Below are 57,671 nucleotides of genomic sequence, written 5' to 3'. Positions count from 1 at the left end.
CATAATTGGAAGAAGGGAACCATTCGGAGTAGATCCGACCCCAGATATTCTGAAGTGTGTCCGGAAAAGGTCCCGCCACTTCGAACACAGCCCATGCAGACGCAGAAACCTCAAGCTGGGCGTAGGACGGAGGGCATTCCTGCGCGGTAGCCACTCCAATATAATGATCCAGCTCCCCCCGTTCTTCCATCCGGCCTTCGGAGAAATTCACCGATGCACTGATCAGCCCTGACGGAACCATATCTGACAGCCCCTTCAGCTCGCCTATCATCTCCATGCTCAGACTCTGCCACATGGCAGCGATCTCCGGGTTCACCCCGCTGAACTGGATGGCTACCCTTTTCTTGAGTCCAACGATCCGGAAAGCCTCTTTCTCCTCAATACGGTAATTCATTTCACTGCCTCCTCTGATGGTCAACTGAAAAGTCATTCGAGGAAAGGCCTTCAGGGGTGTCCCTGCCGTTCTTGCTTCTGAAGGCGTTACGCCGTGAAGCTGCTGAAAGGCTTTGGTGAATGCATCCGGCGAAGTATATCCATACTCCAAGGCAACATCAATTATCCGGTGCTGGCTCCCCTGCAGCTTGAAGGCAGCCAGCGTGAGACGTCTGCGGCGGATATATTCGGAGAGCGGGATACCGGCCAGGAAGGAGAACATCCGTGTAAAATGATACTCCGAGCATAACGCGTAGCCCGCTGCCACTTTTACATCGATCTCGTCGTCCAGGTGCTCTTCAATGTAGAAGAGTGCAGCATTCATATCTTCCAGCAGATTCATTGTGTACCTCCCTTTCCTCACCATCAGATTAACAGCTGTACCGGGACAGCATCCGACAGTTCCTGCACCATATTAACGGATACTTTCATAGCCGCATGAATAATTCCCAAATCCATAATCATTCAAGACAATCCGCTAATTTAGAGGCATAATGAAGCATAGAATATATACGAATAAGCGAGACAGGAAGTCCCTATTACGCGGTTAAAAAGGGAGGTTTCCATGAAGCTTGTCCCCAACTGCATCACGCTCAGCCGGATCGGGCTGGCTCTTCTGCTGCTGTACCTGGCGCCGCTGGGCACGGGCTTCACTGTAGTCTACCTCCTGTGCGGAATTACCGATCTGCTGGATGGCCCTATTGCCCGAATGTCCGGTACAGTTAGCAGCCTCGGTGCCAAGCTCGATTCCGTGGCCGATATGACGCTGGCAGGCACTGCACTCTATACCTTATATCCGTTCCTTGGTCTGACCTTCGGCCTCCTCCTGTGGATCGTGCTGATTGCCGTTATCCGGGGAGCCTCCATCCTGACCGCGCTGCGCAAATTCAGCACCTACGGCAGCATTCATACCTACGGGAACAAGCTGGCCGGATTGCTGCTATTCCTTACACCGTTGCTGCTTCCCTATGTGAATCAGGCGATCTGGACAATAGCTGTATGCTTAATAGCCACTCTATCTGCAATCGAGGAACTGATCCTGCTTCTGATCTCAAGTGAGCTGCAGCTGGACCGCAAGGGATTGTATGTGCGGCGCTGATCAGCATTCTGCGAAATGATGAAGCAACTCCTTAGCCCAATCCAGCTTCTCCGGGCAGCCTTCGTTCATATCCGGGCGGGTCTGGTTACGGTACATGACACGACGCTTCACAATCCGGTACATACATAACATCCGGGGTAAATCCAGAAAAATAATGACATCCGCACGCCTCAGTCTGCTCTCCGATGTAGAAGAGCACCAAGCTGACGGGCCAGGGTAGACTTGCCTGATCCTCCTGATCCGAGAATTAAAATCCGGTTCATAGGCTTCTCCTTATGCATTATGACATCATAGTGATCCATCATTCCAGCCCCAGATACTCCCTAATCCCATCTACAACAGCGGAGGCCACGCTCTCCTGGAACCCGGAGGTCCACATCTTCGCCTCGTCGCCGGGATTCGTCAGGTAGCCCAGCTCCAGCAGCACCGACGGCATTACCGTATCGCGCAGGACGAAGAAATTCCCTTTTTTCACGCCGCGGTCTTTGAGGCCGGTAGCTTGAATGACATGCTTATGTATTGTCTCGGCCCAAGCCAAGGATTCTTCATGATAATAAAAGGTTTCTGTACCCGATGCCGATGCATCCTCATAGGTATTGCCATGAATGGAGATGAACAGGTCTGCGGGCAAATTATTGGCGAACTGGGGCCGGAACAGCTCTTGTGAGGAGATAAAAGCATCTCCGGTCCGGGTAAGCAGGATCTCAAGCTGCGGGTCCTGCTCCACATTGGCTGCGATTTTCTCTGACAGGCCCAGATTGAAATCCTTCTCCATACGTCCGCTGACAGAGACTGCCCCGGGATCATCCCCGCCGTGCCCCGGATCTACTACAACCTTATAGACTTTGCCCAGGTAGGGCTGGCTGCTGCTCTGCGGCTGATCCGATCTGGCAGCAGGTGCAGGAAGAGCAGCCTCCTCAGCCGGACCCTCACTGAGGCTGGTACCGGCAATCTTCCCGCCTGATCCGCTGTCTGCCCCATTACTGCATGCCGCCAGTATCAGCAAGGTGAGCCATGCGGCAGCTATCAGGTACATTTTCCTCATTCGGGTAACTCCTTCCCGCCCGCTTCAGGGGTGCTCTCCCGGCCGGCCTTATCCGGTGAATTCAGCAGCACCAGCCCCCCGATGATGATCAGCAGACTGATGCCGGTGAGCAGATTGAACGGATCATTCCAGATCAGGATGCCGATCAGTGCCGTCAGCGCCGTTCCCACGCCAGACCAGATGGCATAAGCCAGGCTTAGAGGTATGGTGCGAAGACTAATCGATAAGCAGTAAAAAGCCAGCCCCATTCCAAGCACTACCCCGATCGACGGCAGAACACTGCTGAATCCATCGGAGAGCTTAAGCATAGTCGTACCGAAGATTTCCGAAATAATAGCGATGCTTAGCGCGAAGTAACCTCTCATCTCTACACCCCCGTTGACAGCTTCAGCAGAACCACACCGCCAATGATGAGAATTAAGCCTGCTATTTTCCGCACATTCAGACGTTCCTTATAGACCAGTACGCCAACCAGTGCGGTTAACGCCGTTCCTACGCCAGACCAGATGGCATAAGCTGTCCCGAGAGGAATCTCCTTCAGCGCCAGCGACAGATTGAAGAACGCCAGGCCCATACCGGCGGCCACCGCAATGGAGGGAAGCAGCTTTTTGAACCCGTTCGATGCCTTCAGCATAGAGCTGCCGAAGACCTCGCTCACAATGGCTAACGATAATAACACATAAGCATTCAATGGATTGCCTCCTAACTCATGACCCTGACAAAAGTCCCCGGATATAGCCGCTTAACTCCCCTGCAGTCTGCTGATGGGCAGGCAGCCCCGGATGGGTCCGCGCTCCTGCTGTCTCGCTGGTCGTATTCGGCAGCTGGAACACCGACACATTCTTGTCGCCCGTGGACTTCATGTACTCATCCACCGCACGGTAGATCGACGGCATCAGGGAGAGGCCCAGCATCCCATACACCCAGAGAAGATGCGCCCCGGGGTTATAGCTTCTCAGCTTCGCCAAGAACCTCGTAACCGCGGCCTCGAAGGCGGCCAGATCCTCCTCATGATAGCTTCCATCTTCATTCAGCCGCTGCTTATAGATGCGCCCGGTGTCCTCCTCCAGCCACTCCGGGGAGTTGAACGCGCCGTCATCGTTGGTGCCCAGGTTAACTACAACCACATCCGGTTGCCAGGCAGCAAAATCATTCACCTGATGTGCCCCAAGTGCCTCATTACGGGGACCTGTCAGCAGACCACAGACCTGCTCGTAGATGTCAGGGATATTGCCTCCAGGATTGTTGTCCCAACTGGAGAGCACGCCCCATCCGCTCTGTGAGATCACCCGGAATTCGGCCTGCACGGCCTCAGCAGTTATCGCTGTGTAGTTATGAACGCCGCTGAACCAGGCGGGAATCCAGTCCTCTTCACTTGTGGCACCAATGACGCCCTCACCTGATGTAATACTGTCACCGATGAACTCCAGCCGGTAAGGCTTCGCTTCAACAGGCAGGAAGCTGCCGTCTGTGCGGAACGCATGGAACTGGAGATAGGCGCCTGGGTCGCCGCTCATCGCCTGAACCTCTTTTACAATCCGGATATTCTTCACCCGCTCAGGATTCATTCCTCTGAATATGCAGACCCAGTGCCTTCCGGCATTCACCATCTGTCTGCTGACGGGAACGGAGTTGATCAATATACTGATCCAGGACTCGTGATGATCGTAGCCGGACTCTACTTCAAGCCACAGCTCAGAGGCCTGGAGGTTCACCTCTATCGCACTGCCCGTCCAGAATAACGTCAGAGGGCTCAGCGCTCCGGTCGTTCTGCCATGGATCTTCAGATGCTTGATCTCTGTCAAAGGCTGTATCTGTAAGTGAGAATTGCTGCTCATTCTAAGCCCTCCTGTTTGCTGGCGATCGAGAAGCTGCGTACCTTCATCCACTTCCCGCCTACCCATTCGTCAATGGTGCCCTTCCGCGTTCTAACACAGAACTTATGCGAGGTACCGCGGTCAAAGCCCGTTGCTTCATATAACAGGTCCTCGCCCTGCTGTCCCTTGAAATACACCTGCTTCAGGCCTAGTCTGTTCAATAGTTCCTGCTTCACACTGTCTGTATATTGGCGCGAGAATTCTTTTGTCATCATTGTTCCTCCTGCTTCGTTTATCAACGGTTCAACTTCCCGGATGCTTCTTAGAGAATAACGTATATGCGGCGAATTTTCACCTTTATTTTTCACCAAACTGCCCTTAAATCCGATTGATTTTGAACTCGGCCTTGTAATAAAATTAATGGATTATATAGAAAAGGATGCGCATACGCAATGCCTTACAAGGAATCACGTTCTCTACGAAAAAGGTCGATTCTGTTCTTCTCGCTGATTATGCTCGTGAAGAGTTATTTCGCCTGGTATTACCTGTTCGAGGACGGTCCGACCTGGACCACCTGGCTGAAGGAAATCCCGTTCGTGCTGCTGCTGTTCTGCCTCATCGAATGGTTCGCCACCAAGCATAAGGTCGCCATCTATCTGATCGTCAATCTGCTCATTACCGTCCTGTTCTTCTCTCTCATCGTCTATCATAATCATTTTGGAATGATTGCTACGTCCCAAGTCTTCGGTCAGGTCAAGCAGGTAGGCGCCGTCAAAAAAAGTATATTCGCCGTCGTGCATCCGCAATATATGCTTATCTTCGTAGACATCATTATCATCAGCCTGATCATGCTCAGACGCAAAAAAGCACTCGCCTGGAAGCATTCCATGTCCCGCCCCAGCAACCGCAAGGCGGTGGCTGTCCTGTTCTGCATCTCGCTTATGCTGTGCATGATGAATATTTTCCCCAACAAAGCCAGTATGAATGAGAACGTCAAGGCAGAGCAAATGGGCATTCTCAATTATGAAGCCTACGCCCTGCTGCGTGAACCCGCAGAAGAGCCTATGGACCCTGCACAGATCTCCCAGGCCGGCATCGACATGACGAAGGGCATCCAGCAGAAGGCGGATCGGGTCCTGTTCGGGGCTGCCAAGGGCAAGAATCTGATCATCCTGCAAATGGAATCTCTGCAGACCTTCCTGATCAACCTGTCGGTGGACGGAACCGAAATTACGCCTAACCTGAATAAGCTGGCTGGCGAGAGCTACTACTTCCCCCGGTTCTTTCAGCAGGTAGGCCAGGGCAATACTTCAGATGCCGAATTCATCGTCAACACTTCCTTTTATGTGCCGCCGGACGGTCCGGCCACAGATAAGTATGCTCCGAAGGTTCTGCCCAGTCTGCCGAAGCTGCTGGAGGCCCAGGGCTACGACACCGCAACTTTTCATACCAATAATGTAGAGTTCTGGAACCGCGGGGAGCTGTACAAGGCACTGGGCTTCAATCAATATTACGACAAAGCCTACTTCGGCGAAGAGGATGCGGTCTTCTACGGCTCCTCGGATGAAGTCCTGTACAGGAAGACCTCTGCGGAGCTTGCGCGGATGGATCAGCGTGAACAGCCCTTCTATGCCCATGTCATCTCAATGTCGTCGCATAATCCGTTCTCCATCCCGGAGAGCAAATACAAGATGACCTTGCCGGAGCGTTACGAGGGAACGCTGGTCGGCGACTACATCCGGGCCGAGAACTATGCGGATTATGCACTGGGCCAATTCATCGACGAGCTGAAGAGCAGCGGTGTGTGGGATAACAGCGTAGTAGTCCTCTACGGCGATCACCGGGGGCTTCCGATCTTCTCACTGAAGGATGGGGATAAAGTCCTGCTGCAGGAAATCCTGGAGCATGACTATACTGAGCGTGATCTGATTAATGTTCCGCTGATCATCTCAGCCACCGGTGTTACGACACCGGCACTGAAGGAGCAATTAGGCGGCCAGGTAGACATTCTGCCGACCGTTGCGAATCTGCTCGGGGTCCCGCTGGACTATCATATCCACTTCGGACAGGATTTGCTTAATCAGACAGCATACAACCTGCTGCCGCAGCGCTATTATCTCCCTACGGGGTCCTTCGTTAATAATGAAGAGCTGTTTCTGTCAGGCAGCGGGTTCGAGGACGGCCAGCATTATACCCTGTCCGGTGACGGAATGGATCTGCTTCAATCGACGGAGGATGAATTTACCCGGGCGCTGGAGCTGCTGCGCATGTCCGACAGTTATGTGACGCAATTGCCGGACCGCCCGGTGGAAGAGACGGAACTGAGCGAGTAAATGGACAAAGCCCGGTTCGGGAGATATCTCCTGAACCGGGCTTATTTATGCTTGAGGTGGAGTTAGGGCTGCACCAATCCCGCCTTCTAATCATACACAGATAGAAAAGAAGGGCGGGATGCGGAATGCGTAACAGTAGAAATGAAGAAGAATGGGCGATTGTGCTGGCGGCTGTCTGCGGACAGACCTATACCCAATTTGCCAATGTGGAGGGTGCGTTCGTGGTGCCGGATGGCTTCACGGCCGTGCACAGCTTCCAGGCGAAATCGATGGGCAATGTCTGGGAGCTGTTCGGCTTCATTCTGGAATCTCCGCAGGAGATCATTATAGCCTGGCGCGGAAGCATCTCCACCAATGACTGGCTCTCGAACATGAATGCCGCGCAAAAGAAATTCAAATACATTCAAGAGCCCTGCATGACCCATCGGGGCTTCACCGATATCTATGCATCCGCTCGGGATGCCATTCTCTCTGTGCTTGGTACTCTGACCCCGGAGAAGACGCTATATGTAACAGGCCATAGCCTTGGCGGGGCACTGGCCACCCTATGTGCGCTGGATGTTGCCGCCAATTCTGCCTTCACCGCTCCGCGGCTGTATACCTACGGGTCTCCGCGTGTCGGGGACCCGGATTTCTCCAAGGCCTTCAGCCGGTATGTGCGCAGCAGCTACCGCTATGCCAATCTTTTTGACATCACAACGTATGTTCCGCCAACCGTCTACAAGCTGCCTAAGCAGAAGACCAAATACTATTACACCCATGTACAGACTTTGAAATCCCTGTCCTTTCAGAATGGCAGCCCTGAGCTGAACCATGTCATCCGTAGTTATTTCGCTGTGCTGAGGTTAACCCGGCCGGACTTCACCACAGCTCTGTGCGCTGCGAACCCCGGGTTCTGTCCGGTCCCGGAGCTGGTCACTTAATCTCCGCTCTGCGGATAGACCTTGCTAGCGGTTGATCTTACGAATCTCTTCGAGCGAAATCTTCGGTGTCCGGTCAGCCGTCAATAGTCCGTTCACTTCCTGCTGGACATCCGTAATCTGAGTGTAGCAGTACCCGCAGATGTACGGGGTATCCTTGATCGCCTGTGTGATGCTGCGGAATCGTTCAATAAACGCCCCAGTGCTGCTCACCTGCTCCCCATAGCCCCACCCTTCGCCGGTGTCGAAGGCAATGCCCCCGAATTCACTGACTATGACAGGCTGACCCCGGTATTCGTATCCCTGGGCCATTGCGTATTTCCAGTTATTGAACGAGGAACTGCCGCCAAGCACACTGTCCGAATCTGCATAACGCGCAAGCAGCGCAGCACCGCTCTCCTCATAGTCATGGAGGGTAATAATATCGCTGATGGTATGCTCCCAGCCGTCATTGACGATCACTGGACGATCCGGGTCCATCGCTTTGGTCAGATGATAGATGCCCTCAGTGAATTGCTGCTGACGCTTGTTCGTGTAGACCTGCGGAATGCCCCAGGATTCATTAAAAGGCACCCAGGTGATCACCGAGGGATGATTATATTGCTGCCGGACAATCTCTGTCCACTCCTTCGTGAACTGCTCCACTGCTTCATCATTGAACTCATAGGTGGCCGCCATCTCCGACCAGACCAGCAGCCCCTTCACATCACACCAGTACAGGAAGCGCGCATCCTCAATCTTCATATGCTTGCGGACCCCGTTGTAGCCCATTGCGAGAATCGCGTCAATGTCAGCAATCAGCGCCTCCTCCGAAGGCGGGGTCAGATGGCTGTCCGGCCAATAGCCTTGGTCCAGAATCAGCTTCTGATATACTGGCGTATTGTTGAGCAGCACCTTGCCCTGTTCGATGGAGATTTTGCGGAGTCCGAAGTAAGAGTAGATCCGGTCTATTACCTGCTCCGCCTGGTACAGAACGAACTCTACCTCGTACAGCACCGGTGCGGCAGGCGACCAGGACTGGAGCTTCCATGGCCCGTTCGCTTCATGCGTCAGCTCGACATCCAGCTGTAGTGAGGCCCGGTCTGCCTGCAGCGAGACCTGCTTGAAGGTCTTCTCCCCGGTGCTGATCCGCGTCTCCAACCGGAGATCAAGGCTCGCTCCATGGGTATTGTATTCAAAATGTACCGAGCGGTTATCGAGATCCGGGGTGATTTTGACAGACTTAAGATACGAAGGGGATACATACTCCAGCCACACACTTTGCCAGATTCCCGTGGTCTGCACATAGAAGCACTCGAAATTCTCATCCACCCAGCGCTGCTTGCCCCGTGGTTGTGTACAGCTCTGGCTATCCTCTGCCTTGACCGTCAGACGGTTCACTGCTCCGGCTCCCGTGTTGAGATCATCGGTAATATCCAGTGTAAAAGCCGCGTACCCGCCTTGGTGGCCCCCGGCATAGCTGCCGTTCACCCACACCTTTGCGATATAATCCACCGCCTGGAAATTCAGCAGCACCCGCTTGTTGCCCAAGCTGTCAGGTAGTTGTACCTCCCGCTCATACCACACATACGGATGGAACACAGTCTCGCCGATTCCGCTCGCCTCCGTTTCGTACGTGAACGGAACCTGAATCTTCAGCTCGCCGTGCAGCTCCTCATGCCATCTCTCCTGTTCCCCCGTGTTGTCATCGTCATACCGGAAATCCCATTCCCCATTCAGACTCTGCCAGGCGTCACGTACGAACTGCGGCCGCGGATAATCCTTGATATAATGCCGGGTTGTCATGGAAATGCGCACGCTCCTTATAAACAATAATTTTGTTTTAATACAATAATTATGTATCGATTATTGCAGAATCCGCCGAAATGTCAATGCACAATGCTTATCAGAACAAAATGCCTGCGCCATCGCCAATTTCTAATCAAAAACGAAAAAGAACCCACCGGAAGCAGCAGGTTCTTCACAATAAGCCCAATTCGTGTTCCCGTTAGGCCTTCACACTATAAAAAATCTTCATCACCAGGTCCTGCTCATGGTCGCCGAACTTCTTGCCGAACAAGTTCATTCCGCCCTTGTACCTGGCATCCTCCTTCACGCCCAGCCGCAGATCCACGTGGTTCTGGCCTGTGAGCTGCAGTTGCTCCAGATTAACAGCGGATAGCTCCTGATGGTCGATCGTGCTGCGGATGTTGTCTACGCTCCAGGTCTTGAGTGCGCCGAACTGGGTACCCGTATCGATCCACCACGAGGGATTCAGCTTCCCGCGTCTGCCGCCGAAGTCACCGGGCGAGGTCCAGGTCCCCACCTCCACCTGGTTAATCCACAGTGTGATATCCGAAGGCCACTCATTCTCGTAATTCGGTGCCTCCGAGCAGATCTCCATGGAGAACTGAATCCGGTGAAGCACCGCTCCTTGCGGAATCTCCAGCGGATAGCGGTATTCGAGATAACCTTTGCGCAGCCAGAGTAATTGGGCTTGCACTCTGTCCGGATGAAAAAATCCCGCCGGTGAATCCTCCGTAATAATCGGTCCGTTCTCACTGACCATCCCGCAGGTAGGTGCCACTTCACAGGCTGTGAAATTGCCGATCGGCATGGATATCTCATAGCAATATTCGCCTTGATCGGCTTGCAGGCGGCGCTGCGGGGCATTGATGATGATCTTGATATCATCATAGATCCGGCTGCAGACCTTCATCGCACCGCGTGAAGCAGGCAGCAGCTCAGTCACGATTAGCCCGGCCTGCTCCAGCACCTTCACATTGGAGGCCGCTGTCGATACCGGGATCTCAAGCGCCTCCGCCAGCTCCGCCACATTCATTCTCCGGGTGTTGAGCAGCGCAAGCATTCTTAACCTAAGCTCCGTAGACAATGCATGTGTCACCTTCACCAGCTCATCCGCATGTTCCATGGATAGTTCCAGTATCTCGCTCACCCCCTTTAACTGTCCGTAATTACATATCCTGCAATCCTGCACTAATTGCAACATTCCCCGGATCGAACACCCGCTAACCCGAGAATATTGCATAAAATGCAGCAATTCCTTCGCATAAGGCAGCTATTCCGGACAATTCCTGCAATCTGTGCAACAATTCTCCCAACGGTGCCGCTGCTGAGATATCAAAGTTGTAAAACTTACAACATTATAGTCGCAAAAGTCATTATGTAGGTGACCGCTCACCTTTGACAGGAACGTAGGACGTCTGTCCAGCTTAGTTATCCAGCATCACAATCTGATCACCGAGCCGGACCTCTCCCGGAGTGATGACGGAAGCATAGACGCCGAACTGCTGCTTCAGCTCTTTGTAGACTTGCTTAAGCAGGGAGCTGTCCCGTTCGAGGGTATCCGGGTTCGTGGTAATCATCACGCAGCGCTCACAATAGCTATCCACTTGCAGCACTGTACTGCCTATCGACAGACGGCGGCCGAGCCACTCTTCCTCCCCGAGCGAGTCCTCAGTCACTTCCACGAGGAAGTTGCCCCGGAAGCGGCGCTGATCGACCGGCTTGCCCCACAGGGCTTCCAGCTTCTTCAGGCTCTTATCCGTCACCAGCAGAATACTCGCTCCATCTACCGATAACAGCTCCGGGTGCTTCTCTTCCGGGTGTGGTGCCATGAACTCAGACATGGTAATTTCTGTGGAAGTCAGACTTTGAATTTCATCCAGCAGCTCCTGATTCCAGCCGAATACCCGGCCATCTGCAGCCGTCACGCGAATATCTTCCCCCGTATATTCAGCCTTATAGGACATCATTTTGGGAATCTTCCGGGCAGTGATATACTGCGACCAGTCTTTTTTGGTCATATCATAAAAGGAACAATACCGGTCCCCCTCCACTCCGTAAGTTACAACCTTACAGGACTCCAGCGCCTCCCCCGCAAAGGATTTCACCGGATAACGGTTAATCGATTTAATCTCCCCAACTGTAACTGACACGCCCCCACCTCTTCTGTCTATAATCTGATAGTCTGCTACTTTTGTTTGCTCCAATAGTAAAGGGTCCTTTTCTCGGTGTCGTATTTGTTGAACAGCTGCATCTCTACATTGATAATTTCGCCCTCAGTCGTCTTGGCCCGAATGTCGAGAATAGACTGCTTATCCCGAGGAGAGTCCTTGTCGGTGTAAGGATTCAGTAGAAAGCTTCAGCCAGTCCAGCCTCCAATTCAGTCTTATTATACCATTATCGCTGCCTGTTTTGCGTAAGGCAAGAGCCGGACAGCAAAATAGAAAAGGACAGCCCGAAGGCCATCCTCATCGTTGCATATAATTACAGTGACTCCCGGATCACCCGCTTGTAATACAGGACCGACAGGAGGCCGAAGATCGAATACAGCACGGTATATAGTCCCATCACTACGAACATCGGGGTCAGCATCTCGGTTCCAAACAGGAACCAGCCGGATTTTACCGCAAAATAACTGTGGCACAGGCCGACAATCAGCGGTATACCGAAATTGAACAGCTGCTTGAACTGGATGCCGCGCAGAAGATCTCCTTGAGTGAAGCCCAGCTTGCGCAGGATCGTATATCCTTCCCGCTCCTCCTCGCCTTCATCCATCTGCTTGAAATAGAGAATACAGCCGGAGGTAATCAGGAACGTCAGGCCCAAGAAGCCGACAATGAACATAATGAGGCCCATATTGGTCCGCTGGTTGAACTCAAACTCATATTGTGAGAAGCTTTGCAGCTCTGGCTTTTGCTGCTTATACATCTCATACGCCTGCTTGGCCTGCGAAGATCCCGTAAGATTGATACCGTAGTAGATTCCTCCGCCTTTCACTCTTTTTTGCTCATCCGGGTCTTTATGCTGGAGTAATTCCTGGAAGACAGAATCATCCACCACGAACACCCCCAAGACTCCCCCGCCAAAATAGAACGGCAGCACAGTCTCCTCTGATAAACCCGCGAGCTGCTGCTTCATCACACCATCCTTGGTGGAGAAATAGAGCTCCCCCTCCTTCTTGAGCCTCAGCATAGTTTGCTTTGTAGTCGTATACCCTTTAATCTCTACCTCGCCCGGCTGCAAATCCATGTCCTTCAGACTGCTGTCACTGATCACAGTTGCTGAGAGAATGGTTTCATTACCCGGGGTATTTCTAGTATCCAAAACATTCTTAAGATCGACTTCTACCTGGACCGTTGGAATTTCCAGAGTAGCATACCCAATGCCAGCCTGATCCAGCACCTTCCGGAATGCCGTCTCATCCGCCTTCTGCAGAAAACCGTAATCATGCGGTGAACTCTCTCTGGCAGAGGCCCCCACCGAATAATAAGAGATATAGCTTAGGGAGAGCAGGCCGATGGCCAGCGCAGATACTGTAGTGATGACCGTCAGCAGCAGGGCGTTCGATTTCATTCGGAACATAATGGAAGAGAGCGATAATACCTCCCGAATGGACAGGTAGCCTTTTTTGCTGCGGCGGATGAGATTGAAGAGGAAGCTGACCGAGCCTTTGTAGAACAGATAGGTTCCGATAATCACCAGTGTGAGGATGGCAATCATCGCATACATCAATCCGTTCATGCCCGTGAATTTGCCGCTGAACAGCTCACCGGAGATATAATATCCCCCGAAAATACTGCCGATTCCAAGGACGCCGATCACAACCTCCCACAGCGACATTCGCTGAATACGTGTCTGGGAAGTGGCCGTTGCCTTGAACAGCGACAGAATGCTCTGGGCACGGATGAAGGTGTAATTCATGATCATAATCAGTACGTACACGGCGGCAAACACCAGCACCGTCCGCTGCAAGGCCTCGGGTGAGAAGTGAAGAGCTGCCAGCTGGTCAACCTCCAGGATTTTGAACAGAATCATCAGGATCAGCCTTGACATCACGAACCCTGCGCCGATTCCAGCGAACATCGACCCGAAATACAGAATCAGATTCTCCGCACTCAGCAGCACGAAGATTCGGCTCTTGGTCAGTCCGATCAGCTGGAACAGCCCGATCTCCTTACTTCGGCGCTTGATGAAGATCGTGTTCGCATAGAGCAGGAAGATGGCTACAATCGCAACCAGCAGGACGGAGGATGCGCCGATGGCAGCCCCGCCTTTGACGGAGCCTTTGACCTCATCCATAGAAGGATCGAACTGAAGAGTCACGAAGGAGAAGTACAGGGCCACACTGAAAATAAGGGCGAAGACGTAGAGATAATAGTTCTTAACATTCTTTTTAAGGTTCCGCAGGATAATATAATTCAGACTCATTGCGCGACACCACCAAGTACGCCCTGCGTGCTGATAATATCACCCAAAAAGGATTGCCGCGATTCCTCCCCCTTGTTCAGCTGAGTGTAGATTTGCCCGTCCCGGATGAAGACCACGCGGCTGCAGTAGCTTGCGGCAACGGCATCATGCGTAACCATGACAATGGTAGCTTCACGCTTGCTGTTCATGGCGGCCAGCTTGTTCAGCAGATCGGACGCAGATTTGGAATCCAGGGCTCCTGTAGGCTCATCGGCAAAAATAATGCTCGGATCATGCACGAACGCCCGCGCCGCCGACGTACGCTGCTTCTGCCCGCCGGAGATTTCCGCCGGATATTTGTCCTTCAGCTCATGGATTCCCAGCTCACCGGCCACTTGGTCGAATTTCTGATGCGCCTCCTTCTTGGAGATGCCTGTAATCGACAGCGGCAGCATGATATTCTCCTTGACCGTCAAGGTGTCGAGCAGATTATAATCCTGGAAAATAAACCCGAGATGATGCTTGCGGAACTCGGCGAGCTGCTTCTCCTTCATCCCCGTGAATTCCTTGCCCTCGATTTCGATCGTGCCTTTGCTTACCCGGTCAATCGAGGAGAGAACGTTCAGCAGCGTCGTTTTGCCTGAACCCGAGGGTCCCATGATTCCTACGAACTCACCCTTGTCCACCTGAAGATCAATGCCCCTCAGAACTTCCTGTTTATTGAATTTGTTGCCATAGGTTTTATAGATTTTGTTAGCCTGCATAATAAGCATCTGTTCCCCACTCCTTTTCTATATTTCTATCATAAGCGGGTGGATGATCATTTTCCTGCGCTTCGCCGAACAAACGGAATAGGCATGTGACACTATTGTCACATGCCTGTCAGGCGCTGAAAGTCATTTTCCCTTGGAAAGGTCAGCGTAAATACACTCCCCTGCCCAAGCACGGAAGCAGCGTGAAGTCTGATCAGCAGCGGCTCCGCAACCTGCCGGGTCAGGTACAGCCCCATGCCGGTAGCTGCCCCCTCCTGGCGGAAGCGCGATGAGGTGAAGCCCTTATCGTAGATCCGCGGCAGATCCCTGGGATCAATCCCCTGGCCGCTGTCTTCAATCATAAGCACAACATGGCCGCCCTCTTCACGGCTCCGGATGACGATATCGGAGGCTTCGCTGTATTTCACAGCATTGGTCAAGAGCTGCCGAAGCATGAAGGCCAGCCATTTGCCGTCTGTCAGTACCGTTTCAGCTTCAAGCTCCATGTCGAACCCGATGCGTTTGGAGATGCACCAGGATTTCAGTGCCCGGATCTCTTTATTAAGAATAGGAGCAAGACCGACCTTCTCAATGAACAGATCATTACGGATGAAGGGAATGCGCTTCTGATGCAGCTGCTGGTCAAGCAGATGGTGGATGCGCAGCCATTCGTACATCATCTGTCTCCGCAGAGTCTCATCCGGCAGGCGTTCTATCATGAGCTGCATAGCAGTCAGCGGAGTCTTGACCTCATGTATCCAGCCGAGCAGCTCGTCCTTCTCCGATTCCAGCAGCTGGACATTCATGGAGGATTCACGCTTGTAGCGGTCCGTCTGGGCGCTTACCGCCTCATGGACCAGCCGCTCCATCGGACTACCCGGCTCGAGGACCGCCTGCAGCTCATAGATCTGATCCCAAGAGGCAAGGCTCTTATAGAACCGGGTCTCACGGGAATAGCGCAGGAAAACGAAGGCCAGACAGAGCAGCGTATTCAGGAGTACAATGTACAGGATCGGCAGCAGCGGGATGGCAGAGTCAATGTAGGCTACGAACATAATAATCAGCTGGAAGGCGGCCAGCAGGAGCAGCCAGCTCCGCTTCTCGCTCAGATATTTCCTTATCATTGTTCCGCCTCTTCTGTCGCCATATACCCTTGACCGACCTTGGTCTCAATATAGGCATCCAGGCCGAGCGGCTCCAGCTTTTTGCGCAGCCGGTTCACATTCACAGTCAGCGTATTATCGCTGACAAAATGCTCATTGTCCCACAGGCTGGTGATGATCTCCTCACGCTCTACAATGGTGTTTTTGCGCTCCAGCAGGATTTTGAGAATCAGCATCTCATTCTTCGTGAGCAGCGCCGCTCCTCCGCTCCCCGTGACTGTATTCTTGACGAATTCAATCGCTGCTCCGCGCCAGGTCTTCAGCTCTGTGCCTTCCATGCTGTAATTATAGACCCGGCGCAGAATGGCCTGAATCTTAGCAATCAGCACTTCGAAATGGAAGGGCTTCTGAATGAAATCATCGGCACCCAGCTGCATGGACATCACCATATCGCTCGGATGGTCCCGGGAAGAGAGGAAAATAATCGGCACCTTGGAGTGGCTGCGCAGAATCCGGCACCAGTGGAAGCCATCGAAGCGCGGCAGCTGGATATCAATCACCACCAGGTCGGGCTTCACCTCAGAGAACTCCTGCAGGACCTTACCGAAGTCCGTAACCCCGTACACCTCATACGACCATTGGGCCAGACGCTCCCGGATCTCCCCGAACAGCGTAATATCGTCTTCAATCAGCATAATTTTGAACACAAAGGACTCTCCCTCAGCAGGTATTTCGTTAATCCGCATATTCCCTTCATTCTACCTCAAATCACGATCTGTTCATAGAAAAGGCCGCATTCTCCGCAACGGATGACTCAATATGTACGTAGTTTATTAAAGGACTATCGATCTCCAGAGGAAATAACACTAACTAAGGAGCTGATTATCATCGAAATATTTAACGGAGTTTTCACCATACTGATGGGATTGTTACTGAATGCAGGAGGTTTATTTGTTCGTAGAAATCCCGACGCCTTCTGGCGGATGAATGAAGGCTGGAAGATGAAGGGGGATGCCGAACCGAGCGAGGCCTATCTTAGCTCCAGACGCTTCACCGGAGCCGTACTCTTGTGGATTGGATCATTTTTTATCATCATGGGGATCTTGCTTTTGCTCTAATGGGATGACCATTTCAAGTAGTTCAAGCTGCAATAATGTACTATAGTCCTTGTCACGCCGGGTGTATATTCTGGTAACTCTAGCATAACTATTTCCGGTCTCCTCCATTAAAATTCTTCCAAAAGCCGCAATTCAGCGGTCGAACTGGCTCATCAAAGTCCTGTTTAGGGCTTCCGGTGAGGCAGTTATTTGGCGTTCCACCCGTAAACTGAAAGGCTCACCATCCATACAATTCTCATCCGAACATAATTCCTACTTTACAAACTCCTGTTTTTAGCTTATTTTAACATTAAGTAAATATTAAATGTTGATCATTAATAATTAATATTCAATTTTTATAACAAAGAGTTTAAACAGGAGGAACAAATGAACTATTCTTTGCAAGAGACACTGATGAAAAATATCCGTTTTGCGTATAACGAGGCTATTGAGTTTATTGTTTCCATGGGAATGTTGGCCTGTGAGGATCAGCTGGCAGATCTGGCAGCGGAATATAAAATCGAAATTGATGAGCTGCTGGGGACCTATTTTGAAGATGCCCGAAAGTTATTGTCACCTCATTTCACTCGTGAGCTGATGTTTTTTTTCCGTCACAACTTTTTTCACAATGCACTGGATTTCCCGTTATTTGAATCCGCCTGTTCCTATCCAGAAGCGCAGACTGCCGAAGAATGGATCAACAGACTAGCGGACAGCCCTGCTGAGCACATCGTTTCAGAGATGGTCTATGGTGTCTACCACGATAATATGGAGGCATTGTTGAAGGGCAACGATTGGGAGGTGATCAAAAGGGATCTCAATAAGCTCTTGGAACTTGCTTCCGACACGCAACCTCAGCCTGAAGTGATAGAAGCCCATGGTCCGCTGCTTGAATGTCTTGCTCGTCCGCAAGAAACCAAGCTGCGTTACATACAGCTTCTGCGTCAATTCCATCAGGATGTTTTCATTCACTGGAAGGACCGGATTCAAGCAATCTCTGAACAGGCCTCACTTCGTTATGAGGCCCAGTTCCGTAGTAATCCGGAGGTTTTTATTCGTGAACTTCATAAGAATGAGCCTGCACTCTTTGACTTCCCTGCTACCTTCCATGTCAGCTTTGTTTCACAGGTGAACAACAGCTTCTACAATTTCCATACGGAAACCGGGCTGATAGGCTGGGTCATCTTCGGCGTACACAATGACCGCGTATACGGACCCGTTGCCGACCGGGAGAAGACAGAGCTGTTCCTCAAAGCCTTCTCGGATAAACGGCGCCTGGATCTCCTGCTTCTACTCAAACAGCGGCCGCACTATGGTAAGGAAATTGCGACTGCGCTCGGTATCACACCTGCTGCTGTGAATTATCATGCCAACTTCCTGTTTTTCCTGGATCTTCTAGACATCGAACGGGTGGATCACCGCCTGTATTATGTGCTCAGAACCGATACTTTGCGCAATCTGCTTGCCTTAACAACAAAAGTCATGCTGGACTAAGACTCAATTATTAACTGGAGGGGTTCCCCTTGAATCGGACCACTAATACCGGAGCAGTACCACTAGATAAACAGCCCGCCGCTGCCCAGAATATCTTTATCCGTTTGCTGAAGCTAGGCAAACCTTATACTGGCTGGTATATCATCCTTTGTTTTTTTGCAGCCATCACCTCACTTACAAGCGTAGGTATTGCTGAAATTCTACGGCGTATTATTAATGCGGCTACACACCATGACACTTCCGGTCTTGCAGCCGCGATGACTTTTGCCGTTGTCATTATAGTTATCGATGCTGGAGTCCACTTTCTGAATACCTATCTCTCAGGACTGCTGGAGATCAAATCCACCTCCAGGCTTCAGGTCTCCCTGCTGACAAGATTAATGAACATTCAGATGAAAGAGCTAGACCGTTATCATTCCGCCGATCTGATCAGCCGGATGAACGATTCTGCGCCAGCCGCCCAGCAAGGAATTAACAGGAAGACCATCGAGCTGATCAGCAATCTATTGCAAATCGCATTTCTGCTGACTTATCTTCTGTCTCTGCAGTTTGTTCTAACCCTAGGTACTATACTTATCTGTTCGCTAGTCCCGCTGGTCATGCTCCCCTTTACCTCCAGGCTTCGCAGGATGAATGAGCAGCGCCAGAGTATTGAGAGTGAACAACAGGCATTCGTTCAAGATTCGATACAGGGCGCAGAGGTCGTGCGTGCTTTCTCCCTTGCTTCCCGCCTGCTAGGGCAGTTCAACCATAGAGTCCGTCAGTTTAACACTGTTCATTTGTCAGTATCACGGGTTGAAGCCGTAGGATACAATATGCCTCTGGCTGTTACCCTCGGCGGATTGCTCTATGTTCTATCTTATGGTGGCTATCTGGTAGTCGGAGGCCGGCTTGATGTAGGGGCCGTTGCCGCTTTTCTTATCTGTTTTGAGCAAATTTCTAACCCGATATCCAAGCTTGCCAATCTATGGACTGAATTACAAGCTTCACTGGCACAAGGTAAACGTTTATTTGAGATTATGGATCTGCCCTTGGAAGGCGAGAGCCCGGCTAATACAGACGCTGCAGAACAGCACTCTGAAGCATGGACTGAAGATAATCAGCCTGTAGCCGGTCAGCTGCCCCTTATATTCCGTAATATCACCTTCGGGTACGGACAACACAACGTATTAGCCGGCATCCATCTGCGGATTGAGCCCGGAAAGGTAACTGCCTTTGCAGGTGCGAGCGGCAGCGGCAAAAGCACCATTCTTCAGCTAATGCTTGCAGCTTATGTGCCTGATGGAGGGAGCATTCATCATGGCGGCATGCCTTTACATACGATTCCACCGCATAGCTGGCGCAGACATATCGCCTACGTATCCCAGGAGCCTTATCTATTCTCCGGTACGCTATACGAGAATATTGCCTGGGGACGACCCGGGGCATCCCGTGAAGAAGTTATATCCGCTGCCAATAATGCGGGTATTCACGAGTTCATTATGGGAACTCCCCTGCAATATGAGACGATTATCGGTGAAAGGGGGCTTACTTTATCAGGAGGTGAACGTCAGCGGCTATCCATTGCCCGGGCCTTCGTCCGCGAACCGGGGCTGTTGCTGCTTGATGAGCCTACTGCTGCCCTTGACAGCCATAATGAGGAGGTTGTTCAGCAGGCTTTGCAGGTGCTGATGATGAACCGGACCACGGTGGTGATTGCTCACCGGCTGTCAACCATCAGGCATGCGGATCATATTTACTTCATGGAAGCAGGAGCGATTGCTGAACAAGGGACACATGGAGAACTGATGGCCATGCAGGGCAAGTACCACGCTATGGCCCAGGCAGGTGTCCAGACAGAGGCAATTGCCGGAGGAGGATTACAAAATGAATGCTAATTTATCTTCAACTGGGCAAATCCGGCTTCGGGAAGCGCTCAAGCGGCTACTCCCTTATATCAAGCCATACCGGCTCGGATTTCTGACAGCTGTAGTATTGCTCACAGCCAAGCTTGCTCTGGATGTAGGGTTTGCAACGATTCAGCAGGTTTTCATTGATACTATTAACAATACCGATATGCAGTCCTTGACAAGGATAACCGTCATTTGTTCTCTGGCTTGTCTAGTGACTATCATCTGTCTTATGCTGCAGCATTACCTCCGCTTCACCGTTCACAGCCGTATGTCCTGGGATTTCCGGGCAAAGCTCTTTGACACCAGTCACCGGCTGCCCTATAGCCAGCTGCAAGCTATGCACTCCGGCGATCTGACCTCGCGTAATACTAAGGATGCGGGAACAGCCATGGGAATGATCAGTAGTCTGGTTTACGATCTGGGTTATAATCTATTGCTCTGCTTGGTAGCATTTCTGTATTTAGCCAGTATGGATGTATGGCTCGCACTGCTTGCCCTTGGCACGGGACCCGTGGTCTTTCTGTCAGGACGTTTCTTTGACCGCAGACTACGCAAGCTGTTCACGCAGATCTATGCCCAGGAAGCTCTGTTACGGGGAATTCTTCAGGAGACTACCCAAGGGATGAAGGTCGTCCGTTCATTTTCACTGGAGAATATGCTGCTGAGCAGGTATGCCACTGAACGCAGAAAGCTGAACCAGCTTCAAAAGCAAAGAACCTTGCTGAATGCCCTGCTCTGGCATTCTTCCGCTTTCATCAACAACGCTGTAATGATCGGCTGTGCTGTACTTATTGCAAGATCAGCGATGCGGGGAGAGACCACGGCAGGTGAAGTGCTTGCCTTCATCCTCCTGATGGGACGAGTTCAATGGCCGTTCGTCGAAATGTCGCAGACCTGGGGCGGGGTACAGGAATCACTCGGAGCAGCTGATCGTGTATTTGAAGTTCTTGATGCTGCTTTGGAAGGAGAAGTCTCTACATATAGTGAATGCTTCTCTTCCCCTGAAGCAGTTGCCGGTGCCGAGGACAATGTATTAAATATACAAGGGCTGTGCTATAGCTTCGCTGGGCCTCAGTCCAAGGAGAAGACCGGCTTATCTGAGATTAATCTCCAGCTACAGCATGGCGAGACCGTCGCTGTTGTCGGACCCAGCGGCTCGGGTAAAACAACGCTGGTGCGATTATGCTGCGGACTGTACGAACCGCAAGCCGGCAGTATTAGCGTGTGCGGTAATGACATAAACGGTCAGCTGGAAGAGGCCCGACGGATGATCTCCTATGTGCCGCAGAACCCCTGCTTATTCTCCGGCAGTATCCGGGAGAATATTGCATTCAGCGCAGCTGAGGCAAGTGACGGGGAGATACGAGAAGCCGCCCGGTTGGCAGGTGCAGATGAATTTATCATGCGCCTGCCGGAAGGCTATGACACAATGATTGGTGAACATGGCTCCTCCTTATCCGGTGGTCAAAGGCAACGCCTGGCTATCGCCAGAGCATTCCTGCGTAATGCACCGCTCCTGCTGCTGGATGAAGCTACATCAGCACTTGATAATGAGTCCGAACGGCTGGTGCAGCAATCACTCGAACGGCTAATGACAGACAGAACCACCCTCGTGATAGCCCACAGACTGTCAACGGTACGGGATGCCTCACGGATTATAGTTCTTGACCAGGGGACAATCGCCGAGGAAGGGACTCATGATGAACTTCTGGAGCGAAACGGACTCTATGCTGAACTCTACCATCTACAATTCAGCTCTTTAGAGGCTGGAACCATGGGTTCGGCACTACTAACGGAATCGCTTACTGCAGGATGACTTGGAGTCTATCGACATTCCTCCTTCGGAAATTTATCTATTTACCGGGGGCACAATTGTCCCGCTCCCCCGGACATCTGTAATAACCTTGGTTGCGATTATTTTCCCGGCCTGATCCAGTCCTTCGATCTCGAACGGAACGCCCGCCGTCGCCGGTTGAAAAGCGAACCAGATCATCCGGCCGGAAGCCGCTGTAATCAGCTTCGCTTCGGATTTGTCCGTCCCGGCTTCCTTCTGCTGAACAACGATCTGCTTAATGGCTGGGTCCAGCACCTCTCCGAATACCATAGGAAACGGCGTGGAGACCTGCTCTATTTCAGGCACCCTCATATAATTCATAGCCGCTGGCGAAGGAGCTTCGCCCTGTCCATACCCTGCTCCCCAGACCCATTTCCATCCAAGCCAGGTTTTGCGGACATACTCTACCTGAAGATCGCCGCCTTCTTGCTGGCCTGACCGGGTAAGGAACACAAGCTCTCCCCTGCCGACAGTCTCCTCATGTACCACCGTCATGGAATCCGACTCACGGAACAACCGCACCGCTTCCTCCGGACTGCCGCCAAGCGGAATCTGGAGGGTCTGCTTCAGCCCTAAGGATTGCGACATCCGCCGGTCAGACCAGCCGCCTGGTTTTTCATACATATATAATAAGATATAGAGTACCGCTACCGAAGCAAGAATTACTCCGGCTGCTATCCCCCATCTACGGGTAGTTTTCATCTCTTTATACATCCCCAATCCCAAGTGTTTACGCTTACAAAGGCTTCCATCTAACTATAGAATATTTCCGGTCAGATTACAAAATTACCCCTGCAGCAAGCTGTAAACATATATTTATTCATCAAGTGGAAACGGCTTTGCCGTCCCTTTAAAGGACGGTACCGTTTCGGCGAGAAATAGAAGGATAATGTATAGCTTGAAACATATACATTCTTATATTTGCAAAAAGCCAGCAGACCAGGCTCCAAGTGGGCCTTCATCTGCTGGCTTATGTCATTCACATTTATGCTATGAATGATATTATTTAACTTCAGTAGCTCCGGTTACTTTACCTTCAAGTACAGCCGTTGCCTTTACTTCTTCGCTGGAGAAATACAGGTTGCCGTCGATAGTAGCATCCTTGTACACGTTGAAGCCGTTAGCTTCTACGTAGACATCACCTTTGATCGTACCGCCTTGAACGCGGAAGTTCTCGCTCTGTACAGTTACTTTCGGTGCTGTAAGAGTGTAAGTAGCTGTAACTTTGTGGTCTGCATCCTGTGCGTACAGGGCCAGCTTACGGTAGATTGGCTTTGCTGTATCGTTCTTGTCGTGGAATTCGCCTGCTACCACTACATCCTTGTCCACAGTCAGATCATTCAGAATAGCAACGATCCAGGTTCCCTTGTCGCTTACTGCACTAATGAAAGCATCTGCCTGGTTCACGATTGAAGCGGAGGTAACTGCATCTGTCTGCTCTGTTGCTGGTGCAGTTGTTGCTGCTGCCCCTTTGTCTGCATTGTTTTTATCCGATCCACAACCCGACAACAAAGCTACCGATACGCCTGCTACTACTAATACTTTAAATAATTTCATTTTAATTCCCCCTGTTTCTTTAAGTTAATCTTATTATATATTAAAATTTTATGAATACAACGTGATAATTTTCACGAAATTGTGTCTTTTTTCACAAACATTCATATTTACTCTTTCAAAGTATCCTCCCACTCCTCTCTAAGCAGCCCCATCCGGATAGAATCATAGAATATTCCGTTATAATATCGGCATTTTCTCAGCCTGGCCTCCATTGTCATACCCAGCTTCATTCCTGCTTTCATCATGCGCTCATTCCCGGACCAGGTGGTATAGCCGACACGGACGAGCGGAAGGGTAGTGAATAAATGGCTGATCCACAGCTTGAGCGCTCTAGTCCCGTAACCGCTGCTCCAAAAAGCAGGATCATAGATGTCAATCCCCATCTCCAGCCAGTATGACGGCTCATGCTCCCAGTAGTAGCTGACGTCGCCTATAATAACACCCTCTACTTCTATAACCCAATTGTTCCCACATCCAATAATTTCGGCTCGCTTCCCGTAATACGTCTCCCATGTAACCCGCTTATGTTCATAATAAGGCGCATCCCATTTCTTCCATTCCGGCGCTTCCTCTTTATAAGCGAGCTCCCACAGCCTGGGCAGATCCCCTTCAGCTATTGGACGTATCCGCAATTCATGATCCTGAACCATAAATCTCCTCCGCTCCTGTATGCCTGACGTACTTCTTATAATAACTGACTATGGCAAGCCGCGGCTGGTAATAAATGTGTATAAACAAATTGGACTTCCCGGCGTCAGATTGAGATAATACAGGGGAATTCATCAAAGGTGGTGTACGCAGATGCCAGCAACCTGGACATTTCATGCAAGCAGAATCAGAGGATCCCTTACTGTTAACTAATCATCTACAGGGGGAATGAACAATGAGAATGTCTGACCGGTTAATAAAACAATATTTGAAGCACGTATACTGGATTTGCGGCGGACCTTGCGGGGGGAAAAGTACTATGGCCGGGCTAATCTCCACTAAGCGGGGAATGAACTACTATTCATCTGATGATCATGCGTTTGAATATAAGCAACTCGCTAATCCGCAGGACCATCCGGCCATTCTAAGGTATTTCGTCAATTGGGAATGGTATTTCCTCGGGCAAGGCAATGACAGGAATCAATGGCTGGTCTCGGCAGCGGAAGAAAGTGTAGAGTTCATCCTGCTGGAGCTGCTACAGATGGGCAACAGCAAGCCTATAATCATTGATACAGATATTGCTCCAGAGTTTCTTCGGGGGATTGCCGATGATAACCGGATCGTATACTTATATGCAGAGGATGAACTCATCCACAGGGATTATTTCAACCGTGATCATGTGCGGGGAATGCTGGATCTCTTCCCGGCCCTCTCAGACCCGGAACGCGCTAAGCGCGAGACTATGGATGGAATTATTGCGAATAGCCGCAAATCTTTACAGCAAGCACGACAGCAGCATGTCCAGTATTATATACGAAATGCCCAGACCACTACCGAAGAGATGCTTGCCAGAATTGAGACACATTTCGGTTTAGAACAGTAGAGGGAGTTGGGGGCGGCCTAACTGCACTTTGTAACTCCATTCGTGGTAAACCGGACGTCTGAGTTGTACCAATTACACTTAAAGCTCCAACATGTCCCACATAATCTTTCGGCGCACGGCCACCATTCTCTCGGTGGTCGTGCCTATATATGTATATGCAGAAAGGATAACCCCAATGAACCTGTCCACCCTATCCGCCTCACTTGCACCCCTGAATCTTCGCAGCTGTCTGATTCAGCAGCAAGGCAGGCTGATCTTCGAGCATTATAGAGATCAGCGCACAGCCTCCGAGCTGGCCAAGATCAACTCCTGCACCAAGAGCATCCTCTCCGCGCTGATCTGCATCGCCATAGACCAGGGGCTGCTGCCCGGCCCTTCGGCCCCGCTAAGCGGCTTTTTCCCGCAGGTTCTTCGCGATAAGGACGCACGGAAGCAGGACATTACGCTCGAGCAGCTGCTGACCATGTCCGCAGGCTTTCGCTGGACGGAGTTCGGCGGGGCCAACTCCTTCCCGAAGATGACCCGTACCCCGCATTGGGTGAATTATGTGCTGGAGCAGCCGCTTGCGGATGAGCCGGGCACCCGGATGGAATACAATTCTGGAATCTCGCAGTTACTGTCTTCGATTCTGGTACAAGCCACAGGACAGAGCACAGCCAGCTATGCCGAACAGGTTCTCTTCGGACCGCTCGGTATCCGGGACTATGACTGGGAATCGGACCCCCAGGGCATCCATACCGGCGGCTTCGGGCTGAAGCTGCGTCCGGCAGACCTGCTAAATTTTGGACAGCTCTATTTGCAGCAGGGAGTATGGAAGAATTCGCAGATCATCTCCGGCAGTTGGGCCGTACGTTCGGTACAGCCAGTCATGCACACGGAACCTCCCCGTCACGGGGGATACGGCTGGCACTGGTGGACAGATGCCCTGTCCCGCAGCACAGCAGCCGGAGAATTCAGTCTGGTAGACTACTATTACGCCCGCGGGTACGCCGGACAATTCATATATGTAGTGCCGGAGCTTCAGCTTATCGCTGTGCTGACCCAGGATAACAAGCGCGGGAAGAATAATCCTCCAGCGGATGTGTTCCGTGACTATATCGTGCCTTTATTGGGGTCTACTTAAGCCTGCTCCTGAGCTTGCTGGCAGCATACCATAATAGCGGACACAGCAGGTTGAAGAAGAATACATTGAGATACCAGACATCATTTAACTCAGCAATTACCGAGGGATTATCCCAGATATTCATCGCCAAGGGAATGGTGACCAAGGCCAGCGGAATCAGCAGTCCCTTGTATTGCTTAATTCCGAATAACTCAGCACAGCCATAGGCAGCGATGAAGAGGGTAAGAATCAGCCGGTAAAAAATAACGATGAACCAGATGACCGTGACTATGGTCTCAATCCGCTCGTAGAATCCGCCTATCGTTACTGTCTTGGCCGCAAACTGGCTGACATAAGGCATGTTCGGCGGCAGGCTTTCGCCCAGCACCGCAATAATCAGCACCGTCAGCAGGAGCAGGGCGATACTGGTAATCCAGGTGCTGTGGACGAGCGCTTTTCGATAAGAAGCTTTGTCCTTGATGAAGGAAACCAGGAACAGGCTTAAGGCCACCTCGCTGCTCGGATAACTCAGGAACATAACCGTGCCCTGAAATACCGGCTGCACCCCCTTCTCAAAGACGGGCAGGAAGTTCGTCCATTCCGCACCGTGCAGCAGGGACAGTAAGAACAGCAATAGGAGGGCCATGGCAACCGGAAAAGTAATCTCAGCAGACCGGCCGACCGCAATAATACCTTTATACAGGCAATAGACCAAGGAGAACAGGATCAGGACATAGATCGCTGATGGCGGAGTCTCTACAAACAGGTCGTTGCTGGTAAAGTCGCCAAGGCTGCGGAGTGTCAAGATGAAGATGAGAAAAGGCACACAGAATATATACAGGGCCAGCATGATTTTACCGCCCGCCTTCCCCAGAACACGGCTTAGAAATTGCCCCAGGGTATCGCCGTTCATCTCGGAATACAGCGCCACGAATAACCGGATGATCAGCAGCTGAATCAGCATGCCCAGCAGAATCGGCGCCAAGGAATCTTTACCGGACAATCCGATGATCATGGAAGGCAGCCCCAGCAAGGCACTTCCCCAATAATGCAGCGTCAGCAGCATCATTAACTGCCGGGAGCTCATCTGTACATCCCCTCCTTTGTTGAATCCACTTCCATTTAGCCTAGAATGTCCCATGGCTTCAAGAATTGTAGCAGGTTAATGAACGGCCGCAGCAGATCCGGAGTGAACTCGTCTTTGGCCGACACAATATTTAAGCCCAGTGCTAGCGCGTACAGAGCGTACACAAGTGTTCTCTCCCGGAGTCTGCCCCGTTTCTTGCGGTACCGGCTGAATTGCCACATCCATAGCAGCACATTGATTGAGATTAGACAAGCATTCATGCATCCGGTTCCTTAAATGGCGGATTTACAATTCTTCCTCGACCCTTAATGATGTATTCCACAACCACCTTCACATCCATTCTGCTGAATTTCTCATTCCATTGATCCTTCCATTTACTCCAGTACCGGGGATGCTTCTGATGAAATTTGTTGCCAAAGCCAAAGATATCTACGCCAAATTGGTTCTGCACATCCCTTATTCCAGTAGCAATTAGCGCCTCCGTCCGTACTATGGCCATCTCCTTCATCTTCCCCAGCGTCTCCCGGCTGTTCAAATCAAGGTTACATTCCACCTCACCCACATTAGCCTCAATTCTCACCTTGACAGTGGCCGAAGGCTCGCCGTTTCGCACTTCAGGCTTAATCGAGGTCTTGGCATCCAGTACCTCCATTACAAAATCTCCGTCCAGGTCCGGACAATCCACCTTGCCTACTGTCGATTTGACCTTGCCGGTCACATAGTTATAAGCCTTGCTGTCCGATTCATTCAGCCAGCCGAGCAGAACATCATCCTTCATCACTCCGATGCCCCGATACTCAAATTTGAGCGGGCTGTTAATGGAATCTACATTTTCTTTCGTCTTTCCCTTCTCGAGATCACCCACCAGATGAAGACCGGTCAATACGGCTTCCTGGCCGTCCAGATCAAACCATTTCATCAGATCAAGCAGGCGTACCGCCGAGGTCGGAGCCCAGTTCTTCTGCGACCCGTTCAGCGAATCATAGAGGTCTCTGGCCGGCAACCGCTCCAGCGGGGTCATGATGGATAAGGCATCGTAAGCCGTCCCTTCCCGGACGATGGCCACATCGAAATCCGGCCGGACTTCGTGATCCCTGAACAGAAAATCCAGCGGCTTGCGGATGCCCTCCCTGGCCATGGCCTCGTCCAGCAGCAGCATGCTCAGATGGGATAGATATATCTTACGCGGCAGCATAGTGGTCAATTTACGCAGAGCTTCCATAATCGTTGCTGACTCCGTAGCAACCACAAGGGCCGGAGGTCCTCCCGAACCACCGCTGCTGGCAGCCGCCAGACTGGGCGCGACAATCTGCACGGTTACCCGGTAGCCCTTGTCCGTACGATCAATGCCAAGACCGATGGCGACCGCCAAATCACTAAGCTCTTTGCGGCTCCAGCAGCCCGTTAACGGCGTACTCATCAGGACCAGCACACAGATCATGATTACCATCCTTCTCATGGCTAAGCCCCGTTCCTGGTGCGTTTATTCCGCGAACCGGACCAGTAAGGACTGCGGAAGACACCATCTCCCTGCTCACTCTTCAAATAAGGCGCATAAGGCCGCATGTAAGGGACACCCGCAGACTCCAGGCTGCAGATATGCACTGTCAGAATAACGAACCCCACAGTGATCCCGTATATTCCGAAGGAAGCCGCCGCCCCCATGAATAGAAACCGGATGAGCCGGATGGGGATCGACATATTATAGGCCGGAATGACGAAGCTTGAAATTCCGGTGATCGCCACCACGATAACCATCCCTGCCGAGACAATTCCGGCGTCTACCGCCGCCTGCCCTACAATCAGAGTACCCACAATGGATACCGCCTGACCGATGTTACGGGGCATACGGATTCCGGCTTCACGTATGATTTCGAAGGTGATCTCCATGAGCGTGGCTTCAACAAAAGCCGGGAACGGCACGCCCTCGCGCTGAAACATAATGCTCAGCAGCAGCCGGGTAGGCAGCAGATCCTGATGGAAGGTTGTAATGGCGATATAGAGTCCGGGAGCAAAGATACTGATGATGACAGCGGTAAGCCGCAAGATCCGAATCAGACTGGAGAACAGATAAGGCTGATAACTATCCTCCGCCGACTGGATGAAATCCAGGAACAGGGAGGGAACAATCATGACAAAGGGGGTCCCATCTACTATAATGGCTACCCTGCCTTCCGCCAGACCTGCCGTAATGCTATCGGGCCTTTCCGTATTGAGCACTGTCGGAAACACCGTGTATTTGTTGCTCTGTAGATACTCTTCAATGAATTCACCATCCAGTACAGTCTTCAGTCCAATCTGATCGAACATCTCCGATATCCGGTTCAGCACCTGATGATCGGCCAGCCCCTCGATATAGAGGATTGAAATATCTGTCTGCGTGACCTGCCCCACCGAACGGGTTACAATTCTCAGCCGCTCATCCTTCATCTTCCTGCGGATCATCGTAATATTAGTGCGCAGATCATCGGTGAAGCCTTCCTGCGGCCCACGAATCACCGTTTCCGTCTTGGTTTCATCGATACTCTTCTTCTCATAGCCCTGGATGGCAAGCGCAAGGGCCTCTTCGCAGCCATCAATCAACACGAGGACACAGCCGGATAAAATATCCTTGACCGCTCCGCTCAGGTCCCCAGCCGTTCTAACCTGTCCCGCACTCAGGATGTGGTTGCTGAAATAGTCCAGCAGTCTGTGCCCGTCCGGGGCGGGCGGTGCCGATTGAATCGCCGGAATAAATGACTCCTCCAGGATCTGGTTATTCACCATTCCGTCCAGGAAGATTAATTGAATGACGCATTCCTGCTGTGCATGGGTCCAATCCAGACGAAGCGAACGGACGCTTATATCTGAGCTGTTCCCCAGTCTGCGGCAGATCAGCTCCGTATTGATGTGAGCTTCCCGGCTCAGCTGCTGAGGATGCTCATTGTGCAAGTGACTGGGATGTTGTTCATGAAATTTCATGTGTGCCTCTCCCTGCTGTGTATCGGCGTAGTTATGTAATCCAGTGTTGCCTAAGTTGGTTTATTTCAAAACCAAGCAGCAGCGGCTTTCCCATCAAAAAAGCCCCTTCCCTCCGGGTAGGAGAGAAGGGGCTTTTTATGTACATACGCACAAATCCCCGCTGCCTATTGCTTAAGGCCCGGGGATTCATGTGTTGATTACGCTATTCAATTCAATCATTTCCTCCAAGTAACAAAAGCCATATCCCTGACATGGTGATTGTTCTCAATATCATGTTTCCTTCATGCTTCCGTGTTGCCCGTTCGCTCCATTTCGGAGTATTGCTCCATGTCCTGCATATGGGGTGGATTCCCGCGTACACGATTTCACGAAAAACGTTTTCACGGACGTTTTCCCTACTGTGATGAATCGCAGTTGTACGCTTCGCTAACCTTTTTCATTGGAATCACGCTCTTTCTTCCGCAAGAACCTTCTCTTGCTTGAATAATTAGCTTCGTTCTTCTTCCAATAAAGATTTGCTTCTTGGGTTCCCGCATACCCACGATCTGCCAGAAGATGTTATCATCCACCTTCTTCATCAGCAGCCGATTCCGGCATGCTTCGCTAACGCTAGTACATCGGGGCTCTCTCCTTTCCTTCATTCATTGCTAAATTTAGGAATGAGACCATCACCTGCGGTACCACTTGTAATGCTTGGGGCTCTTGTTGCTGTGGTTCCTGTGGTGATGTCTACATTATACCTCAGGAATGCTTAAATTTAAACTTTCAAAAACCTGCATATCCCCGCAGAATCTGCGATATTTCAGGAGAATTGTAAATAAAGTGCCTATCTCTATAAATTGCTTCGTTTACGGATTATTTACTCCCGTTAGCTGCTCATTATCATGTATGCGCTATCATTTTGTCAGAACAATACCGGCCAGACTGATGATTTTCTCTCCAGACAGGCCGGTGCATCTACAGAGTGAGACTATGATTTCTGGACTTGCGGCTTAATACCATGAGCAGATAAATTCCATAGAGGAGATACAGAATATTAAGAATAGAGACGATTAGTACCTCATGCTCCAGATTCTCATTGCTGACCATAGCCAGCGCATCGTAGATAAAGTGGAACGCGATCAGCGGAACAATATTCCGGCCTGTCTCCATTAGCAAGGCGAGCACACAACCCAGCAGCAGCGCATTGATAACCTGAAGAAGCGTATGTATAAGATCATTTCCGCCAAAGGCATTAGCCATATGTAGAACTCCGAAGAAGATGGATGAGAACACAATATAGAACAGCGGGCCTTTAGATCTAAGATAATTCCAGATCACTCCTCTAAAAATAGATTCCTCAGTGTAGCCCACCAGCAGCGTCATAATAACAATGCTGATCACTTCAGGCGCTCCAAGCTCGACATTGATTCCATTCATCAGCGGCTGGGCCACCGCAATTATGAGCAGCGGGATGTAGAACAGTACCGCTCTGGACGGCTTGGCCTCCAGCTTGCGGAAGCCGAAGCTGACGAGCGTGGAATCCTTTCTTTTCATATAGAGGGTTACAATAATACCCATAACCAGAAAGGCGCAGGCTTGGGCATTCCTTATCCCCATGTCGCCGAACTCCATAACCATGGATACAGCGGAGGCAACGGATACAGCCAGGGTCAGGACTACTCCCCATACCAGCGAGTAAACGATAGGACGTCCTTGTGCAGCAGTGTTCTTCATTTCTGATCTCCTTTATAGTAGACTAACGTATTGCCGCTTCAGGACAATAATGGATTAATTGTAAGCCATTTTGCGGAATTATACTATTATAATCTTCCAGTGGGCATCGCGGTCTGTACATGCTATAATCTCTCAATCCCACAATAAGAATGGAACAACAACATGAACAATCCTATCAAAATCTTCAAAGTGACCGTGCAGCTGGAAAAGGATGAATATGGCCTTGAGGTAAGCCATTGGCGGCTGCTGGTGGAAACGAACCGCTATTATGAGATCAAGCCGGAGAACGGACCGGTAAAACGGATCTACAAAGAAAAACTGAATACGGTAGTGGATGACACCAAAACCTATACAGACGGCTTTCTGGCTTGTTCAGCGTTCTGTATAGAGGACCGTATTGATGATATGCATACTGAAATGCTGCATAAGCTGCAGGTTAAGATCAAGGCGTATATGGCTGAGCTTCATTTGAACCAGCAGGCCATCGAGCTGCAGTTCAAGAGCCCGGGGCCTATGAGTAACCGGAAGTAGACCTCTATAACCTTAGACTGTAACACAAGTGGAAACGGCTTTGCCGTCCTTTAATAAGACAGCACCGTTTCAGCGAGAAATAGAAGGATAAGTTATCGTGTGAAACATATAAATTCTTATATTTTCAAAAAAACCGGAAGGGCCGCAATACTTGCTGCGACTGTTCCGGTTTTTTGGCTTTGCTTATTCCCTTACAGCAGTCCTGCGTTCTTCATGGCGTGTTCCCAGCTTGGAAAATAATACAACGCACTTCTCATCAGCTCGGGCTCCTGCTGCTTGATCTGCTTTTTGTTCATGTTGCCCCCACCAGATTGAAGCTGCTTGATCCTACTGATAACTTCATCTGAAGCCATTGTAATATCCAACTCTTCACCCCTTTCCGGTGTTTCTTTCCATATTTTTCACCATTACTGCCAGTTCTATACCAGCTTGCGGCACTCGGAAAGTAATCAGTGGCTAACGAGATAAGAGGCATCCAGAATCAGGGCGACCCGGCCGTTGCCCAGGATGGTTGCCCCGGACAGATGGTTCATCGTCCCCAGATACGCGCCCAGGGACTTGATGACGACCTCCTGGTTGCCGATGATTTCATCAACAGCGAACGCAGCGATCCGGTCAACAGATCTTACAATCACAAGCGGAATCGTCTTGGAGCGGCGCTCTGTACGCGGATAATGCAGCTTGTCTCTGAGCCAGGAGAGCGGAACAATCCGCCCGTGGTTGATAATCGCCTGCTCCCCTTGAACGACCTGAATCTCTTCGGGAGCGATCCGCACAATCTCGGCCACATTATACATCGGGAGGATCAGCACACGCCCGGAGACCTTGACCAGCAGTCCCTTGATAATGGCCAGTGTAAGCGGCAGGCGGATCGTAAACAGAGTGCCTGCCCCCGGCTCGGTCTGAATATCTATGATTCCGTTGAGACGTCCAATCTGACTGCGGACAATATCCATTCCCACGCCCCGCCCTGACACTTCACTGACTTCGGAGGCTGTGGAGAAGCCCGGCTCGAAGATCAGGCTAACGGCTTCCTGCGCGGTTAAGTACCCTGCCTGCTCTTCTGTAATGATCCCTTTGCTGAGCGCAGAGGCTGTAATCCGGGCGGCATCGATGCCCTGCCCATCATCCTCCAGGCGAATCACGACCTGATTCTCCTCATGAAAAGAAGTAAGCGTAATTCTGCCCTTCGGAGCCTTGCCCTGCTGCACACGCACCTCTGGACTCTCTATTCCGTGATCGGCGCTGTTACGGATCAAGTGGATTAGCGGATCACTTAGCTCTTCAATGATCATCCGGTCCAGCTCGGTCTCGCCTCCCTGAATCTGCAGTTCAATATCCTTGCCCAGCTTCTGGGCCAAATCCCTGACCAGCCGCGGAAAACGGTTAAACAGCTGATCCATCGGCAGCATCCGGGTCTTCATGACCCCTTCCTGAAGCTCTTTGATAATTCCGCCCATATGATCCGATATCGAGCCGATATCAGGCAGAACCTTGGCGGGATCAGTACGTTGTCCCGTAGCGCTCAGATCGGCCAGAGAGGTCTGCTCAATCAGCAGCTCTCCCACCAGATTCATTAAATGATCCAGCCGCTCCACACTCACCCGGACCGTTGACTGTACCTCATGGGATTTACCTTTGCCCGGAGCAGAGGACGAAGATTCAGCAGGCACCGGTTCGGCCGTAGTCTGGATGTCAGTCCCGGCAACAGGTGCGGGCACGAACGGTGTAATGACAATACTTTCGACATCTGTCTCCCCTGCCAGTTGCTCGGACACCTGCCGGATCTCGCGCGGGGAAGCAGCGACTACAGCAAATTGGCTGTAGCGGGCGTCTTCATCGGCTCCAGGCGCCGCCGGTGGCGCCAAGGCAGCAGCAATCACCGGCCCGCAGACCTCTTCCATACGCTGTAAGAGAATATAATGCCGGGCCGCCTTCATCTGGCAGTCCTCTCTCAAGGTGACTACAAGAGCCAGCAGCAAGTATCCTGCTGCCACAGCCTCATCCGCCTGAAGCAGCTCCGCTGCATTTAAGACCGGAAGCCGGACCGGCTGAAGTTCAGCCGGCTTATTAATCAGCGCTTTGATCTCCGCCACCACAGCGGAGCAATCTGTGAAGCCCTCTCCGCGAACATACTGAGTACGCAGCAGCTTCATCGCGTCCAGTGCCCGGAAGAGCGTATCAATCAGATTGCCGGTAATCTCCGGCTTCTTCTCCCGCACCCACTCGAGCGCATACTCCACCTCATGCGTGAGATCGCTCATCTCACGGAAGCCCATTGTGGAGGCTGAGCCCTTGATCGTATGGGCTGCACGGAAGATCGTCTGAATCAACTCAGCGGTTGGAGCATGCTCCAACGCAAGCAGGGACTGGTCGATCCGCTCTAATTGCTCGTTCAGCTCTTCTATGAATATATCGCGGTAAGCCGACAGTTCCATCATCATTGCTTGTTCCCCTTTTTACCCGCCCAATATTTCTTCGAGCTTCAGAATACCGATCAGCTGATCATCCCGCTGCCCCACTCCGTGGAACACCGCATCGCGGCTGCGGTTATGTCCGCCGGCCGGCGGATGAATCTCGGCGTACGTAGTCACCTTGTTCACCTTATCTACAATCAGTCCGACGAATTCCTCGCGGTAGTTGACCACAATAATTCTTGTGCTCCGGGTATACGGCTCATCAGCCATTCCCAGCAGATTGCGCAGGCTCATGACACAGACCACCTTGCCGCGCAGATTGACTACACCTTTGACTTCATTCCGGCTAAAGGGGATATCTGTAATACTGAGCATTTTGATAATCTCATGAATCTCTTCAATACGGATGGCACAGGTCTCGGCTCCTACCGCAAGCTCGATGTATTGTTCCTTCTGTAAGGATGACATGGCTTCACCTTCCGTCTATTGAATTAATGGGTCTTGAATGCGGCTGCCGATTGGGCCAGATCCTCAGACAGCAGGGCTAGAGCCTGGCAGGTTGTCGCCGTCTCCTCAGAAGCCGCTGCCGACTCCTCGCTGGAAGCCGCAATGGACTGAACCGAGTCCATTACTTCCGCAGCCTGGGCGGATTCCTCTTCGCAGGCGGCAGCAATCTCGTTAACCTTGAGTGCGGAGGTATTGACCATCTGAATAATTTGCTCGAAGGCCTGGCTGGTCATCGAGGCCTGCTCGACACTCTCAGCCACCGCCCGGACACTCTGCTTGGTATTCTCCTGGATGACCTTGATAATCTTTGTAATCTCCTTCGTAGCATCGCTGCTGCGTTCAGCAAGCTTGCGGACCTCGTCCGCCACCACGGCGAAGCCGCGTCCCTGTTCTCCGGCACGTGCCGCTTCAATCGCTGCGTTCAGGGCCAGGAGATTGGTCTGCTCGGCGATATCGTCGATCACTTCGATGATATCCCCGATTTTGCTGGAGTCGTCTTCAAGCTGCTTCATCTGGTGATTGACGCTCTGCATCCCCTGCAGCGAAGTCTCCACCACATATCCGCCTTCGCGGGCGGTCCGCACCGTATCATTGGACAGCTCTGCCGCTTCTTCAGCACTGGAGGCTACAGAATCAATCGCCAGCGACAGCTCCTTGAACAGCTCGGTGATATTGGTCGCCGCCGCCGACTGGTTCGTGCTGGTGCTGGCAATCTCCTGGGTGCTTGCTGAGATCTGTTCGGAAGAGGCCGCAACGCTCTGTGAATTCATCACAATCCCGTTGATTAATTCCTTCAGGTTATGAACCATCCGGTTGAGGGCTGTGGCAAGCTGTCCGACTTCATCCTTAGTTGATATATCCGCTTGCTGCGTCAGATTACCATTAGCCACTTCAGTAGCCACATGCAGCATCTGCATCAGGGGTCTGGAAATCGATCTTGCGATCAGGTAGCCGATTATAATACTAAGGATAACCGCCGCGATGACCACTGAGATCGTAAGGATGAACGCCGAGGAATACGCAGACTGTGAAAGGTTGTTTGCCGTCTCTGCCAGCTCAACGTTCACCTTGATCAGGCCATCCAGATTGTTCAGCACGGTCTGCCCCTGGACGGCCAACTGTGTGCTCACAAATGTATTGAAGGCAGCGACATCATCCTGCTCCGCCAGAACCAGCGCCTGCTCGAACAGCTTCTCATAGCCTGCATACTCCTGGTCAAAAGAGGCCAGCAGCTCAACTTCGCGGGGAGTCGTCGCCAGTGGACGGTAGTTATCCACCTTCCGGGTGATTTCCTCGCGGCCATCAGCAATTTTTTGTTTAAACTCAGCAATCTTCACCGTATCTGTTGTATTGCTCATATCACGGATATACACCCGGTTAAGCTGATAGCTAATCTGGGCGGCAGACAGATCTCTGACCGAGATCAGATTGTTGCTGTACATTTCTTTCATATTCTGATTGCTGGTGCGCAGGGATAAGACCGAATAGACTCCAAGTCCTGCCAGGATTAAAGAGACGATCAAAAAAGCGGTGACGATCTTTGTAGCTGTTTTCAAATTCCCGAACCATTTCATGTGGCTTCCCCCTGTGGTTACATCATAGCGTCCTTCTTGTCGGCGTTAATCTTACACTCCCCTATCAGCCGGCGGGACATCATTAGCTATATTTCGACATTTTATATCAAAAAATTTATATTCCAATTTGAGTTTTTCATATTTTTTTCATAAAACTCAGTTTAATCCTACCCTTTACAAATCGAAATGTTCACTATTCCGTAGTTTGATGCAGAATCCGCTTGACAGAACATAGAAATAAGTTATAAATAAACATAATTAGCAATTGATTCAATCCAATTTTATCCTCCGCGAAAAGAGGCCTGCCATGTCATCAAAAGTACCTGTGGCCGAAAAACTGGTGTTCTCAGGCGGTCTGCTGGGCCAGAATATGCTCTACAGCTTCATGTCGATGTACATCCTGTTCTTCTATACGGATCTGCTGGGAATTCCGGCAACCACCGCCAGTGTCATTCTGGTAGCAGCAAGCATTATCGATGCTTGTCTTGATCCGCTCATGGGCATGATTACCGATAAAACACGCTCCAGATGGGGGAAATTCCGGCCTTATCTGCTGTTTGCCCCTTGCCTGATCGCGCTGGCGACCATCCTCTGTTTCTGGGACTTCGGCGGTTCCCGGACGGTGACCCTTGTAATCGCTACCGTCTCGTATCTGCTCTGGGGAATGCTGTACACGGTCTGTGACACACCGCTCTGGGCCTTGTCATCCGTAGTCTCCACTGATCCGGGAGAACGGACCTTATTCGTCACATTGGGCAAAATCGGCGGAACACTCGGCGCGGTCGTTATCACCATCGGAGGTATCCAGCTTCTCCTCGCCTTCGGCGGTGAACGGAATACGCAGGCTTACCTGTACTCGGCAATCATTATCGGGGTCATCGCGGCGCTGTCGATTGTCCTGACCGGGATGCTCACCAAGGAACGGGTCGTCCCTTCCGCTGAGAAGATCTCATTCCGCCAGAACCTGCAAACGGTATACAAAAACAAGCCGCTGCTCACCCTGCTCGCCTCTCTCTTGATTATCAACCTGGTGAACGGCATCCGGCAGAGTATTCAGCTCTATTATGTGGTCTATGTCTGGGGAGATGCGGGGTATGCCACACAGGTCGGGATCGCTCTGGTGGCCGGTATGCTGCTGGGGATGATCGCTACGCCGCCGCTGCTGCGCCGCTTCGCCAAAAAGAAGGTATTCATTATCTCCTGTATTCTGGGGAGTGTAGCCTGCATTCTGCCTTATCTGCTGGGTGACCATAACGTATTGAACACGCTAGTGTTCTTCGGGGTCAGCTTCTTCTTCTCCGGCATGACAACGATTGCCAGTACCTCAATGCTGCTCGATACGATTGATTATTCGGAATGGAAGCTTGGCTTCCGGGGCGAGGGCATTGTGTTCTCCACGAACACCTTCATTACCAAGTTCAGCGGAGCGGTGTCGCGGATGATTATTGGAACCAGTCTCGGTCTGCTCAGCTACGTGGAGAATCAGCCAGCGACTCCGCAGCTCCAGCACGGCCTTAGCTTCGTGATGTTCCTGCTGCCTGCACTCTGCTTCCTGGCCGCTATTCTGCCGATTCTGTTCTACAATATAACGGAGAAGCAGCGGGTGCAGATCCTGAGCGATCTGAATCATAGCCGGTCCCTGTAGTGGGGCTGGTGGGGAGATGAGCGGATGGAGGAGAGATGATGGCGGGGATTTACTTTTCCCTGATTGAATCGTTCATGGTCAGGGGTGCGGCTGGGTGTAACGGACTCAGCTGCGCTTATTTCTGCCAAAAGGCAAGATTGGAGCAAGTTAGGGACTACGGCCCTTATTGCCGGATTTTCCGCGCCATAACATTGATTATGGAGCAATTAAGAGCCAACTGTACCCTTACCACAGAATAATAGGGAGGTACTTGGATTATGGATATATCCACACTAGCAGCGTTGATGTCTCCTCCAGATCTTAGCGGGTGCCGGACGGTATTATGCATACAGCCGCACCCGGACGATAATGAGGTAGGCATCGGCGGCACCATTGCCTCATTCGCGCAACAGGGCTGCGAGATTCATTATCTTACCGTCACGAACGGAGATCTGGGCGCGCTGGATGAGCAGTTGTCTTCCGCCGGTATCGCCGCCATCCGAGCAAGCGAACTAGAAGCAGCCGGGAGATTGCTGGGAGCGACAGTTTTCCACCAATTGGACCATGGCGACGGAACACTGGAGCATATCCCCGCCCTCGCGGGCGAGATTGCCGAGATCATCCGGACGGTCCAGCCGGATGTTATACTGTGTCCTGATCCTTGGCTGAGCTATGAGGCGCATTATGACCATATCGTTACAGGCAGAGCCGCAGCCCAGGCTGTCTTGTCTTCCGGGCTTCCCCTGTATCCGAGGGGTACCCTTACCCGGCCATGGCAGCCGAAGGCCATCGGCTTCTACTTCACCGCTGAGCCTAATACGGTCATCGACATTACGGACCACTTCGAGCGCAAGTTCGCGGCCATGGCCCTGCACGTCAGCCAGTTCAATGAAGAGCAGCTCGCCATGTACCGGATCTATTTCGGCGAGCAAGGCCGCCAGCTGGCCGAAGGCAGAGGCTTTGGGCTGGGCGAAGGGCTGAAGGTGCTGTCACCGCTGCACCTGCATTGCTTTGTGGATGCACGGCGGATTTGACGGTTTTCCCATTTAATGCAAAAGAGCAGCAATCCCCCATCCATAAGGGGAGTTGCTGCTCTTTGTTATGCGGGAAGCTCGGCCAAACGGTAGTAGGGTATGTTCAATAGCGGCTTGAAGCCCAGCTTTTGCGCCAGTCTGTAAGAGCCCACATTCTCTTGGCGGCAGCCCCACACCGGCTCCAGTCCCTGCTCCAGACAGTAGTCAATTAACTTGCAGCACACTGAGAAGGCAAAATGATTTCCCCGGTGACCCGGTGCCGATTCAATTCCAATCTCCAGTTGATTCGTTGTCCGGTAAGCCGAGAATGCGCTGGAGGCCTGCTCTCCCTCCCACCATAAAGTGTATCCTTTGCCTGAAGCCAGGAAGCGCTCTGCGTCAAGCCAGAAATACCTGGGAATCACTGCACCCTCCTGCTCGCCGAATCCTTCTCCGTTCATCTGGACAATCTCCGCATCCTGCCGGAACCATTGCGCCTTCGCACGGTTATAGACCTCCGGTTCGAACGTAAAATTCACCCGGGTCTGTATGTACATTCTGCGTGAATCCGCCGCATCAAGCCGTGAATTATGCTCAGTAAGCATTGCTTCAATCAGCGGGTCCCAGCCCCCTGCCGGATCAGCCTGCAGCCATTCTGCTGAATGCCGGTGCCCCGTCTTGTTCGTAATATAGTCCGACAAGCTCCGGTTAAACTCCTCATTCACCGAATCCCCATAGACCAGCGACATCCCGTATTCATGAGCCACGTAGAAGGTACGGGGGTTATGGAGCGAGTCCACATACACACTACCTGTCGTCTGCCCGCTCAGAACGCCTTCAGCGAACAGGGTGTTAATCTTCACTTCCTTTAACAGCGTCCAGGCAAGGGCGTAATCCCGGCTATCTAGCTTCAGCATGCTTATCTCCTCTTTTCTTAGGAATTAGTATAGATATTGAACAGCCAGCGGAAATTCCACTCGAAGATATGAGAGCCCTCCCATGTATTAAAAGGCTCCGGGATTCCCTTGGCCATCCAGTGCTCTGCACTTTCCCCGCTTCGGGCTGCTGCTGCAGCATACTCCTGGATCTCTGTGAGATAGCGTAGCATTTCAGGGATGCTCTCCCGTCCGGCAACCTCCCCATGACCGGGAATCAGCCGTTTGAAATCAATCTCCCTGCCAATCCGCTCTACAATAGTTGTCCATGCTTCCGGGAATCCATGGAGCATCGCCGGGTGGAATCTGTTCAGAACCAGATCTCCTGCGATCAGCACCTGAACATCTGTAACGTACACCATAGCATCGCTGAGGGTATGACCGCCGCCATACGTGAACAGATGCAGGGAACGCGATGATCCGTGAATATCCAGACTATCCCTGAAGGTCATCCCTGCTCTCAGTCTGCGGATTGTTGGCGTGGCCTCCAACAACGCCTGTTTGTCGGATATTTCATTAACGAGCGCTTGCTGTAGACGGGAATCCGTAGCAGCATTGCTTATCTCCTGTAATCCTGTGATCTGCTTCTGCAGACCTTCCTGCCATTCCTCCAGAGCAGGTGGTGCATGGGTTGTCAGCACCTCACGGGTGAGCTCTGTTGATAGAATGATGCTGCCTGGAAACTCCTGATTACCGTAATGATGATCCCCGTGATAATGAGTATTAATTATGTACTTGACCGGCTTCCCTGTCAGATTCTCGGCCGTTTCCCGCAGAAGCCTGGCTGCTGCCGGCAGGCTGAAGGTATCTACTACGACTGTACAATCCCCAAGATCGATGATCGACGCATTGCCTACCGCGCCCCGGCCCGGAATAACAATTGCGGCCCACACTCCCTGCGCTACTTCCTCTACCCTGAACATACAGATCTTCCCATCTATATTTTTCTACTTATTATACCTTACTATGTCACGCATGAATAAATGAATGTTATAATACACTCATTGTCATGCGAATGACTTGAATCCTGGCTCAACCTGAAAGGAAACGACCTATGATTAATACTATTCCTGAAGTGAATTTCGAGGCTTCCCCTTACTATAATCCCGGCCTCAAAAATGTAGTCATCCTCGCCACCGGCGGTACCATTGCCGGCAGCGGCGAAGCCCATAAAACCTTGAATTACGAGCCCGGCGCCCTGCCCGTGCAGGATCTGCTGGATAGTGTACCGCACCTGGAACGGCTGGCGAACTGCGCCGGGGTACAGGTCAGCAATCTGTGCAGCGCTGATATTACCAGCGAACACTGGCTTACCCTGGCAACCTACATTAACACGCTTGCGCTCAGGGAGGATGTGCACGGATTCGTCATTACCCACGGCACTGACACCCTGGATGAGACGTCCTACTTCCTGAACCTGGTGATCAAGACCGACAAGCCGGTAATCATTACCGGCTCTATGCGCCCGGCTACCGCAATCAGCGCCGATGGCCCTCTGAATCTGTATCAGTCCGTAGCGCTGGCAGCGAATCCTGAGGCCTCCGGCCAAGGCGTGATGGTTGTCTTTGCTGAGGGCATTTATAGCGGGCGGGATGTGCAAAAGGTGAACACCTTCAAGGCCAACGCCTTCGATGAGCGCGATTTCGGCTGCCTGGGATATATGCGTGACAGCCATGCCTTTTTCTATACGCGCACCCTGAAGCGGCATACCACCGCAACCCAGTTCGATGTATCTGTAATCCAGGAGCTGCCCGAAGTGTCCGTAGCTTATTTCCATGTGGATGCCAATCCCGGAATTCTGGATTATCTGGCTACGGTCTCCAAGGGGATTGTCATTGCCGGAGCAGGCGGAGGGATCTACAGCAAGCCTTGGATTGACAAGGTGGGGGAGCTGAAGAACAATAACATCCCGGTAGTCCGCTGCTCGCGGATTTCCAGCGGAATTACACTCAAGGATTCCTACATTGATTTGTCTGCCAATTCTATTCCCTGCAACAGCCTGGTCCCGCAAAAAGCCAGAATCCTGCTCTCCCTCGCCCTGACGCAAACTACCGGCTACGATGAAATAGCCGCAATGTTCAACGAGTACTAAACGCTGCCCGCAGATGGCGGGAACTCAAAGGTGAAGACTGCGCCGCCCTCCGGGCGGTTCCGGGCACTAAGCTCTCCGCCGCAGCGTTCCACAATAGCACGTGCGATGGCGAGTCCCAGCCCGGATTCGCCATTTTTCCCTTTGACGAACCTGTGAAACAGGCTGGGCAGCAGCTCCTCTGCAATGCCCGGACCATCGTCAGCAACCGTTAATACAATCCTCCCCCTGCTTGTATGCACCTCTACTTCAATACGCTTCCCGGCATATCGGGCCGCATTGGACAATACGTTCAGCAGAGCTTGCAGCAGCTTATCCCGGTCCGCTCTTACCATCCCCCCGTGGTCCCCGGAGACTGCCGGATGCAGCGACAGCTTCCTTGCCGCCAGCAGCGGATTGACCCGCTCCACCGCCTCGCTCAGCAGCTCCTCCAGATCCGTATCCTCCGCCTTATAAATATCCTCTTCACTGTCCAGCTTCGCCAGAAGAGTCATTTCGCTGACCAGGTCACGTAAGCGCCCGCTTTCACTCAGAATAATATCCAGTCCTTTACGGACGGCCTCTCCTTCAAATACCCCATCCCTAATACCCTCCGCATAACCGGCTATCGACATCAGCGGAGATTTCAGCTCATGCGAAGCATTCTGGAAAAACTGCTTCTGCACCCGGTTGAACCGGTGCAGCTCACCGGCCATCTCGTATACCGCCCTGGCGACAGATCCGATTTCACCGCCTGCCCGGATCAGATTCACCTCGGCAAACCGGCGGTTTTTCACTTTCCCCAGCTCCTGACGCAGGTTGATCAGCGGATGAATCAGCTTCCGCGTAATGAACAGGCTGAACAGAAGCATTACTGCCGCTCCCGCAGCAAAGACAAGAATCAGCCGTTTCAAGAGTGACTGCTCGATGACCTTGATTCTGCTGACAGGCGTCAGCAGGGTGAGCTTACCTTGGGGAAGCGTGTTGACCTGCACCAGATAACGCGGATCATTGCCATCCCATAAGCTCTGCAGGCTCCCCTGCTTCATAGCTGTGACATCCACCGTTACCCCGGACTGCACGGGCAGAGCCGGGAGATTTCCCGAGACCACATTCCCCTGCTGGTCGCTCACGATGGCCTGTACTCCGCTGGAGAGCGTAGGATATGGAGCCGTAAGCGGCTCGCTTTTCCCCAATGTGAATGCACCTCCTTCGGTGAATGGAGCCTGCTCCAGACTCGCGGTAAGGGAAGCACCCAGCGTCCTTAATCCCTCTTGCTCCGTGCCAATGAAATGGTCCATCAGCACATAATGGATCATCACTCCCGTGATGGACAGGACCAGCAGCAGAGACAGCCCAAAAGCAAAGTTGATCTGATGCACCAGCTTCAGCTTTTTCATCCGCAGGTTTAGCCTTTCCGCCATCCCCATCATTCCTGCACCTCTCTCATACGGTAGCCGTGTCCCCAGACCGATTCCAGTGGCAGGCCGTCCATTTTTTTGCGGATACGCTTGATCAGATGGTCGACAGCGCGGTCACTGCCGAAATAATCCTCTCCCCAGACATGGCCCAGCAGCTCTTCGCGCGTAAAGGCCCGGTTCGGACTTCCCGCAAAGACCATCAGCATCAGGAATTCCTTGCTGGTCAGCTCCACTTCAGCTCCTTGCCAGAAGGATCTTCTCTCCGTAGGATGCAGCAGCAGACTTCCCAGCTCTATCCCTGAATGCACTGCAGGCAGAGCAGCCGCAGACGGAGAGGGGTGAAGGCGTTCCCACCTTTTCAACTGGCGGTTAATCCGGGCTACCAGCTCACGGGGACTGAAGGGCTTGACCAGATAATCGTCGCTGCCAAGCTCCAGACCCAGGATTTTATCCACTTCATTATCCTTGGCAGAGATCATAATAATCGGTACCTCCGCTTCATCGCGGATACGCCTGCACAGCTCATAGCCGTCCATTCCCGGAAGCATAATATCGAGCACCCACATGCCGGGAGGGTCATTCCTCCATAAATCCCACGCCTCCTCGGCACTTCCAAGGCCAATCGTCCGGTAATTCTCCTTATGTAAATAAGCTTCCACCAGATTGCGTATATTCTCGTCATCGTCCACAATGGCAATGACCGTTTGATTGTTCATTCAGGTAACCTCCGTAATTTGTGTCTTCACCATTATAGCAAGCGGCTGAGCGGGATAGGGCCCTGCCATTGTTTTTCCACATTACTGACCCTCTCCTGCCACAGAAGCCCGCTATAGTGAGACCTGTAAGACAAACCACCTGAAGGAGTGTTCGTACATGAATCGTCTAATCGTGAAAAGAATGGCTCTATCCACCCTGCTGCTGTCCAGCATCGCCACCCCGGTCTTCGCGGATACGGGAATCGCACCGCCTCCAGTACAGGGACCCACTGCAACTATAAGCACGGCCGCTGCAGCCACAAATGGCAGTAAGCTGCTCCCCCTGCTTGAACCGCACGTTCTGGAGCTGGTGAACAGCTATGCACCGGAAACAGCCCAGGACTGGCGGGATACGCTCAGCCACTACCATGCATTAACAAGCACCAAAGCGCTTAGCGTGGATATCACCACGTCAATGTCTGCCACTCCATGGACAGAAAAAACCGGCATGATGGAGGTGCAATTAGCCACGCCTGGAACGTTAACAGATGAAGAAACGGTTCCACTTGCCACTGTGACGGAATACGGGTCAACCGGGGGCCACGTTGAGGCAGTCCTATCTGCCTCAGAAGTTGCAAACCTCACACTAACGAAACCTAACTCTCTGGAATCCGGGAAGCTTGCCAATGTGGTAACCTTACATGCGGCGTATATCGACGGCTTATTCAAAGCACAGGCTGACCTGGCAGAGGCTGCACAAGCCACAGATGCAGCAGCCATTAAGCAGGCACTCTCCGAACTGCTGAGTCAATATAAAGACCTTAACCACAAGCTGGAAGAAACAAAATAAACCGCGCAGACCCTGTATCCATTAGAAAAGCAGGCCAAGGAATTCCTCCCTGGCCTGCTTTTTCTGTTCAGATCAATTCGTATAGCGTAGCCGCCGCCTAACGGCGGGGATACATCGGATAAGGGTAGAATGCAGCAGCCGGTTGTTGGGCTGCGTAGGCGGGCATACTTTTGGCGGGCGGGCCCATATTCATTTCCCCGGCAGATCCTGGGGCTGCGCAGCCCGGAGGCGGTCCAAGAATAATCGATTCCTTCAGCGGAGCCACGGCCATGGCGTACTCCTCTTCATTAATACAATAAGCGCGCTGGATGACCTCTTTGGGCACAGCCCGCAGGAAGTCTGAACCATACACAATATCCGGAGTCGGCGCATCGAAGATCGCCAAGAAATGGGCTTGTTCGCTCTCGGCCAGAATCCAGTGGAACCAGCCCTTCGGGAAGACAGCAATTTGTCCGGCCTTCAGATGATAGGTCATTAGCTTCTGGGTGAACGGATCGAACACGGAGGCAATTAGCTCCCCGCTAATCACGAAGATCATCTCCGTCACATTCGTGTGCCAGTGCGGCTGAACAATGAAGCCTCTGCTCATATGGGCATTGAAGAACCCGTTGCGTATCGCCGGAAGCTGTTCGCCAAAAAGCTGCGTAATATAATTGTTCGCATCCCGCTTATAATTAAGCACCTGATTAGAATCGGCGGCAAGCTTCAGGTCCGGTGCCTGCAATACTGGATCTAGCATGATTAGTTCCTCCTCAAACTGGATTGTAGCCTTAAGTAACACTGGGCATTCGTCCAGATACTGTATGCAGGGGAGGAACTCTTTGACACTAAAGACAGGTGCGGACTAGATCAGACGAGCGATACTCTCAATCTCCACGGCGGAAGCTGCGAGCTGCTGCATGGAGGCGGTAATCTCCTCTGTGGCTGCGGCCTGACGTTCGCTTTGCGCCAGACAATCCGTAAGCACGGCATCCATCTGGTTAATCTTCTGCTTGATCATCTGCAGAATGCCGGCAATATCCTTCGCCGATGAAGCACTGGACACTGACATTTTGCGGATTTCCTGGGCCACGATACCGAAGCCCCGTCCATGCTCAGCGGCATGCGCCGCTTCAATCGCTGCATTGAGCCCGAGCAGGTTGGAATTATCTGCTACCTTGCGGATGAAATCGAGAATCTCGTCCGTCTGCTGCAGGTCCTCAACCACCTTCTGGCCCAGCTCCTTCAGATCGCCGACGGTATTCGCCAGATCCGAGGCCGTGCCCGCAATCTCTACCGAAGTCGAGCTGATCTCATCAGAGGTCACTGCCAGCGCATTCGCTGCATCGCTGAGCGTTACCTGATTACTGAGGCTGATTCCGATCGTGAATACCCCTGTCACAACCCCGTTCCGGTCCCGGATAGGCATGGATGACGATTTAAAAGGGATTCCGTAGATTTCTCTTGGAATCGTAGTGCTAACTTCTTCCCCGCTCTCCAGCGCAGCCCGGATTCCCCCGCTGGGCGGTACCGGAGAACCCAGTTCAATCTTGGCTATCAATTCCTTCCCTTGCAGATAATAAATGAACTTGTCCCGATCTGCCAAGGCAAACATTACATCCAGCGGGAACAGCCGCTGCACCAGGGGCAAAGATACTTCAAGCGCCTTCCGCAGCTGCTCCATTTCTGATTCTTGTCCTATTTCCTGTTCGGATTCATGTTCTAATTCATATTCTGTACTCATTGCTTCAACAGCTCCCTAATCCTATTTATTTATGTACATCGCTTATCGCTCGAACAAAGTAACACAGTTGCGGCCTTGCGCCTTGGATTGGTACAGCGCATCGTCACCCAGCTTATAGATATCCTCCTCGCGCAGACCGTCCACAAGTACGGCGGCTACGCCAATAGAGACAGTAATTCTGCCGTATTCCGGACTGAGATCATGCTGTATCCCCAGCTCCGCGATGCTTCGTCTAATCAATTCGGCGTACGCGCTGGACTCTGGCGGGGCCAGTCCGGCGGCCACAATCCCGAATTCCTCCCCGCCCAGCCGGAACGCGGTTCCGTCCGCCTGTTCAGCCAGCTCCTTCAGTACCCCGCCTATTCTGCGCAGTACCGTATCGCCTTCATAATGCCCGTAGGTGTCATTGAATTTTTTGAAATAATCAATATCCAGCATCAAGTAGGTTAAATACTGTTTGCCGGCAGCAGCCTTATCCACCTTATCCAGGAACAGCTTATTGAAGTATCTGCGGTTGTACAGGCCGGTTAATTCATCGGTGATGGAGATCCGTTCAATTAGCCCGATATACTTGCTCAGCTCTCCGTTGTTGAATTCCAGCTCCTTCGTCCGCTCGGCCACCAGTTCCTCCAGATGCTCCTTGTGCCGCCGTAGCTCCTCCTCCGCCTTCTTTCGCTCAGTGATATCCTTGATCGTTCCCTGAATCGCCGGCTTATCCTGATACATGATTCTGACGACCTTGTGAATGGCGATGACTTCAAGGGACTTATCCTTATGCACAAGCCTTGTCTCGTACTCTTCCGGTGCCTGTTTGCCCTCGACTCGTCTGGCATAATAATGCATCACCTTCTCCCGCTCCGGGGGCGTAATGAAATTCCCGAAGGGCTGCTCCAGCATCTCGCCCGCCTTATAGCCGAGCATCTGCTCCAGCGCCTCATTAACATAGACACACCGCATATCTTGGACCACGAACACCCCGTCCTGCAGGTTGTTGACCAATTGGCGGTATTTCTCCTCTGAACGCTCAAGCTCCGTATACAGACTGGCGTTCTCAAGCGAGAAGACCATCTCTCTGGACAGCAGATTAATAATCTTCATCCGTTCCTCGGTGAATACGCCGGTCACCAGATTATTCTCCAGATAGATGATGGCAATCGTCTTATTCTGGTTAATCAGCGGCATACAGACCATCGATTTCGGCTGCTGCCTCACAATATAGGGATCATTCACAAACGGAGTCTCGGAATAGGCATCATTGTAGATCAGGCTCTCCCGGCTCTTCTCCACTTGTCTGATGATCGCGGCAGGCAAATTGTCCAGCTGATGCGACTCATGAATGGCCACGGAGATCCGGTCCGTGTCCGCTTTATATTCTCCTTCGACCAGAAGATTCGCCTTGGAAGTCATCAGGATGCAGCCCCGCTGCGCCCCGGCATTCATGATTACAATCTCCATCAGCGCTTCCAGCAGGTGGTTCAGCTCAATTTCTTTGGAGATGGCCTGTGAAGCCAGAATAATGGAATTCAGATCAATACTCTCGGTATAATCGGTCACCGTCCTGCCGTGCATGAACTCCTTGGTGCTGATTTTCTGGGCAAGAGCGGGGTATCGCTCTTTGATGAACGCGATCTTCTCCTTGGCCCCCCAGACCGAATAATAGTATTCGGATTGTCTGAGCAGATAAGCGGCGAACTCGTTGAAGCCCTTGTCCATATAGAACCGGGCCGCCAGCTCGTTGCAGAGTGCCTTATAACGGACGAAGCTTCCCTGCTCGCTGGCCTCAATCGCCAGATCATAATAATAGCCTGCGCGGGTACTGTTCCCGGAGATCCGGGCCCATTCGGCTCTCATCAGATATTCATGCTGGCGGAAGGTTCCCGGTGCATTGCTGGCCCATTTGCGTACCCGGCTGAGTTCCTTGCGCATTTTGGACCTGGCCTTCCACTTGTCGTTCACACCCAAATCCTTGTAAGCATAAGCCAGATTCAGGAAGGTGTACAGTGCGAACTCCTCCATAAAAGCCGATCCGGCCAGCGTCCCGATAATCGGATACGCCCGCTCGATATACTCCAGCGCTTCATCATGCTTCTCGTAGAGAAACAGCAGCTTCATTTTGTAGATATAATAGATGGCAATTCCCGAGTAATACCTCGCTTCCTGCAATTCGTGCAGGTAGACCTCTTCACTGAAGTATTCATTGTTAAATGAGGTACGCTCATGCAGCTCTCCGGCAAGACTGAGATAATACTGGCGGGCCAGCTGCGCTGTGGCAAGCGACTCCCTGTATTTCGTATTCTCGATCATAGAGATCGTACGGGCACTTTCCTGAAGCAAAGCCGGGATGTCCATCGTCGGATTCCAGAGATTCACATAGAAGGCGGAATGGGCCAAGTAGAGCAGATCTCCTGTCCGCAGACTGGCTTCAATGGAGGTGCCGAACCAGTCCTGCAGCGTATCCCAAGGCTCGGTCCAGGCGTGACTGAACAGCGTATACAGAACATGCGCCGCGCCTTTCCACTGCAGATCATTGAATTTGTCGTTAATTCTGATCCCGAGACGTCCATAAGCGAAGGCCCCCCGGGTATCCCCGAAGCCGGACAAGAGCATGGCATAGCCGATAAAAGCAAGCGCCGACTCAGGCGAATTCCCGTATTTCAGCGTCAAGCCCACCTTCTTCAGCACCACCAGACCAAACAGCGAGGTCTCTCCGGAGATAAATGCAGGCGGTATAAAGTTAACCAGCAGCCGCATCACCAGCTTCATCTCCGGGTCCTGCATCTCCGGCAGTGCAAAAATCGTCTCTGGTGTTCTCCCCCGCAGCGCAGCCTTAACGGCCAGCAGTTCCTTAAGGACGGCCGGTATTCCAACCTTGGCCGGAATCTTAATTCCGAGCGCCTTCAGCCCTCGTCTCCCCGAAGCAATTGACTCAGGCATCATGCCAAGGTACATATAATGATTGGTCTGCATCTCATAGATTTCCGCAATAGCCATCCGCTCCGTAGTTTGCTCCAGCAGCAGACGGCAAGCCTGGTCCCCCTGATCGATGTGATGAGTGAGATAGCTGCATTCCGCATACAACCTGTAGATCTCCGCCGCCTGCCCCGGATCTGTGCTCCAGATCTGCTCCGGGAGCAACTCCATTGCCGCTTCAAGCAGCAGGAAGGCCGAATCATACCCGTACCCTGCCTTGGCCTTGTAGGCTGCCCGCAGATTCAGAGCGACGATCTCACGCGCCTCCGAGCTATCGGTGACTAACTCCAGCCCTTTATTAATATGGGTGGCGATATCGACCAGCTTGTCCTCGATTTCCTCCGCTCCGAGATTCCGCAGCAGCAGCCTGCCGATACTAAGATGAAGCCTCTTCCCCCGTTCAGGATCAAGCAGCTGATAGAAGGCCTGCTGAATCCGGTCATGGGCGAATTTCAGCCGGATGCCCATCTGGGCAGCCTCGCGCCCGGATTCAGCAAGTGTAGCCGAGAATATGGCGTATTTATGATCGGCAGGCACGATATATTCTTCCTGGACCGCCCGTGTAATCGCAGCAGCAATCACCTCCGGCGCTTCTTCTCCGATCAGCATCAGCATCCCGTAATCGAACACACTGCCGGCCGCCGAGCTTAGCATCAGGATATGGCGGACCTCCCCAGGGAGATGCTGCAGCTGTCCAACCAGGAAATCCACCACACTGTCGTGGACCGGCAGCGCCTCCAGCCGCTCCAGGCTCCAGCTCCATTCCCCGTTCTGCTTGTCGAAATAGATAATCCCCCGCCGGTGAAGATCCTTCAGCATTTCCGTCAGGAAAAAGGAATTCCCCTTCGACCGCTTGTATAACCATCCAGTAATCCCTTCGACCCGTTCCATGCTGCTGTACAGCGTGTCAGCCACAAGGCTTTGCACATCCGTCTCTTGCAGCGGCTGAAGATGAATACGTCCAACTTCACGATTTTTGCCGATCTTAACCATCGCGGCGAACAGCGGATGACCTTCGTGGATCTCATTCTGCCGGAAGGAGCAAATCACAAACATCCGCTGCAGATGGTTATCCAGCACCAGCTTCTCCACGAGCTGCAGGCTGGAGTAATCTGCCCACTGGACATCATCCAGGAAGAGGACCAGCGGCCGGTCCGGATGCGTCACTCCCTGTACGAACTTGGCAAAGGTCAGGAAGAACCGGTTCGTCTCCTCGGCCGGACTCAGCGGCTCAGGCTCCGGCTGGGTCCCGATCCAGGCGGCAAGCTCAGGGATTAATCCCGTAATCACACCGCCGTTGCCGTCAAGCAGCCGGGTCAGCGAGCGGCTGACCTCACTCTTGTAGTCCTCATCCAGACTCTCCAGCAGCTGGCTGACCAGCCTGCGGAAAGCCTGGATGAGCGCACTGTACGGAATGTTCTTATTGTACTGATCGAACTTCCCTTCCGCGAACAGCCCCTTCTCCCGGCTAATCGTCCGGTGCAGCTCATGGACCAGTGCGGTTTTGCCTGCACCCGCATCACCGGAGACCAGCATAAGCTGGGAATTCGAATTAACGCTGCTGCGGAAGGCCGCTTCCAGACAGGACAGCTCCTGCTGTCTGCCGACTATCTTTTGCGGAATGCGGAAGGTGTTCAGGAGGTCCTCCGTTCCAATCTCGAAATCCTCCTGCCCGGCCAGGCATTTCTTCAGATCGGCCTTGATGCCGTGAGCACTCCGGTACCGGTCCTCTGACGATTTCTCCATCAGCTTCATAATGACAGCCGACAAGCCGCTGCTAACCCTGCCTCCGGTTGCATTGTAGGGGGAGAGTGCCTCCTTCGCAATAATGGAGTAGATCTGCTCCAGCATCTCGGATGATGGATAAGGCATGATGCCGGTCATCATCTCATACAGGACGACGCCCAGTGAATAGTAGTCACTCCGGTAATCAATATTGCGGTTCATCCGGCCGGTCTGTTCCGGTGAGATGTACAGCAGACTGCCCTCCAGCACGCCGCTGTTCTGGAAATCCCGCCTCTCCTTGGACAGCTTCACCGCAAGGTCGAAATCAATCACCTGGACAATATCCCGTTCCCGGTTCCAGATGATATTCGACGGCTTGATATCCTTATGAATCACGTTCTGCTCATGAATGGAGCCCAGAATATCCACAACCTTGACCGCCAGCTTCAGTAACGCCTCCTCCCCCGGCTGCTCTTCCGCCAGAATCCGCTTCAGCGAACGTCCGGCTATATCCTCAAGGACCATGACGTACAGGCCGTTCTGCTCCTCAAGCCTCAGGGGACGGATAACCCCTTCTGTGCTAGTGCTAAGCTCTGTAAGCAGCTTATATTCCTGCTTGAAGCGCATCACCGCTTCGGTGCCGGCAAACTCCGATTTTAACACCTTGAGAATGACCGTTTCTGCGGAGGAAGCCTCCGTGCACCGGTACACGGCTTTTATAGGATTATCTGAAATGGTCTCCAGGACCTGGTAATGGTCATTAGCAATCATTGTACTCCACCTTTAGCCTTGTTCTCCCGTAACCTCAATATCGGCATCGAATTTAAATACATAGGCAGCGATCAGCCAGATAATCCAGCAATTCAACCCAAAGAACAGATAACCGAAATAGCCCAGAACCGGCATCTCGGAGAAAATATGAAATTTGTCCAGATAAGGCACCGAGTATTTCCAGTAATTCGGATTGGTAGGGGCATCATCATGGAACCACTCACTGCCAAAGTTCCAGAACTCCCAGAAGAAGCCGTTGAACACCGTAGCCAGTCCCACCAGAATCACCTTGGACCAGTCCCCGTTCTTCACCGGGGTGAAGGGAGTCCAGTAACCGGCAAGCGCCATCGCTGCGGACAGCATCGGAACCAGCGCAACCCACAGTACCCAGAACAGCAGGTACGGATAATAGCCCATGCCGAAGGCCAGAATCAGCCCGAGAATATAATAGATGATCAGCCAAATGCGTGACACCTTCAGCTTAGGCCCATGACTATAACGGTTGCGGAACAGACGGAAGGTCTTGAGGAGTAAGTACCATTCGAAGATGGCCGGAAGGACGGTGGTATAGGATAAGGAGAACCAGAACACATTGCCGAAGTTAGAGAACACTTCATTATTAGGGTAATACCAATTCTCCAGCACGAAGAAATTCAGGTATTCAAAAGCAAACCAGCTGAAGCAGGACACCACCGCCAGCAGCTGCATGACATGAGGCTTGCGCGAGATGATCGAGGCTCCGTGATTTCTCCGGTAGACCAGCCCGTCCAGAATCAGGATAAAAGACCACCAGAGGGGAACAAAGGTGTAATGCTCCAGAGAGATAAATAGCTTCACCCGTGCCCACATCAGGAACCAGCTAAGCGCAAGCACCGGCAGACTCCACCAGAACCAGACAGGAAAAGGAGTGGCCGCCCCCGCCTTCCGGGGTGCCTCCTCCGTCTTCTTGAAGCCGAACCATCCGGGGAATACCAGAACCAGTGTGATGATCAGGGCCACGACGCAGGCGAGCGAGAAATACAGCAGGCTGAATCCGGGGTCCGCTTCGACCTTCTGGGCCGGGAAATCCCCGTAACCCGGGGGCATCCCCTTCCACTTCGCAAGACTTCCGAATAACGGGAGCAGAAAGATCAGTCCGAAGGTAACGATCAAGAATGCTGTCTTTTTCCATGTTTTCATTGCGCAAACCCCCGCGTATGTATGTAGTTGAAAGTCGAATTTTGTTGATAATCGCTAATATTCGATAACACTCCAGTTTATTCCTGCTGGCCGCACACAAAAAAATGCCCCACCGTCCATTTCCATGACGTATGGAGCATCTGTGCGGGGCAACTGAACCCATTATCCCTTCAAATCCAGCTTCATGCTCAGTGAACGTATCCCGTGCTCTTCTTCCTCTTCACCAAGCGATACGAATCCCTGGGAGGCATAGAAGCCAGTAGAATTCGGGGAAGAGTTCACCGTAATTTGCGTGCTCCCTCCCGTCCTCATCCGGTCTACCGCATACCGCAGCAGGGTCTTGCCGATTCCGGTTCCCTTATAAGCATTCTTCACGAACAGCAGAGAGATATGCTGATGATTGCGCAGCTCTATGATTCCTGTAACCTCTTGCCCGCTAAGCGCGATGTAGATCTCGTGATCCTCCTGCATCCGCCTAATAATGGCGGCAAGCTCAATGTACCTGTAGAATTCAATAACACCCTGCGCCGAATGATTGGCGGCAATATGTATATCAAACGCCTCCCGGATCAAGGGAGTAATCAGCTTCTCCTCACCCGGCAGCAACTGTCTGATCCCTTTCATGCGGCATTTCTCCTTTAGTGTGACTGGCTAGCGATAACTCTATAATAATAGCATAAATCAGGGAAATTTGCCCATTAATAGTTGCAGGTGAACACGGGATTTCGGCGAATTCTTTATCCTTAGGATCAATTATTATATGCGGGGTGTATAAATGAAGCGATTTATGATAGGTCAATATGGAGGATTTGATTATGGCAAGTTCCACAGGGATTTCAAAGCCGAATTCTATGGCATTGAGGCTTGTTCTTTCCCGTCCGATGAAGCTTGCCAGACGCTGATTGATGCAGCACAGAAGTACGGATTCCACACAGGAGTCCATTACCCGCTCCGGGCCAATCCTGCCAGACTAAGAGATGCCTTATTTCTCTCACCGGATGATTACGTGCGTTCTGAAGCATTCCAGCAGATCCAGGAAGAGCTGGATTATATGGTGAGGCTACAACCCGATTACGTATTATTTCATTATCCCAAGCCGGTTATCCTAGATCCTCAGGTGGACTGGAGCTCCTGGCGATTTGCTGACAGGAAAGAATATATTTATGAGAATGACCTCTCTCTGAATGAACTGATACAGCACAGCAAAGTTCTCTTCGACTGGCTTAGCCGGAAGGGCCGGGAGTACCGGTTCCAGCCCATTTTGGAGTTCGACGGACTGAACAGTTATATCTGCCAGCATAATTTTCTGGAACAGCTCTTGCTTGCCTATCCGGATATTAAGCTATGTCTGGATACCGGCCGGTTGTATCAGCAGGATAAGCTTGACCCTAATTTCGATGCCCGTGCCCTTCTGAGAAAATACACCAAGTATGCGGCATTGATCCATCTGTCGAATGTTCAGATTAACGAAACTATCCAGCACGGCCATTACCCGGTCCTACCGGAGTTAAGCGCCGGGGAGGGCTGGGCCCCGATCGAAGACTATCTGGGCATTATCCGTGAGGAGAACAGCGAAGTGAACATCATGTTCGAGCACCGCTCTGACCTCATCTCCGCACAAGATCTGGACCGTTGTTATGCATGGGTAGATCATATCCTAAACGGAGTCCCCGAGAATCCTCCGGCTTCTCCACCGCGATGATGGCACAGCCTACCCCGAATAATTGTGAATGCACAGGCGCATGATACAATGGGACCGTAACGTCCTTGCCTTAATTTAACACAAGAGGAGTGACAGATGTGGCAATCAATGTGTACCTGAATTTCAATGGCAATACCCGGGAGGCTGTAGAATATTACGCTGAAGTATTCGGGACCGAACCTCCGCATATCATGACCTTCGGCGAGGCTCCGCCCGATCCGTCCCATCCTGTACCGGAAGAAGCCAAACATCTCGTCATGCACGCCAATCTGATGATTGCCGGCAGCCCGGTCATGTTCTCTGACGTATTCCCCGGCATGCCGTTCACGGAAGGGAATAATATCAGCCTAACGGTGACGGATACCGATGAAGAGAAGATTCGTCTCTGGTTCAACAAGCTGAAGGAAGGCGGAACTGTACACATGGAGCTGCAGGAGACCTTCTGGAGCAAGGCCTACGGGAACCTGAAGGACAAATTCGGCATTCACTGGCAGATTAGCCACGACAACGGCCAGAACGGCTAACTCCCTTAGTAGTTTCCTATTCACAAAAGCGCTTAGGATATGACGGTTCTTCCCTTGGAAGGACAGCATATCCTTTTTTTCTGCGGCCTCATAATCCCAGCGTAAACGTAACATTTCAAAGTTGTAACCTGATTTTTAATGCGCTTACATCCTGTTCTATGTTTTAATTGTAATAACGTTATGTATTTCATCCTACTGTAAAGGAGACTAACTTATGGAAATATCCTCATTTTTGCTGCCCAAGGATCAAGTGGCATTCATCACCTCCTCGATTTCTATGCGGGAAGCGCTGGATCAGCTGGAGAATCATTATTATTCGGCCATTCCAATTATTGACGATGCCGGTAAATATGTTGGGACCTTGTCGGAGGGCGATCTGCTATGGAAACTGAAGAACACCGATGGTCTGAGCTTCGCGAATATGAACGAGGTGACTGTTGGCTCCATTCAGCGTCATGTGCATAACGAGAGCGTAGAGATCCACGCGCAGATGGAGGATATGCTGACCCTGGCAGCAGACCAGAACTTCGTCCCGGTAGTGGACGACAGCGGAATCTTCCTCGGCATCATCCGCCGCAAGGATATCATCGAGTATTACACACGGAATATTACAGATTAACTCAGATGCAGCTGCAGCAAAGGCAGGACTGTCCTACATGGACGGCCCTGCCTTTGCTGCGTGATGCGGGTCTTTAACCCCTTAATTCTTCTATAGCTCTGTCAAAATAATCGTGCCCTGCGGGGTGACCGCCAGCGTATGCTCATACTGGGCCGATAGACCCCCGTCAATGGTGCGCGCAGTCCACCCGTCTGCATCCACCTTGGTCCGGTAGCTACCGGTATTGAGCATCGGCTCAATGGTGAACACCATGCCTTCCTTAATCCGCGGGCCTTTACCGGCCGGGCCGTAATGAGGCACTTCAGGTGCTTCGTGCATCTCGGAGCCAATCCCGTGACCGATGAAGTCCCGGACAACGGAATAACCGTTAGATTCGGCATATACCTGAATAGCATGCGCTACGTCGCCTATGCGGTTGCCGGCTACAGCCTGCTCGATGCCTTTGAACAGAGATTCTTTGGTCGTCACCAGCAGCTTCTCCGCCTGCTCACTAATTGTACCCACCCCGTAGGACCAGGCCGAATCCGCCAGCCAGCCGTTCAGGTTGACTACCATATCAATCGTAACAATATCTCCATCCTTCAGCTCCTCATGCTTAGGGAAGCCATGGCAGATGACATCATTCACAGATGCGCAGGTGGCATATGGATAACCGTGATAGCCCTTCTGCTCCGGGGTTGCGCCATGCGATAGAATGAACTTCTCGGCAAACTGGTCGATCTCCCAGGTGGTAATTCCCGGCTTGATCAACTTGGCAATCTCCCGGTGGCATTCCGCCAGGATTATGCCGGCTGCCCGCATCTTCTCAATCTCTTCCATCGATTTCATAATGATCATTCAATTCGCCTCTTCTGTACAG

At 52.0% G+C, this 57,671-nt stretch carries 51 protein-coding genes and 2 pseudogenes (1 of these 53 only partly in view); 17 read left to right on the top strand and 36 right to left on the bottom strand.

Annotated features, from left to right (window positions below; translation table 11 throughout):
- A protein-coding gene (locus tag C162_RS29755; RefSeq protein ID WP_036700900.1) for an AraC family transcriptional regulator crosses the window boundary here: on the bottom strand, positions 1–775 show its 5' portion. 107 nt of this gene lie to the left of the window's left edge; 775 of the gene's 882 nt are visible here — the first part of the coding sequence; it begins with the start codon at positions 773–775; its stop codon lies beyond the left edge, outside the window.
- A 222-nt stretch (positions 776–997) separates the two neighbouring features.
- Between C162_RS29755 and C162_RS29750 the strand changes: the two genes are divergently transcribed.
- Positions 998–1,531, top strand: a complete 534-nt coding sequence (locus C162_RS29750) for a CDP-alcohol phosphatidyltransferase family protein (RefSeq protein ID WP_036700899.1) — start codon at positions 998–1,000, stop codon at positions 1,529–1,531.
- A 39-nt stretch (positions 1,532–1,570) separates the two neighbouring features.
- Here the strand turns inward: C162_RS29750 and C162_RS37170 are convergent.
- The 6 genes and pseudogenes from C162_RS37170 to C162_RS29725 form a co-directional block, all read right to left on the bottom strand.
- Positions 1,571–1,794 (bottom strand): annotated as a pseudogene (locus C162_RS37170) (AAA family ATPase); the annotation flags it as partial.
- A 38-nt stretch (positions 1,795–1,832) separates the two neighbouring features.
- Complete coding sequence (locus tag C162_RS29745; RefSeq protein WP_036700898.1) at positions 1,833–2,576, bottom strand: N-acetylmuramoyl-L-alanine amidase family protein; 744 nt, start codon at positions 2,574–2,576, stop codon at positions 1,833–1,835.
- Positions 2,573–2,941, bottom strand: a complete 369-nt coding sequence (locus tag C162_RS29740; RefSeq protein WP_036700896.1) for a DMT family transporter — start codon at positions 2,939–2,941, stop codon at positions 2,573–2,575. The genes C162_RS29745 and C162_RS29740 overlap by 4 nt, the downstream gene beginning before the upstream one ends.
- Positions 2,942–2,943: 2 nt before the next feature.
- Positions 2,944–3,267, bottom strand: coding sequence for a DMT family transporter (locus tag C162_RS29735; RefSeq protein WP_036700894.1), 324 nt, complete (start codon positions 3,265–3,267; stop codon positions 2,944–2,946).
- Between the two features lie 16 nt (positions 3,268–3,283).
- A complete protein-coding gene (locus tag C162_RS29730) occupies positions 3,284–4,414 on the bottom strand; it encodes an SGNH/GDSL hydrolase family protein (RefSeq protein ID WP_036700893.1) in 1,131 nt (376 codons plus the stop codon).
- Positions 4,411–4,668: a hypothetical protein gene (locus tag C162_RS29725; protein ID WP_143804279.1), complete on the bottom strand. Its 258-nt coding sequence runs from the start codon at positions 4,666–4,668 to the stop codon at positions 4,411–4,413. Before C162_RS29725 ends, C162_RS29730 begins: the two co-directional genes overlap by 4 nt.
- Before the next feature lie 177 nt (positions 4,669–4,845).
- Here C162_RS29725 and C162_RS29720 point away from each other — a divergent pair, with 177 nt between their 5' ends.
- Complete coding sequence (locus C162_RS29720) at positions 4,846–6,726, top strand: LTA synthase family protein (protein WP_036700887.1); 1,881 nt, start codon at positions 4,846–4,848, stop codon at positions 6,724–6,726.
- Positions 6,727–6,851: 125 nt separating this feature from the next.
- Entirely contained in the window at positions 6,852–7,649 is a 798-nt protein-coding gene (locus C162_RS29715) for a lipase family protein (RefSeq protein WP_036700885.1), read from the top strand.
- Positions 7,650–7,673: 24 nt separating this feature from the next.
- Here the strand turns inward: C162_RS29715 and C162_RS29710 are convergent, their stop codons facing one another.
- The 8 genes and pseudogenes from C162_RS29710 to C162_RS29680 all read right to left on the bottom strand — a co-directional run bounded on the left by C162_RS29710 (position 7,674) and on the right by C162_RS29680 (position 16,400).
- The gene (locus C162_RS29710; RefSeq protein ID WP_036700884.1) at positions 7,674–9,431 is read right to left on the bottom strand and encodes a glycoside hydrolase family 2 protein; all 1,758 of its coding nucleotides are present in this window, start codon (positions 9,429–9,431) and stop codon (positions 7,674–7,676) included.
- 202 nt (positions 9,432–9,633) lie between these two features.
- Positions 9,634–10,581, bottom strand: coding sequence for an ArsR/SmtB family transcription factor (locus tag C162_RS29705; RefSeq protein ID WP_327196399.1), 948 nt, complete (start codon positions 10,579–10,581; stop codon positions 9,634–9,636).
- A gap of 277 nt (positions 10,582–10,858) precedes the next feature.
- Positions 10,859–11,584, bottom strand: coding sequence for an MOSC domain-containing protein (locus tag C162_RS29700; protein WP_036700882.1), 726 nt, complete (start codon positions 11,582–11,584; stop codon positions 10,859–10,861).
- 41 nt (positions 11,585–11,625) lie between these two features.
- Positions 11,626–11,784, bottom strand: a pseudogene (locus C162_RS35695) (PD-(D/E)XK nuclease family transposase); the annotation flags it as partial.
- Between the two features lie 131 nt (positions 11,785–11,915).
- Positions 11,916–13,859, bottom strand: coding sequence for an ABC transporter permease (locus tag C162_RS29695; protein ID WP_036700880.1), 1,944 nt, complete (start codon positions 13,857–13,859; stop codon positions 11,916–11,918).
- Positions 13,856–14,611: an ABC transporter ATP-binding protein gene (locus C162_RS29690; protein WP_036700878.1), complete on the bottom strand. Its 756-nt coding sequence runs from the start codon at positions 14,609–14,611 to the stop codon at positions 13,856–13,858. Before C162_RS29690 ends, C162_RS29695 begins: the two co-directional genes overlap by 4 nt.
- A 98-nt stretch (positions 14,612–14,709) precedes the next feature.
- Positions 14,710–15,714, bottom strand: a complete 1,005-nt coding sequence (locus tag C162_RS29685; RefSeq protein ID WP_036700876.1) for a sensor histidine kinase — start codon at positions 15,712–15,714, stop codon at positions 14,710–14,712.
- Entirely contained in the window at positions 15,711–16,400 is a 690-nt protein-coding gene (locus C162_RS29680) for a response regulator transcription factor (RefSeq protein WP_036701009.1), read from the bottom strand. Before C162_RS29680 ends, C162_RS29685 begins: the two co-directional genes overlap by 4 nt.
- Before the next feature lie 102 nt (positions 16,401–16,502).
- Here C162_RS29680 and C162_RS37725 point away from each other — a divergent pair, with 102 nt between their 5' ends.
- From C162_RS37725 to C162_RS29660, 4 genes are all read left to right on the top strand, one after another.
- A complete protein-coding gene (locus C162_RS37725; protein WP_051494033.1) occupies positions 16,503–16,811 on the top strand; it encodes a DUF6199 family natural product biosynthesis protein in 309 nt (102 codons plus the stop codon).
- Between the two features lie 366 nt (positions 16,812–17,177).
- On the top strand, positions 17,178–18,284 hold the full coding sequence (locus C162_RS29670) for an ArsR family transcriptional regulator (protein ID WP_036700875.1): 1,107 nt from the start codon (positions 17,178–17,180) through the stop codon (positions 18,282–18,284).
- Positions 18,285–18,313: 29 nt separating this feature from the next.
- Positions 18,314–20,161 (top strand): ABC transporter ATP-binding protein, encoded by a 1,848-nt coding sequence (locus C162_RS34770; protein ID WP_051494032.1) that lies wholly within the window; start codon positions 18,314–18,316, stop codon positions 20,159–20,161.
- Complete coding sequence (locus C162_RS29660) at positions 20,151–21,992, top strand: ABC transporter ATP-binding protein (protein WP_051494031.1); 1,842 nt, start codon at positions 20,151–20,153, stop codon at positions 21,990–21,992. Before C162_RS34770 ends, C162_RS29660 begins: the two co-directional genes overlap by 11 nt.
- A 33-nt stretch (positions 21,993–22,025) precedes the next feature.
- Here the strand turns inward: C162_RS29660 and C162_RS29655 are convergent, their stop codons facing one another.
- The 3 genes from C162_RS29655 to C162_RS29645 form a co-directional block, all read right to left on the bottom strand.
- Positions 22,026–22,712 carry a hypothetical protein gene (locus tag C162_RS29655; RefSeq protein WP_235218571.1) on the bottom strand — a complete coding sequence of 229 codons (687 nt, stop codon included), beginning with the start codon at positions 22,710–22,712 and terminating at the stop codon, positions 22,026–22,028.
- A gap of 300 nt (positions 22,713–23,012) precedes the next feature.
- On the bottom strand, positions 23,013–23,567 hold the full coding sequence (locus C162_RS29650; RefSeq protein WP_036700873.1) for a lipoprotein: 555 nt from the start codon (positions 23,565–23,567) through the stop codon (positions 23,013–23,015).
- A gap of 107 nt (positions 23,568–23,674) precedes the next feature.
- Complete coding sequence (locus C162_RS29645) at positions 23,675–24,217, bottom strand: GNAT family N-acetyltransferase (protein ID WP_036700872.1); 543 nt, start codon at positions 24,215–24,217, stop codon at positions 23,675–23,677.
- A gap of 317 nt (positions 24,218–24,534) precedes the next feature.
- Here C162_RS29645 and C162_RS29640 point away from each other — a divergent pair, with 317 nt between their 5' ends.
- A complete protein-coding gene (locus tag C162_RS29640) occupies positions 24,535–25,098 on the top strand; it encodes a hypothetical protein (RefSeq protein WP_235218570.1) in 564 nt (187 codons plus the stop codon).
- A gap of 175 nt (positions 25,099–25,273) precedes the next feature.
- Entirely contained in the window at positions 25,274–26,221 is a 948-nt protein-coding gene (locus C162_RS29635; RefSeq protein WP_036700869.1) for a serine hydrolase domain-containing protein, read from the top strand.
- Here the strand turns inward: C162_RS29635 and C162_RS29630 are convergent.
- The 5 genes from C162_RS29630 to C162_RS29605 form a co-directional block, all read right to left on the bottom strand.
- Complete coding sequence (locus C162_RS29630; RefSeq protein WP_036700867.1) at positions 26,214–27,287, bottom strand: GerAB/ArcD/ProY family transporter; 1,074 nt, start codon at positions 27,285–27,287, stop codon at positions 26,214–26,216. The genes C162_RS29635 and C162_RS29630 overlap by 8 nt on opposite strands.
- Positions 27,288–27,322: 35 nt before the next feature.
- Entirely contained in the window at positions 27,323–27,547 is a 225-nt protein-coding gene (locus C162_RS29625; protein ID WP_036700864.1) for a hypothetical protein, read from the bottom strand.
- Positions 27,544–28,746: a Ger(x)C family spore germination protein gene (locus tag C162_RS29620; RefSeq protein WP_036700862.1), complete on the bottom strand. Its 1,203-nt coding sequence runs from the start codon at positions 28,744–28,746 to the stop codon at positions 27,544–27,546. The genes C162_RS29625 and C162_RS29620 overlap by 4 nt, the downstream gene beginning before the upstream one ends.
- Positions 28,747–28,748: 2 nt before the next feature.
- Positions 28,749–30,248, bottom strand: coding sequence for a spore germination protein (locus C162_RS29615; RefSeq protein ID WP_036700860.1), 1,500 nt, complete (start codon positions 30,246–30,248; stop codon positions 28,749–28,751).
- Between the two features lie 957 nt (positions 30,249–31,205).
- Complete coding sequence (locus C162_RS29605) at positions 31,206–31,964, bottom strand: CPBP family intramembrane glutamic endopeptidase (RefSeq protein WP_036700857.1); 759 nt, start codon at positions 31,962–31,964, stop codon at positions 31,206–31,208.
- A gap of 162 nt (positions 31,965–32,126) precedes the next feature.
- Here C162_RS29605 and C162_RS29600 point away from each other — a divergent pair, with 162 nt between their 5' ends.
- A complete protein-coding gene (locus tag C162_RS29600; RefSeq protein WP_036700855.1) occupies positions 32,127–32,495 on the top strand; it encodes a hypothetical protein in 369 nt (122 codons plus the stop codon).
- 449 nt (positions 32,496–32,944) lie between these two features.
- On the opposite strand, the gene C162_RS29595 is transcribed toward C162_RS29600, so the two are convergent.
- Genes C162_RS29595 through C162_RS29585 form a run of 3 tightly spaced genes read right to left on the bottom strand, consistent with a single transcriptional unit; the run spans position 32,945 to position 36,993 of the window.
- Entirely contained in the window at positions 32,945–34,939 is a 1,995-nt protein-coding gene (locus C162_RS29595) for a chemotaxis protein CheA (RefSeq protein WP_235218569.1), read from the bottom strand.
- 15 nt (positions 34,940–34,954) lie between these two features.
- The gene (locus tag C162_RS29590; protein ID WP_036700854.1) at positions 34,955–35,380 is read right to left on the bottom strand and encodes a chemotaxis protein CheW; all 426 of its coding nucleotides are present in this window, start codon (positions 35,378–35,380) and stop codon (positions 34,955–34,957) included.
- 23 nt (positions 35,381–35,403) lie between these two features.
- Positions 35,404–36,993, bottom strand: coding sequence for a methyl-accepting chemotaxis protein (locus tag C162_RS29585; protein ID WP_036700853.1), 1,590 nt, complete (start codon positions 36,991–36,993; stop codon positions 35,404–35,406).
- Between the two features lie 307 nt (positions 36,994–37,300).
- On the opposite strand from C162_RS29585, the gene C162_RS29580 reads away from it, so the two are divergent.
- Together C162_RS29580 and C162_RS29570 are read left to right on the top strand one after the other, a co-directional pair.
- Complete coding sequence (locus C162_RS29580) at positions 37,301–38,638, top strand: MFS transporter (protein ID WP_036700851.1); 1,338 nt, start codon at positions 37,301–37,303, stop codon at positions 38,636–38,638.
- A gap of 257 nt (positions 38,639–38,895) precedes the next feature.
- A complete protein-coding gene (locus C162_RS29570; protein ID WP_036700846.1) occupies positions 38,896–39,651 on the top strand; it encodes a PIG-L deacetylase family protein in 756 nt (251 codons plus the stop codon).
- A gap of 65 nt (positions 39,652–39,716) precedes the next feature.
- Here the strand turns inward: C162_RS29570 and C162_RS29565 are convergent, their stop codons facing one another.
- Positions 39,717–40,547, bottom strand: a complete 831-nt coding sequence (locus C162_RS29565) for a GNAT family N-acetyltransferase (protein ID WP_036700844.1) — start codon at positions 40,545–40,547, stop codon at positions 39,717–39,719.
- A 17-nt stretch (positions 40,548–40,564) separates the two neighbouring features.
- Positions 40,565–41,488, bottom strand: coding sequence for an MBL fold metallo-hydrolase (locus C162_RS29560; RefSeq protein WP_036700842.1), 924 nt, complete (start codon positions 41,486–41,488; stop codon positions 40,565–40,567).
- A gap of 131 nt (positions 41,489–41,619) precedes the next feature.
- Here C162_RS29560 and C162_RS29555 point away from each other — a divergent pair, with 131 nt between their 5' ends.
- Positions 41,620–42,657, top strand: a complete 1,038-nt coding sequence (locus C162_RS29555; RefSeq protein ID WP_036700840.1) for an asparaginase — start codon at positions 41,620–41,622, stop codon at positions 42,655–42,657.
- Here C162_RS29555 and C162_RS29550 read toward each other — a convergent pair.
- Both C162_RS29550 and C162_RS29545 read right to left on the bottom strand, forming a co-directional pair.
- Complete coding sequence (locus tag C162_RS29550) at positions 42,654–44,057, bottom strand: sensor histidine kinase (RefSeq protein WP_235218568.1); 1,404 nt, start codon at positions 44,055–44,057, stop codon at positions 42,654–42,656. The two genes, C162_RS29555 and C162_RS29550, sit on opposite strands and share 4 nt — an antisense overlap.
- A gap of 5 nt (positions 44,058–44,062) precedes the next feature.
- Positions 44,063–44,770, bottom strand: coding sequence for a response regulator transcription factor (locus C162_RS29545; RefSeq protein WP_036700839.1), 708 nt, complete (start codon positions 44,768–44,770; stop codon positions 44,063–44,065).
- A gap of 157 nt (positions 44,771–44,927) precedes the next feature.
- On the opposite strand from C162_RS29545, the gene C162_RS29540 reads away from it, so the two are divergent.
- A complete protein-coding gene (locus tag C162_RS29540) occupies positions 44,928–45,599 on the top strand; it encodes a hypothetical protein (protein WP_036700837.1) in 672 nt (223 codons plus the stop codon).
- A 97-nt stretch (positions 45,600–45,696) separates the two neighbouring features.
- Here C162_RS29540 and C162_RS29535 read toward each other — a convergent pair whose 3' ends face one another.
- The 5 genes from C162_RS29535 to C162_RS34765 form a co-directional block, all read right to left on the bottom strand.
- Positions 45,697–46,338, bottom strand: a complete 642-nt coding sequence (locus C162_RS29535) for a cupin domain-containing protein (protein ID WP_083677889.1) — start codon at positions 46,336–46,338, stop codon at positions 45,697–45,699.
- A 105-nt stretch (positions 46,339–46,443) separates the two neighbouring features.
- Positions 46,444–47,322 carry a methyl-accepting chemotaxis protein gene (locus tag C162_RS29530; RefSeq protein WP_051494029.1) on the bottom strand — a complete coding sequence of 293 codons (879 nt, stop codon included), beginning with the start codon at positions 47,320–47,322 and terminating at the stop codon, positions 46,444–46,446.
- Between the two features lie 42 nt (positions 47,323–47,364).
- Positions 47,365–52,788, bottom strand: a complete 5,424-nt coding sequence (locus C162_RS29525; protein WP_036700835.1) for a diguanylate cyclase — start codon at positions 52,786–52,788, stop codon at positions 47,365–47,367.
- A 12-nt stretch (positions 52,789–52,800) separates the two neighbouring features.
- Positions 52,801–53,967: a hypothetical protein gene (locus C162_RS29520; RefSeq protein ID WP_036700832.1), complete on the bottom strand. Its 1,167-nt coding sequence runs from the start codon at positions 53,965–53,967 to the stop codon at positions 52,801–52,803.
- 162 nt (positions 53,968–54,129) lie between these two features.
- Positions 54,130–54,591, bottom strand: coding sequence for a GNAT family N-acetyltransferase (locus C162_RS34765; RefSeq protein WP_051494028.1), 462 nt, complete (start codon positions 54,589–54,591; stop codon positions 54,130–54,132).
- 151 nt (positions 54,592–54,742) lie between these two features.
- Between C162_RS34765 and C162_RS29510 the strand changes: the two genes are divergently transcribed.
- From C162_RS29510 to C162_RS29500, 3 genes are all read left to right on the top strand, one after another.
- On the top strand, positions 54,743–55,669 hold the full coding sequence (locus C162_RS29510; protein WP_036700830.1) for a sugar phosphate isomerase/epimerase family protein: 927 nt from the start codon (positions 54,743–54,745) through the stop codon (positions 55,667–55,669).
- A 98-nt stretch (positions 55,670–55,767) separates the two neighbouring features.
- Entirely contained in the window at positions 55,768–56,193 is a 426-nt protein-coding gene (locus C162_RS29505) for a VOC family protein (protein ID WP_036700827.1), read from the top strand.
- 214 nt (positions 56,194–56,407) lie between these two features.
- On the top strand, positions 56,408–56,812 hold the full coding sequence (locus C162_RS29500; protein ID WP_036700824.1) for a CBS domain-containing protein: 405 nt from the start codon (positions 56,408–56,410) through the stop codon (positions 56,810–56,812).
- 90 nt (positions 56,813–56,902) lie between these two features.
- Here the strand turns inward: C162_RS29500 and map are convergent, their stop codons facing one another.
- Complete coding sequence (gene map / locus C162_RS29495; RefSeq protein ID WP_036700821.1) at positions 56,903–57,649, bottom strand: type I methionyl aminopeptidase; 747 nt, start codon at positions 57,647–57,649, stop codon at positions 56,903–56,905.
- Between the last annotated feature and the right edge of the window lie 22 nt (positions 57,650–57,671).

This window comes from Paenibacillus sp. FSL R7-269, assembly GCF_000517865.1.
Lineage (GTDB): Bacteria > Bacillota > Bacilli > Paenibacillales > Paenibacillaceae > Paenibacillus_AQ.
This window is presented reverse-complemented; position numbering and strand designations above follow the sequence as displayed.

What these genes read in the sequence shown, in the direction of transcription:
- C162_RS29500 (WP_036700824.1), top strand. Translation starts at nt 56,408, where the DNA reads ATGGAAATATCCTCATTTTTGCTGCCCAAGGATCAAGTGGCATTCATC.
- C162_RS29670 (WP_036700875.1), top strand. Translation starts at nt 17,178, where the DNA reads ATGAACTATTCTTTGCAAGAGACACTGATGAAAAATATCCGTTTTGCG.
- C162_RS29565 (WP_036700844.1), bottom strand. Translation starts at nt 40,547, where the DNA reads ATGCTGAAGCTAGATAGCCGGGATTACGCCCTTGCCTGGACGCTGTTA.
- C162_RS29745 (WP_036700898.1), bottom strand. Translation starts at nt 2,576, where the DNA reads ATGAGGAAAATGTACCTGATAGCTGCCGCATGGCTCACCTTGCTGATA.
- C162_RS29690 (WP_036700878.1), bottom strand. Translation starts at nt 14,611, where the DNA reads ATGCTTATTATGCAGGCTAACAAAATCTATAAAACCTATGGCAACAAA.
- C162_RS29530 (WP_051494029.1), bottom strand. Translation starts at nt 47,322, where the DNA reads ATGAGTACAGAATATGAATTAGAACATGAATCCGAACAGGAAATAGGA.
- C162_RS29580 (WP_036700851.1), top strand. Translation starts at nt 37,301, where the DNA reads ATGTCATCAAAAGTACCTGTGGCCGAAAAACTGGTGTTCTCAGGCGGT.
- C162_RS29535 (WP_083677889.1), bottom strand. Translation starts at nt 46,338, where the DNA reads ATGCTAGATCCAGTATTGCAGGCACCGGACCTGAAGCTTGCCGCCGAT.
- C162_RS29725 (WP_143804279.1), bottom strand. Translation starts at nt 4,668, where the DNA reads ATGATGACAAAAGAATTCTCGCGCCAATATACAGACAGTGTGAAGCAG.
- C162_RS29650 (WP_036700873.1), bottom strand. Translation starts at nt 23,567, where the DNA reads ATGAAATTATTTAAAGTATTAGTAGTAGCAGGCGTATCGGTAGCTTTG.
- C162_RS29605 (WP_036700857.1), bottom strand. Translation starts at nt 31,964, where the DNA reads ATGAAGAACACTGCTGCACAAGGACGTCCTATCGTTTACTCGCTGGTA.
- C162_RS29600 (WP_036700855.1), top strand. Translation starts at nt 32,127, where the DNA reads ATGAACAATCCTATCAAAATCTTCAAAGTGACCGTGCAGCTGGAAAAG.
- C162_RS29740 (WP_036700896.1), bottom strand. Translation starts at nt 2,941, where the DNA reads ATGAGAGGTTACTTCGCGCTAAGCATCGCTATTATTTCGGAAATCTTC.
- C162_RS29595 (WP_235218569.1), bottom strand. Translation starts at nt 34,939, where the DNA reads ATGATGATGGAACTGTCGGCTTACCGCGATATATTCATAGAAGAGCTG.
- C162_RS29510 (WP_036700830.1), top strand. Translation starts at nt 54,743, where the DNA reads ATGAAGCGATTTATGATAGGTCAATATGGAGGATTTGATTATGGCAAG.
- C162_RS29545 (WP_036700839.1), bottom strand. Translation starts at nt 44,770, where the DNA reads ATGAACAATCAAACGGTCATTGCCATTGTGGACGATGACGAGAATATA.
- C162_RS29635 (WP_036700869.1), top strand. Translation starts at nt 25,274, where the DNA reads ATGAACCTGTCCACCCTATCCGCCTCACTTGCACCCCTGAATCTTCGC.
- map (WP_036700821.1), bottom strand. Translation starts at nt 57,649, where the DNA reads ATGATCATTATGAAATCGATGGAAGAGATTGAGAAGATGCGGGCAGCC.
- C162_RS29730 (WP_036700893.1), bottom strand. Translation starts at nt 4,414, where the DNA reads ATGAGCAGCAATTCTCACTTACAGATACAGCCTTTGACAGAGATCAAG.
- C162_RS29540 (WP_036700837.1), top strand. Translation starts at nt 44,928, where the DNA reads ATGAATCGTCTAATCGTGAAAAGAATGGCTCTATCCACCCTGCTGCTG.
- C162_RS29630 (WP_036700867.1), bottom strand. Translation starts at nt 27,287, where the DNA reads ATGAGCTCCCGGCAGTTAATGATGCTGCTGACGCTGCATTATTGGGGA.
- C162_RS29555 (WP_036700840.1), top strand. Translation starts at nt 41,620, where the DNA reads ATGATTAATACTATTCCTGAAGTGAATTTCGAGGCTTCCCCTTACTAT.
- C162_RS29590 (WP_036700854.1), bottom strand. Translation starts at nt 35,380, where the DNA reads ATGTCATCCTTACAGAAGGAACAATACATCGAGCTTGCGGTAGGAGCC.
- C162_RS29570 (WP_036700846.1), top strand. Translation starts at nt 38,896, where the DNA reads ATGGATATATCCACACTAGCAGCGTTGATGTCTCCTCCAGATCTTAGC.
- C162_RS29660 (WP_051494031.1), top strand. Translation starts at nt 20,151, where the DNA reads ATGAATGCTAATTTATCTTCAACTGGGCAAATCCGGCTTCGGGAAGCG.
- C162_RS29615 (WP_036700860.1), bottom strand. Translation starts at nt 30,248, where the DNA reads ATGAAATTTCATGAACAACATCCCAGTCACTTGCACAATGAGCATCCT.
- C162_RS29525 (WP_036700835.1), bottom strand. Translation starts at nt 52,788, where the DNA reads ATGATTGCTAATGACCATTACCAGGTCCTGGAGACCATTTCAGATAAT.
- C162_RS29685 (WP_036700876.1), bottom strand. Translation starts at nt 15,714, where the DNA reads ATGATAAGGAAATATCTGAGCGAGAAGCGGAGCTGGCTGCTCCTGCTG.
- C162_RS29620 (WP_036700862.1), bottom strand. Translation starts at nt 28,746, where the DNA reads ATGAGAAGGATGGTAATCATGATCTGTGTGCTGGTCCTGATGAGTACG.
- C162_RS29655 (WP_235218571.1), bottom strand. Translation starts at nt 22,712, where the DNA reads ATGAAAACTACCCGTAGATGGGGGATAGCAGCCGGAGTAATTCTTGCT.
- C162_RS37725 (WP_051494033.1), top strand. Translation starts at nt 16,503, where the DNA reads ATGACTCAATATGTACGTAGTTTATTAAAGGACTATCGATCTCCAGAG.
- C162_RS29560 (WP_036700842.1), bottom strand. Translation starts at nt 41,488, where the DNA reads ATGTTCAGGGTAGAGGAAGTAGCGCAGGGAGTGTGGGCCGCAATTGTT.
- C162_RS29645 (WP_036700872.1), bottom strand. Translation starts at nt 24,217, where the DNA reads ATGGTTCAGGATCATGAATTGCGGATACGTCCAATAGCTGAAGGGGAT.
- C162_RS29710 (WP_036700884.1), bottom strand. Translation starts at nt 9,431, where the DNA reads ATGACAACCCGGCATTATATCAAGGATTATCCGCGGCCGCAGTTCGTA.
- C162_RS29695 (WP_036700880.1), bottom strand. Translation starts at nt 13,859, where the DNA reads ATGAGTCTGAATTATATTATCCTGCGGAACCTTAAAAAGAATGTTAAG.
- C162_RS29640 (WP_235218570.1), top strand. Translation starts at nt 24,535, where the DNA reads ATGGCCGGGCTAATCTCCACTAAGCGGGGAATGAACTACTATTCATCT.
- C162_RS29625 (WP_036700864.1), bottom strand. Translation starts at nt 27,547, where the DNA reads ATGAATGCTTGTCTAATCTCAATCAATGTGCTGCTATGGATGTGGCAA.
- C162_RS29520 (WP_036700832.1), bottom strand. Translation starts at nt 53,967, where the DNA reads ATGAAAACATGGAAAAAGACAGCATTCTTGATCGTTACCTTCGGACTG.
- C162_RS34765 (WP_051494028.1), bottom strand. Translation starts at nt 54,591, where the DNA reads ATGAAAGGGATCAGACAGTTGCTGCCGGGTGAGGAGAAGCTGATTACT.
- C162_RS29550 (WP_235218568.1), bottom strand. Translation starts at nt 44,057, where the DNA reads ATGGCGGAAAGGCTAAACCTGCGGATGAAAAAGCTGAAGCTGGTGCAT.
- C162_RS29715 (WP_036700885.1), top strand. Translation starts at nt 6,852, where the DNA reads ATGCGTAACAGTAGAAATGAAGAAGAATGGGCGATTGTGCTGGCGGCT.
- C162_RS29585 (WP_036700853.1), bottom strand. Translation starts at nt 36,993, where the DNA reads ATGAAATGGTTCGGGAATTTGAAAACAGCTACAAAGATCGTCACCGCT.
- C162_RS29750 (WP_036700899.1), top strand. Translation starts at nt 998, where the DNA reads ATGAAGCTTGTCCCCAACTGCATCACGCTCAGCCGGATCGGGCTGGCT.
- C162_RS29720 (WP_036700887.1), top strand. Translation starts at nt 4,846, where the DNA reads ATGCCTTACAAGGAATCACGTTCTCTACGAAAAAGGTCGATTCTGTTC.